This window comes from Pandoraea pneumonica (assembly GCF_902459645.1).
GTDB lineage: Bacteria > Pseudomonadota > Gammaproteobacteria > Burkholderiales > Burkholderiaceae > Pandoraea > Pandoraea pneumonica.
Map to the genome: position 1 here is coordinate 455,444 of NZ_CABPSK010000003.1, position 57,671 is coordinate 513,114.

50 protein-coding genes and 2 tRNA genes are annotated in these 57,671 nt (G+C 63.4%); 23 read left to right on the top strand and 29 right to left on the bottom strand.

Annotation, left to right across the window (positions count from 1 at the left end; all coding sequences use genetic code 11):
- Positions 1-21: 21 nt before the first annotated feature.
- From fabG to PPN31114_RS17655, 6 genes are all read right to left on the bottom strand, one after another.
- Positions 22-771, bottom strand: a complete 750-nt coding sequence (gene fabG / locus PPN31114_RS17630) for a 3-oxoacyl-ACP reductase FabG (protein WP_150680798.1) — start codon at positions 769-771, stop codon at positions 22-24.
- Positions 772-795: 24 nt separating this feature from the next.
- Positions 796-1,725 (bottom strand): ACP S-malonyltransferase, encoded by a 930-nt coding sequence (gene fabD / locus PPN31114_RS17635; protein WP_150680799.1) that lies wholly within the window; start codon positions 1,723-1,725, stop codon positions 796-798.
- Positions 1,726-1,899: 174 nt separating this feature from the next.
- Entirely contained in the window at positions 1,900-2,889 is a 990-nt protein-coding gene (locus tag PPN31114_RS17640; protein ID WP_150680800.1) for a beta-ketoacyl-ACP synthase III, read from the bottom strand.
- 39 nt (positions 2,890-2,928) lie between these two features.
- Positions 2,929-3,981 carry a phosphate acyltransferase PlsX gene (gene plsX, locus PPN31114_RS17645; protein ID WP_150680801.1) on the bottom strand — a complete coding sequence of 351 codons (1,053 nt, stop codon included), beginning with the start codon at positions 3,979-3,981 and terminating at the stop codon, positions 2,929-2,931.
- 118 nt (positions 3,982-4,099) lie between these two features.
- Positions 4,100-4,279: a 50S ribosomal protein L32 gene (gene rpmF, locus PPN31114_RS17650; protein ID WP_023594409.1), complete on the bottom strand. Its 180-nt coding sequence runs from the start codon at positions 4,277-4,279 to the stop codon at positions 4,100-4,102.
- 128 nt (positions 4,280-4,407) lie between these two features.
- A complete protein-coding gene (locus PPN31114_RS17655; protein ID WP_150680802.1) occupies positions 4,408-5,010 on the bottom strand; it encodes a DUF177 domain-containing protein in 603 nt (200 codons plus the stop codon).
- 177 nt (positions 5,011-5,187) lie between these two features.
- Here PPN31114_RS17655 and PPN31114_RS17660 point away from each other — a divergent pair, with 177 nt between their 5' ends.
- Both PPN31114_RS17660 and PPN31114_RS17665 read left to right on the top strand, forming a co-directional pair.
- Positions 5,188-5,823, top strand: coding sequence for a Maf-like protein (locus PPN31114_RS17660; RefSeq protein ID WP_150680803.1), 636 nt, complete (start codon positions 5,188-5,190; stop codon positions 5,821-5,823).
- Positions 5,820-6,536, top strand: a complete 717-nt coding sequence (locus PPN31114_RS17665; protein ID WP_150680804.1) for an SAM-dependent methyltransferase — start codon at positions 5,820-5,822, stop codon at positions 6,534-6,536. The genes PPN31114_RS17660 and PPN31114_RS17665 overlap by 4 nt, the downstream gene beginning before the upstream one ends.
- A gap of 121 nt (positions 6,537-6,657) precedes the next feature.
- On the opposite strand, the gene PPN31114_RS17670 is transcribed toward PPN31114_RS17665, so the two are convergent.
- From PPN31114_RS17670 to PPN31114_RS17685, 4 genes are read right to left on the bottom strand one after another with little or no spacing between them, the layout of a single operon-like run.
- Positions 6,658-7,716, bottom strand: a complete 1,059-nt coding sequence (locus tag PPN31114_RS17670; protein ID WP_150680805.1) for a S49 family peptidase — start codon at positions 7,714-7,716, stop codon at positions 6,658-6,660.
- 3 nt (positions 7,717-7,719) lie between these two features.
- On the bottom strand, positions 7,720-8,130 hold the full coding sequence (locus tag PPN31114_RS17675; RefSeq protein WP_150680806.1) for a Rieske (2Fe-2S) protein: 411 nt from the start codon (positions 8,128-8,130) through the stop codon (positions 7,720-7,722).
- On the bottom strand, positions 8,127-8,789 hold the full coding sequence (locus PPN31114_RS17680; protein ID WP_150680807.1) for an HAD family hydrolase: 663 nt from the start codon (positions 8,787-8,789) through the stop codon (positions 8,127-8,129). The genes PPN31114_RS17675 and PPN31114_RS17680 overlap by 4 nt, the downstream gene beginning before the upstream one ends.
- Positions 8,776-9,780, bottom strand: coding sequence for an RluA family pseudouridine synthase (locus tag PPN31114_RS17685; protein WP_150681130.1), 1,005 nt, complete (start codon positions 9,778-9,780; stop codon positions 8,776-8,778). The genes PPN31114_RS17680 and PPN31114_RS17685 overlap by 14 nt, the downstream gene beginning before the upstream one ends.
- A gap of 611 nt (positions 9,781-10,391) precedes the next feature.
- Between PPN31114_RS17685 and PPN31114_RS17690 the strand changes: the two genes are divergently transcribed.
- The 7 genes from PPN31114_RS17690 (at position 10,392) to PPN31114_RS17720 (ending at position 19,308) form a co-directional block, all read left to right on the top strand.
- Entirely contained in the window at positions 10,392-13,790 is a 3,399-nt protein-coding gene (locus PPN31114_RS17690) for an Rne/Rng family ribonuclease (protein WP_150680808.1), read from the top strand.
- 382 nt (positions 13,791-14,172) lie between these two features.
- Positions 14,173-15,300, top strand: a complete 1,128-nt coding sequence (gene moaA, locus PPN31114_RS17695; RefSeq protein WP_150680809.1) for a GTP 3',8-cyclase MoaA — start codon at positions 14,173-14,175, stop codon at positions 15,298-15,300.
- A 190-nt stretch (positions 15,301-15,490) separates the two neighbouring features.
- Positions 15,491-16,318 carry a hypothetical protein gene (locus PPN31114_RS17700; protein ID WP_150680810.1) on the top strand — a complete coding sequence of 276 codons (828 nt, stop codon included), beginning with the start codon at positions 15,491-15,493 and terminating at the stop codon, positions 16,316-16,318.
- A gap of 10 nt (positions 16,319-16,328) precedes the next feature.
- Positions 16,329-17,015: a molybdenum cofactor guanylyltransferase MobA gene (mobA, locus tag PPN31114_RS17705; protein ID WP_150680811.1), complete on the top strand. Its 687-nt coding sequence runs from the start codon at positions 16,329-16,331 to the stop codon at positions 17,013-17,015.
- A gap of 65 nt (positions 17,016-17,080) precedes the next feature.
- Positions 17,081-18,364, top strand: coding sequence for a molybdopterin molybdotransferase MoeA (moeA, locus tag PPN31114_RS17710; RefSeq protein WP_150680812.1), 1,284 nt, complete (start codon positions 17,081-17,083; stop codon positions 18,362-18,364).
- A 101-nt stretch (positions 18,365-18,465) separates the two neighbouring features.
- Positions 18,466-18,744: a hypothetical protein gene (locus PPN31114_RS17715; protein WP_150681131.1), complete on the top strand. Its 279-nt coding sequence runs from the start codon at positions 18,466-18,468 to the stop codon at positions 18,742-18,744.
- A 78-nt stretch (positions 18,745-18,822) separates the two neighbouring features.
- Positions 18,823-19,308 carry a GNAT family N-acetyltransferase gene (locus PPN31114_RS17720; protein ID WP_150680813.1) on the top strand — a complete coding sequence of 162 codons (486 nt, stop codon included), beginning with the start codon at positions 18,823-18,825 and terminating at the stop codon, positions 19,306-19,308.
- A 111-nt stretch (positions 19,309-19,419) separates the two neighbouring features.
- On the opposite strand, the gene PPN31114_RS17725 is transcribed toward PPN31114_RS17720, so the two are convergent.
- From PPN31114_RS17725 to pncB, 5 genes are all read right to left on the bottom strand, one after another.
- Positions 19,420-20,871 carry a DNA recombination protein RmuC gene (locus PPN31114_RS17725; protein ID WP_174988227.1) on the bottom strand — a complete coding sequence of 484 codons (1,452 nt, stop codon included), beginning with the start codon at positions 20,869-20,871 and terminating at the stop codon, positions 19,420-19,422.
- Between the two features lie 16 nt (positions 20,872-20,887).
- The gene (locus PPN31114_RS17730) at positions 20,888-21,877 is read right to left on the bottom strand and encodes a 2-hydroxyacid dehydrogenase (RefSeq protein WP_150680815.1); all 990 of its coding nucleotides are present in this window, start codon (positions 21,875-21,877) and stop codon (positions 20,888-20,890) included.
- 54 nt (positions 21,878-21,931) lie between these two features.
- Entirely contained in the window at positions 21,932-23,356 is a 1,425-nt protein-coding gene (locus tag PPN31114_RS17735; protein ID WP_150680816.1) for a sodium:proton antiporter, read from the bottom strand.
- A 249-nt stretch (positions 23,357-23,605) separates the two neighbouring features.
- Positions 23,606-24,268, bottom strand: coding sequence for a LutC/YkgG family protein (locus PPN31114_RS17740; RefSeq protein WP_150680817.1), 663 nt, complete (start codon positions 24,266-24,268; stop codon positions 23,606-23,608).
- A gap of 176 nt (positions 24,269-24,444) precedes the next feature.
- Positions 24,445-25,635: a nicotinate phosphoribosyltransferase gene (gene pncB, locus PPN31114_RS17745; RefSeq protein WP_150680818.1), complete on the bottom strand. Its 1,191-nt coding sequence runs from the start codon at positions 25,633-25,635 to the stop codon at positions 24,445-24,447.
- Positions 25,636-25,858: 223 nt separating this feature from the next.
- Between pncB and fdxA the strand changes: the two genes are divergently transcribed.
- The 3 genes from fdxA to PPN31114_RS17760 all read left to right on the top strand — a co-directional run bounded on the left by fdxA (position 25,859) and on the right by PPN31114_RS17760 (position 26,514).
- On the top strand, positions 25,859-26,182 hold the full coding sequence (gene fdxA, locus PPN31114_RS17750) for a ferredoxin FdxA (RefSeq protein WP_150680819.1): 324 nt from the start codon (positions 25,859-25,861) through the stop codon (positions 26,180-26,182).
- A 93-nt stretch (positions 26,183-26,275) separates the two neighbouring features.
- A tRNA-Asn gene (locus PPN31114_RS17755) sits at positions 26,276-26,351 on the top strand.
- An 87-nt stretch (positions 26,352-26,438) separates the two neighbouring features.
- A tRNA-Asn gene (locus PPN31114_RS17760) sits at positions 26,439-26,514 on the top strand.
- A gap of 149 nt (positions 26,515-26,663) precedes the next feature.
- On the opposite strand, the gene oxlT is transcribed toward PPN31114_RS17760, so the two are convergent.
- Positions 26,664-27,980 (bottom strand): oxalate/formate MFS antiporter, encoded by a 1,317-nt coding sequence (oxlT, locus tag PPN31114_RS17765; protein ID WP_150680820.1) that lies wholly within the window; start codon positions 27,978-27,980, stop codon positions 26,664-26,666.
- A gap of 1,032 nt (positions 27,981-29,012) precedes the next feature.
- Positions 29,013-29,837, bottom strand: a complete 825-nt coding sequence (locus tag PPN31114_RS17770) for a FadR/GntR family transcriptional regulator (RefSeq protein ID WP_174988174.1) — start codon at positions 29,835-29,837, stop codon at positions 29,013-29,015.
- Positions 29,838-30,123: 286 nt separating this feature from the next.
- Here PPN31114_RS17770 and PPN31114_RS17775 point away from each other — a divergent pair, with 286 nt between their 5' ends.
- From PPN31114_RS17775 to PPN31114_RS17810, 8 genes are all read left to right on the top strand, one after another.
- A complete protein-coding gene (locus tag PPN31114_RS17775; protein ID WP_246182618.1) occupies positions 30,124-31,740 on the top strand; it encodes an FAD-linked oxidase C-terminal domain-containing protein in 1,617 nt (538 codons plus the stop codon).
- Positions 31,740-32,879 carry a glycolate oxidase subunit GlcE gene (gene glcE / locus PPN31114_RS17780; RefSeq protein WP_150680822.1) on the top strand — a complete coding sequence of 380 codons (1,140 nt, stop codon included), beginning with the start codon at positions 31,740-31,742 and terminating at the stop codon, positions 32,877-32,879. Before PPN31114_RS17775 ends, glcE begins: the two co-directional genes overlap by 1 nt.
- An 8-nt stretch (positions 32,880-32,887) precedes the next feature.
- Entirely contained in the window at positions 32,888-34,141 is a 1,254-nt protein-coding gene (gene glcF / locus PPN31114_RS17785) for a glycolate oxidase subunit GlcF (protein ID WP_150680823.1), read from the top strand.
- 231 nt (positions 34,142-34,372) lie between these two features.
- The gene (locus PPN31114_RS17790; protein ID WP_150680824.1) at positions 34,373-34,786 is read left to right on the top strand and encodes a DoxX family protein; all 414 of its coding nucleotides are present in this window, start codon (positions 34,373-34,375) and stop codon (positions 34,784-34,786) included.
- 47 nt (positions 34,787-34,833) lie between these two features.
- On the top strand, positions 34,834-35,661 hold the full coding sequence (locus tag PPN31114_RS17795) for a dioxygenase family protein (RefSeq protein ID WP_150680825.1): 828 nt from the start codon (positions 34,834-34,836) through the stop codon (positions 35,659-35,661).
- A 35-nt stretch (positions 35,662-35,696) separates the two neighbouring features.
- The gene (locus PPN31114_RS17800) at positions 35,697-36,608 is read left to right on the top strand and encodes a LysR family transcriptional regulator (RefSeq protein WP_150680826.1); all 912 of its coding nucleotides are present in this window, start codon (positions 35,697-35,699) and stop codon (positions 36,606-36,608) included.
- Positions 36,609-36,788: 180 nt separating this feature from the next.
- Entirely contained in the window at positions 36,789-38,120 is a 1,332-nt protein-coding gene (locus tag PPN31114_RS17805) for a hemolysin family protein (protein WP_150680827.1), read from the top strand.
- 185 nt (positions 38,121-38,305) lie between these two features.
- A complete protein-coding gene (locus PPN31114_RS17810) occupies positions 38,306-39,445 on the top strand; it encodes a PAS domain-containing protein (protein ID WP_150680828.1) in 1,140 nt (379 codons plus the stop codon).
- Positions 39,446-39,559: 114 nt separating this feature from the next.
- Here the strand turns inward: PPN31114_RS17810 and PPN31114_RS17815 are convergent, their stop codons facing one another.
- From PPN31114_RS17815 to PPN31114_RS17825, 3 genes are all read right to left on the bottom strand, one after another.
- Positions 39,560-40,327, bottom strand: coding sequence for a flagellar brake protein (locus PPN31114_RS17815; RefSeq protein ID WP_150680829.1), 768 nt, complete (start codon positions 40,325-40,327; stop codon positions 39,560-39,562).
- Between the two features lie 279 nt (positions 40,328-40,606).
- On the bottom strand, positions 40,607-41,242 hold the full coding sequence (locus tag PPN31114_RS17820; protein WP_150680830.1) for a LysE family translocator: 636 nt from the start codon (positions 41,240-41,242) through the stop codon (positions 40,607-40,609).
- Between the two features lie 253 nt (positions 41,243-41,495).
- Positions 41,496-41,699, bottom strand: a complete 204-nt coding sequence (locus PPN31114_RS17825) for a cold-shock protein (RefSeq protein WP_010805153.1) — start codon at positions 41,697-41,699, stop codon at positions 41,496-41,498.
- A 565-nt stretch (positions 41,700-42,264) separates the two neighbouring features.
- On the opposite strand from PPN31114_RS17825, the gene PPN31114_RS17830 reads away from it, so the two are divergent.
- Complete coding sequence (locus tag PPN31114_RS17830; protein ID WP_246182619.1) at positions 42,265-42,969, top strand: peptidoglycan DD-metalloendopeptidase family protein; 705 nt, start codon at positions 42,265-42,267, stop codon at positions 42,967-42,969.
- A gap of 183 nt (positions 42,970-43,152) precedes the next feature.
- Here PPN31114_RS17830 and mdoH read toward each other — a convergent pair whose 3' ends face one another.
- The 3 genes from mdoH to PPN31114_RS17845 all read right to left on the bottom strand — a co-directional run bounded on the left by mdoH (position 43,153) and on the right by PPN31114_RS17845 (position 48,337).
- Entirely contained in the window at positions 43,153-45,705 is a 2,553-nt protein-coding gene (gene mdoH, locus PPN31114_RS17835; RefSeq protein ID WP_425325286.1) for a glucans biosynthesis glucosyltransferase MdoH, read from the bottom strand.
- A gap of 137 nt (positions 45,706-45,842) precedes the next feature.
- Positions 45,843-47,366, bottom strand: coding sequence for a glucan biosynthesis protein G (locus PPN31114_RS17840; protein ID WP_150680832.1), 1,524 nt, complete (start codon positions 47,364-47,366; stop codon positions 45,843-45,845).
- A gap of 272 nt (positions 47,367-47,638) precedes the next feature.
- Positions 47,639-48,337, bottom strand: coding sequence for a LysE family translocator (locus PPN31114_RS17845; protein WP_150680833.1), 699 nt, complete (start codon positions 48,335-48,337; stop codon positions 47,639-47,641).
- 138 nt (positions 48,338-48,475) lie between these two features.
- Between PPN31114_RS17845 and PPN31114_RS17850 the strand changes: the two genes are divergently transcribed.
- Positions 48,476-49,402, top strand: a complete 927-nt coding sequence (locus tag PPN31114_RS17850; RefSeq protein ID WP_150680834.1) for a LysR family transcriptional regulator — start codon at positions 48,476-48,478, stop codon at positions 49,400-49,402.
- 15 nt (positions 49,403-49,417) lie between these two features.
- Here the strand turns inward: PPN31114_RS17850 and PPN31114_RS17855 are convergent, their stop codons facing one another.
- The 6 genes from PPN31114_RS17855 to PPN31114_RS17880 form a co-directional block, all read right to left on the bottom strand.
- On the bottom strand, positions 49,418-50,917 hold the full coding sequence (locus tag PPN31114_RS17855) for an MATE family efflux transporter (protein ID WP_150680835.1): 1,500 nt from the start codon (positions 50,915-50,917) through the stop codon (positions 49,418-49,420).
- Between the two features lie 8 nt (positions 50,918-50,925).
- Positions 50,926-51,915: an alpha/beta hydrolase family protein gene (locus PPN31114_RS17860; RefSeq protein WP_150680836.1), complete on the bottom strand. Its 990-nt coding sequence runs from the start codon at positions 51,913-51,915 to the stop codon at positions 50,926-50,928.
- A 312-nt stretch (positions 51,916-52,227) separates the two neighbouring features.
- A complete protein-coding gene (locus PPN31114_RS17865; protein ID WP_150680837.1) occupies positions 52,228-53,535 on the bottom strand; it encodes an MFS transporter in 1,308 nt (435 codons plus the stop codon).
- Positions 53,532-54,746 carry an amidohydrolase family protein gene (locus tag PPN31114_RS17870; protein ID WP_150680838.1) on the bottom strand — a complete coding sequence of 405 codons (1,215 nt, stop codon included), beginning with the start codon at positions 54,744-54,746 and terminating at the stop codon, positions 53,532-53,534. Before PPN31114_RS17870 ends, PPN31114_RS17865 begins: the two co-directional genes overlap by 4 nt.
- Positions 54,747-54,749: 3 nt before the next feature.
- Complete coding sequence (locus PPN31114_RS17875) at positions 54,750-56,225, bottom strand: sodium:solute symporter family protein (protein WP_150680839.1); 1,476 nt, start codon at positions 56,223-56,225, stop codon at positions 54,750-54,752.
- Positions 56,222-56,470, bottom strand: coding sequence for a DUF3311 domain-containing protein (locus tag PPN31114_RS17880; protein WP_150680840.1), 249 nt, complete (start codon positions 56,468-56,470; stop codon positions 56,222-56,224). Before PPN31114_RS17880 ends, PPN31114_RS17875 begins: the two co-directional genes overlap by 4 nt.
- Before the next feature lie 280 nt (positions 56,471-56,750).
- On the opposite strand from PPN31114_RS17880, the gene PPN31114_RS17885 reads away from it, so the two are divergent.
- Complete coding sequence (locus tag PPN31114_RS17885; RefSeq protein ID WP_150680841.1) at positions 56,751-57,542, top strand: GntR family transcriptional regulator; 792 nt, start codon at positions 56,751-56,753, stop codon at positions 57,540-57,542.
- The last annotated feature ends 129 nt before the right edge of the window (positions 57,543-57,671 follow it).

Here is a 57,671-nt window from a genome sequence, read left to right on the forward strand (position 1 = left end):
GATTACTTACGCGATCCGCTCTTAACTCATAAACATGCCGCCATTCACGTGCAGCGTGGTCCCGGTGATGTAACCGGCCTGCGGCGACGCGAGGAATGCCACAGCATTCGCGATATCTTCCGGCGCACCGAGGCGGCCCAGCGGAATCCGTGCCTTCAGGGCTTCGTGCTGAGCTTCGCCCAGCGCCTTGGTCATATCGGTATCGATGAAACCCGGCGCGACGCAGTTGACCGTGATGTTTCGGCTGCCGATCTCGGCGGCCAGCGAACGCGTCATGCCTGCGACACCCGCCTTAGCGGCTGCGTAGTTGGCCTGCCCCGGGTTACCGGCCGAGCCGACCACCGAGGTCACGTTGATGATGCGGCCGTTACGTGCCTTCATCATCGGCTTGATCACGGCACGCGACAGGCGGAAGATCGCCTTCAGATTCGTGTCGATAACGTCGTCCCACTCGTCGTCCTTCATGCGCATCGCGAGGTTGTCGCGCGTGATGCCAGCATTGTTGACGAGGATGTCGAGCTTTCCGTGTTGCTTGAGGATGTCATCGAGCGCCGCAGCCACGCCTTCGGCGTCGGTCACGTTCAAGACGATGCCTTTTCCCGAAACACCGGCTTCGGCGAAATACGCATCGATTCCCGCCGCGCCCGCTTCGCTCGTGGCGGTACCCACGACGGTCGCGCCCTGACGGGCCAGTTCGAGGGCGATGGCGCGTCCGATGCCGCGCGATGCGCCGGTCACCAGCGCCACGTGATTGTCGAGTTGCTTGCTCATGAGAGAAATACCTTTGCGTGTTGCTTACGAGAGCTGCGCGCGCACGTCGGCGAGCGATGCCGGGTCGTTGATCGAAAGGCCCGTCAGGCTGCCTTCGATACGCTTGGTCAGGCCGGTGAGCACCTTGCCCGGACCGCACTCGACCACTTGCGTGACGCCTTGCGCGGCAAGCCACTGAACCGATTCCACCCAGCGCACCGGCGCTGCCGCCTGACGCACCAACGCATCCTTGATGCGGGCCACGTCGGTCTCGACGGCCACATCGACGTTATTCACGAGCGGAATTTGGGGGGCGTTGAACGTCACACCCGCCAGATATTCGCGCAGACGGTCCGACGCCGGCTTCAGCAGCGACGAGTGGAACGGAGCCGACACCGGCAGCACCAGCGCGCGCTTGGCACCGGCAGCCTTCGCCAGTTCGCATGCCTTTTCGACGCCCGCCTTCGCACCGGCGATCACCACTTGCGCCGGGGCATTGAAGTTCACGGCTTCGACCACGCCAGCCGCCGATGCCTCGGCGCACACGTTACGCACGGTGTCGTCGTCCAAACCGAGAATGGCGGCCATCCCGCCCTGCCCGACCGGCACGGCTTCCTGCATGGCTTGCGCACGGAAACGCACGAGCGGCACGGCGTCCTTGAACGCAATCACGCCAGCGGCCACGAGCGCGGTGTATTCACCCAGGCTGTGACCGGCCACGAAAGCGGGCACGGCGCCGCCGTCCGCCAGCCATGCGCGATACATCGCATAGGCGGCAGTCAACATGACCGGCTGGGTATTGGTGGTGAGGTTGAGATCTTCGGCCGGGCCAGCTGCGATCAGCTTGGCCATATCTTGCCCGAGGGCATCCGAAGCTTCAGCGAGGGTTTCGCGCACAACGGCGTTATCGCCGAAGGCGTCGAGCATGCCCACCGATTGGGATCCTTGTCCCGGGAAAACGAAAGCGAATGTCATGGCGCTTGGGTTTGCAGTCAGATTCAGGAAACATTGCGGCGCTCGCTCGCGCGTCGTCGTGACACGCGATGCAGTGTCGCTGCGCGCGTTGCGTTCCCGCAGGAACACCCAACACGCGCGCGACGCCACGGCGCCGAAGGAGCTTACGCGCTTATTACACGCTAACTTACGCGCTTACATACGGAACAGCACCGCGCCCCAGGTAAAGCCGCCGCCAACGCCTTCGATCATGACGTTTTGGCCCGGCTTGATGCGGCCGTCGCGAACCGCCACGTCGAGCGCGAGCGGAATCGAGGCAGCCGAGGTATTGCCATGCTGGTCGACGGTGACGACCATTTTTTCTTCGGGCAAGCCCAGCTTGCGGGCCGTGCTCGTCATGATGCGCAGGTTGGCCTGATGCGGAATCAGCCAGTCGATCGCCGACTGCTCCAGTCCGGCCTTCTCAAGGGCCTCGTGGGCCACTTTTTCCAGCACCTTCACGGCCAGCTTGAACACCGCCTGGCCATCCATATAGAGGAACGCCTCACCCTGCACCGCGCCGCCGTTCACATTGCCCGGCACGCACAGAATGTTCGAATGGCTGCCGTCGGCGTGCAACGCGCTCGCCAAAATGCCCGGCTCATTCGAGGCTTGCAGCACGACCGCGCCGGCACCGTCGCCGAACAGCACGCAGGTGGTGCGGTCGTTGAAATCGAGAATACGCGAGAACGTTTCGGCGCCAATCACCAGCACGTTGCGGTGGGCACCTGCACGAATGAAGTTGTCTGCCGTGGCCATCGCGTAAGCGAAGCCCGAGCAAACGGCCTGCACGTCGAACGCGGCGCAGCCGTTGGTGATGCCGAGCTTGTTCTGCACGAGGCAGGCCGTACTCGGAAACACGAAGTCAGGCGTGGACGTGGCGACGATGATCAAATCGAGGTCGCTGGCATCGATACCCGCCATCTCGAGGGCACGCTTGGCGGCCTCGGTGGCCATGTCGCTGCTCGACTGATCGGGTGCCGCGAAATGCCGGGCCTTGATACCGGTGCGCGCGACGATCCACTCGTCGCTCGTCTCGATGCCGCGCGTGGCGAGCTCGTCGGCCAGCTGCTGGTTGGTCACGCGTCGCGCCGGCAGGTAACTGCCGGTACCGATGACACGGGAATGAATCGCGGACTGGGTCATCTTATGATCGGTTAGAGCGCCGGGGCGGGGCCGCCGGCATCAAAGCGCCGGAATGGCGCTCACCGGCTTGTTGTCCTGGAGCTGGGTTTGATTCTCTTGCATGGCGCTCGACAAGCGATCGAGCACACCATTGCGAACTGCATCATAGCCGCGTTTGATAGCCCATTCAAACGAGTAGGCGTCGGCCGAGCCGTGGCTCTTGATGACGAGTGCGCGCAACCCGAGCAACGCCGCACCGTTATAACGACGGTGATCGACGCGGTGCTTGAAGCGGGTGAGAATCGGCAGCGCGATGACAGCGATCACTTTGGTCCACCACGTACGGGTGAATTCCTCACGGATCATGTCGCCGAGCATTTGTGCCAGGCCTTCGGAAGTCTTGAGCGCGACGTTACCGACGAAACCGTCGCAGACCACGATGTCGGTGGTGCCGCGATAGATGTCGTTACCTTCCACGTTGCCGTAGAAGTTCAGCGTGGAGGCGCGCAACAGCTCGCCTGCCTGCTTGATGACGTCGTTGCCCTTGATCACTTCTTCGCCGATGTTGAGCAAACCGATCGACGGACGGTCCTTACCGTCGACGGCCGCCACGAGCGCATGGCCCATTTCGGCGAATTGCAGCAAGTGAGTCGGCTCGCAATCCACGTTGGCGCCCAGATCGAGCATGGTGGTGTATCCACCCTTCTCGTTAGGCAACACCGTGGCAATGGCGGGACGCTCGATACCCGGCAGCGTCTTGAGTACGTAGCGCGAAACGGCCATGAGCGCACCGGTATTCCCGGCGGACACGCAAGCCTGCGCGCGCGCTTCCTTGACCAGGTTCAGCGCCACGCGCATCGAGGAGTCTTTCTTCTTGCGCAGGGCGGTCTCGACCGAGTCGTCCATGGCGACGACTTCGGTGGCGTTGACCACGGACAGGCGCGGGTGATCCGTCACACGCAGCTTTGCGAGCTGCGCGTTGATGGCTTCCTGCTGCCCGACCAGCACGAGCTCGACATCGTCGGTGGATTGTACGAAGTGAACCGCGGCCGGCACCGTCACCGATGGGCCGTGGTCACCGCCCATACAATCGATCGTCAGGGTGACTGTCATGTCGACGTGATTGGCTTGCGGTACAAGTAACAAAAAAAGCGGCAGGATGAGTGCCGCTTTTGCCACATCGGACGATCAAACAGCGCCATGATGGGCGCGTGTCGTCGGTGGGGCCGACTTAGTCGTTCTTGGTCTTGATGACCTTACGACCACGGTAGAAACCGTTCGGCGAGATGTGGTGACGCAGGTGCGTCTCACCCGACGTCGGCTCGACGGCGGTCGACGGTGCGGTCAGGAAATCGTGCGAACGGTGCATGCCGCGCTTCGACGGCGACTTCTTGTTCTGTTGAACGGCCATGATAACTCCTCAAAATATCGCGAAATTTTAACACAGTTCGAGCGCCGCCCTACGGTGTCGGCCTGTCGGCCCGACCTGTGCGACTAACGCAAACATGTACTTTGGTGAGCCGGAAACCCGGCCGCACTTTACTTTCCGTCCTTGTCCGGCGAGCGCTTGAGCGCTGCCAGCGCCGCGAACGGAGACGGCTTATCCTCTTCTTCGGGCTCGGGGGCCGGTTCGGCCAACCCGTCGCTGCCCGTGGCCAGGCTGTCGTGCACACTCGGACAAACCTCGTGTTTGGGCACAATCGGCAAGGCCAACAGCAATTCTTCCTCGACCAGCTCGCGCAGATCGAAATGTTTCGAGCCGACCAGCGCCTCGAGTTCGTCCTCGTCGAGCGGACGGGCTTCAGCAGCCGCATCGTCACGCACGATCTCGAACGTCGTTTCCGAGTCCAGCGGCTCCTGATACGGCGTGAGGCAACGCTGGCATTCCAGCCACATCGGCCCTTCGACCGTCAGCGTCAGGAACTGAGCCACGGTGGGGCTGCCATCGGCACGCAACACCTGCTTTTCGCTGCCTTCGGCGCGCCAGTGGAACACGCTTTGTGTACGGCCGGCCTCCGAGACTTCGGCAGGCACTTCGGTTACCATGCGCGGCAATGCCGCAAGTTGCACGTCACCTTCCGCCACACGGCCGGTACGCGCGAATTCGAACAGATCGACGATATATTCGTTCATCACGCTCATCCTTGCCTTGGCGCATCTGGCTGCATATTCAACGTCCCTTGCCCTCGCAGCGCCTTGATCCGACGCCGTTTCCCGGGGTTCGAACCTTGATCGCGCAGACTGGCGGGACCGAGCGCCAGATTGCAAAAGCCGTGAATTCTAAATAGTTTTTCGTTTCTCGTCAAACACTTAAACCCGATGACCGCACAGCCCCTGCCACCGCTGATCCTGGCCTCCGGATCGCGCTATCGCCGTGAACTGCTTGAGCGCTTGCGCCTGCCGTTCACGGTCGTCGTCCCGAACATCGACGAAACCCCGGCACCCGGCGAAACCCCACACGACACCTCGCTGCGCCTGTCGTGCGAAAAAGCCCAGGCCGTCGCCGCAAGCCACCCGGACGCCCTCATCATTGGCTCCGATCAGGTCGCCACGTTCGAAGGCCGCCAAATCGGCAAGCCCGGCAGCTTCGAGAACGCCATGGCGCAGTTGCGCGACATGCGCGGCAAGGTCGTGGAATTTCACTCCGCCCTTTGCCTGTACGACGCCCGCAGCAAGCGTAGCCAGTCCACTGACGTCGTGACGCGGGTGAAGTTCCGCGATTTGCCGGACAACGTCCTCGCCGCGTATCTCCACGCCGAAACGCCTTACGACTGCGCTGGCAGCGCCAAGTCCGAAGGGCTCGGCATCATGTTGCTCGAAACCATCGAAAACGACGATCCGACGGCCCTCATCGGCCTGCCGATGATTGCGCTCACCACCATGCTGATGCAAGCGGGCGTCACTATCGTGCCGGGCGTCGATGCCGCGCAAAGCGCGTCGGGAGCGGCAGCATGAGCGGCACGCTGTATCTGATTCCGAATACCCTCGGCACCGCCACGCGCGGCGGCCTGCCCGCCGTTCTGCCTGAAGACGTTCGCGCGGTCACCGCGGGCCTCACGTACTTTGTCGGCGAGCAGGCGAAGAGCACCCGCGCCTTCCTGAAGCTGGTCGGTGTGAGCACCCCCATTCAGGAAATCGAGATTCGTGAGTTGAACGTCAACACGCCGCCAGCGGCTGTCGATGCCCTGCTCGCCCCGATTCTCGCAGGTGCCGATGGCGGTCTCGTGTCGGAAGCCGGTTGCCCGGCGGTTGCCGATCCGGGCGCGCTGCTCGTGCGACGTGCGCATGAGAAAGGCGTTCGCGTGGTGCCGTTCGTTGGACCGAGCTCGATTCTGCTGGCCTTGATGGCGAGTGGCCTGAACGGCCAAAGCTTCGCGTTTCACGGCTATCTGCCGACCGACGCCGGTGAGCGCAGCAAGCGGCTGCGCGAACTGGAACAACGTTCGCGCAAAGAAAAGCAGACGCAAATCTTCATCGAAACGCCATACCGCAACAAAGCAATGCTCGACGCGCTACTGCAAAGCTGCGACGCCTCGACATTGCTTTGCGTCGCGGTCGACGTCACGCAGGAGGCGGAGCAAATCGTCACTCATCGCGTGAAGGGCTGGCCGCAAAATACGGTGGAATTGCACAAACGCCCGGCAATTTTTCTATTTCTCGCGCAGTAGCCGCCCCTGCCGCGTAAGCAGGTAAAAGAAAACCCCACGAAGCTTTTCACTTTCGTGGGGTTTTTCATTAAACGAGACGCCCGAATCCAACGGTGCTATCGAGGCCCGGGGTAGCGCGCCATTACTTCAACGACAACGAAGACCCCATCATCATCGTCTTCATAGCCGCCGTGCCGACGGCCGCACCGAACCGACGCGCCATGCGCTCGGGCAGGTTTTCCTTGACGGTGTAATCGACCAGATCGGGCGCTTTCAACACATCGCGCGCGACTGAATCGACCGTGCCCGTCCCGTCGGCCAACCCCAGTTCGATGGCGCGCTGGCCCGTCCAGAACAGGCCGCTGAACAAGTCCGGATCATCCTTCAGACGGTCGCCACGGCCTTTTTTGACCGCACCGATGAACTGCTGATGCACCTGTTCGAGCATGTCGAGCGCATAGGTTTTTTGCTGATCCGTCTGCGGCGAGAACGGATCGAGGAAGCCCTTGTTGCGCCCTGCCGTCAGCAGACGGCGCTCGACGCCGAGCTTATCCATGAGCCCCGTGAAACCGAAACCGTCCATCAACACGCCGATGGAACCCACGATGCTCGCCTTATCGACATAGATCTTGTCGGCGGCAGCCGCCACGTAATAGCCGCCCGAGGCACAGATTTCCTCGACTACGACGTAGAGCGGCTTCTTCGGATACTTTGCACGCAAACGGGCGATATCGTCGTAGATCATGCCCGCTTGCACCGGGCTGCCCCCGGGGCTGTTGATCCGCAGAATCACCCCGGCAGCCGACGAGTCCTCAAATGCCGATTCCAGCGCCGAGTTGATTTTTTCAGCACTGGCCTGACCGTCGGGCGCAATTTCGCCACTCAACGTGACCAGCGCCGTGTGCTTGCCAGACCCGCCGACGGACGACGTGCTGCTGCCCCCATCGATGTCGAACACCGACCACACGACCAACGCAACGATCGCCAGCGCAAGCAGACGGAAGAAGATTTTCCAACGCCGCGCAGCACGCTGCTCGCGGATGCCAGCCATCAGCACCTTCTCGAGCATTTCGCGCTCCCACGGCTTCACTTCACGCGGATCGCGAGGGCTTGCGCTGCCGCCACCAGAGGGCGGACGCCCGCCGGGTGGCGGAAAACCGGGTTCGGTGCGGGGCGAATCGGGCGGCAGAGAGTCGGCCATACGTTATCCAGAAAAGCTTTGGGGAGTATCGGGCACTTGTATATAGGTATCCGGCCACCAGACGACGGTCGTCCCGGCGGACGCGTCCGGCTGTTCCTCGACTCGCACCGGCTGCAACGCGCCACCACGGCACGGACCGCCAACGCAATGCCCGGTATCGGGCTCGTACGTCGCGCCATGCGTAGCGCACATCAAGTATAAGCCGGAGGTCTCGAAGAACTGCCCCTCGGCCCAGTCCAGTTCCATGGGCACGTGGGCGCACTGATTGAGGTAGCCGTACACGCGCCCGTCGTACCGGATGACGAAGGCGGGCGTGACTCGCCCGCCGACCAGCACGTCGAAACGCACGCCGCGCCCACCATCTTCCAGCGCGGCGCCAGCGCAGATCGGCTGGGGTGCGACGGCCTCGCTCACACGCGCTCCAGCAACCACTCGCGCAGCTCGGCCACGCTACCCGCGCAAAACGCAGGCGCCAACGCCTCGAGTTGATCGCGCGGATGCGCACCGCCGTAAGCCACGGCGACGCTCGCGGCACCGGCGCTGTGCGCCATCTGCAAATCGTGGGTGGTGTCGCCGATCATGACCGTACGGCGCAAATCCTGACCGAGTTCGCGCGTCAGTTCCTGGAGCATCGCGGGGTGCGGTTTCGAAAATGTCTCATCCGCGCAACGTGTCGCATCGAAAGTGCGCATCAGGCCCGCCGCTTCCAGTGCGCGATTCAGCCCAACGCGCGACTTGCCCGTCGCCACCGCCAAGAATCGGCCGCGCGAACGCAATTCTTCGAGCAGCTCGCGCACCCCGGGGAACAGCACCGTTTCCTTGTCACCTATCAAATAATGAAAGCGATAGCGTTCAGAGAGTCGCGGATAGTGCGCAGGGTCGAGACTCGGGACGGCCATTTGCAGCGCGTCACGAAGCCCCAGACCGATGACATGGCTGGCAAGCTCGTCGGTCGGCACAGGCAACCCAAGGTCGCGGCAGGCCGCCTGAATACAGCGGGTAATGGTGGGCGTCGAATCCATCAACGTCCCGTCCCAGTCGAAAACGACCAGGTCGAACTCAGGGCTTGGCATCGGCGGAAGCGCCTCGAAGTTGATTCAGGAATTGCTCACATTCTGGCGGTAACGCGGCTTCCAGCGCAATTGGCGTATCGAGCACGGGGTGCGTGAACTTCAGTCGCCAGGCATGCAGGAACATGCGCTTGATACCGGGTTTGCTGCCAGGCCGGGCGAGCGTCTTGTTCAGCGTGAAGTCGCCATACTTGTCGTCGCCGACGATCGGGGTGCCGCAGTGTGCCAGATGAACGCGTATCTGATGGGTGCGTCCCGTTTTCAGTTCCGCTTCCAGCAACGTATACGGCGGCAGCGATTCCATCATGCGAAATATCGTATGCGACTGCTGGCCGTCTTCCTGCACGCGCACGCGGCGCTCGCCCTCAGACGTGACGTATTTATATAGCGGTGCCTTGACCGCACGCAGCTTGTCGCGCCATTCGCCCGTCACGCAGGCCAGATAGCGCTTGTCCATCCGGTTGTGGCGAATCTGCTCGTGCATGCCGACCAGCGCGGCGCGCTTCTTGGCCAGCAGCAGGATGCCCGAGGTTTCGCGGTCGAGACGGTGCACGAGCTCGAGAAACTTCAGCTGCGGCATCGCCCGGCGCAATTGCTCGATAACGCCGAACGACACGCCGCTGCCACCGTGCACTGCCACGCCGGCAGGCTTGTTGATGGCCATCAGGTAGTCGTCTTCGAACAGCACGGGGAAGGTGGCGGCGGGCACGTGGGTTTGCGGTTCGTTGGAACCGGCGGCCACGCGGACCGGAGGAATTCGGACGATATCGCCCAGGACAAGTCGATAGGCTGCGTCTACTCGCCCTTTATTTACACGGACTTCGCCGCTGCGAAGAATCCGGTAGACGTGGCTTTTCGGTACCCCTTTGCACTCGCGCAATAGGAAATTGTCGATTCGCTGACCTGCCGAGCCGTCATCGACTTCGACGAGCCGCACCTGTGGTGCGGGTGCCGGCGCAACCATTTTGTGCCGACTTTTGCCTAACTCATTCATTATGAATATAATTTGCCCAACAGAGGTGGCGGTAGCGGGAATCATGCCAAATCCACGCCTTTGCCGGTGCATACCCCAAAACGGTATTTTACTTGCACCCCGGGCAGGCTGCTCGTCCGGTGACCCTGGAGCAGCGAGCGCACGCACGTCACGCAGCGTCGGCAGGAAGTCTGGCCCACAGGCCGCTTCGGTCGCAGCGCGCGTGACGCGGATAGAGTTGGTGGTTATAGAATTTTTTGGCGGTCAGACTGAATTGCATTGTTCGGGCTGATCGCTTTGTGAATATCGTTCGCGCAAAAGTCGAGATTGAGGCGCCGCCACAATAAGAATAAGTGTCGGCAGGCGCCCCGAGAAAAAGCTGATGAAGTTTCTCGTGTTACGGACTGCAAGCCCGAAGTAATCCGCGTTGTGCCGGCGTTTTACGGCACATCGGCGGTTCCGGGCGAGCGCGTTAGCGTATTCGCAGGCGCCTTTGCGTCCGTGGGCCTCGTCGCCCGGACCTCCCCGGCAATTCTTCCACCTCCGGCTCGAACCTCGCGTGTTGGATAACTCGAGTGATACGTGCCCGACGCTCTGCGCATTCGCATCGGCGGCGGGTGGGAGTCGTTTTCATGAAACGCATGTTGTTCAACGCCACGCAGCAGGAAGAACTGCGCGTGGCCATTGTCGATGGGCAAAAACTCATCGATATCGATATCGAGACGGCCGGACGCGAACAGCGTAAAGGCAACATCTACAAGGGTGTCATCACCCGTATCGAACCCTCCCTCGAAGCTTGCTTCGTCAACTACGGCGAAGGCCGTCATGGCTTCCTGCCGTTCAAGGAAGTCGCCCGTGCGTACTTCCGCGATGGCGCCGATGTGCGCAATGCGCGCATTCAAGACGCCCTGTCCGAAGGCCAGGAACTCATCGTTCAGGTAGAAAAAGAAGAGCGCGGTAACAAGGGCGCTGCCCTGACCACGTTCATCTCGCTGGCCGGCCGTTACCTCGTGCTGATGCCGAACAACCCGCGTGGCGGTGGCGTGTCGCGCCGCATCGAGGGTGAAGACCGTCAGGAACTGCGCGAAACCATGGCGCAGCTCGAATTGCCCGACGGCATGAGCATCATCGCCCGCACCGCCGGTATCGGCCGCTCGGCCGAAGAGCTCCAGTGGGACTTGAACTACCTGCTGCAACTCTGGCACGCCGTCGAAGGCGCCGCCAACAACATCGAATTGCCGCGCGACTCGGCCCTGATCTACCTCGAGTCGAGCCTCGTCATTCGCGCCATCCGCGACTATTTCCAACCGGATATCGGTGAAATTCTCATCGATACGGAAGAAATCTCCGAACAGGCACGTAACTTCATGCAGGTGGTCATGCCCGACCATCTCAATCGCGTGAAGCAGTACCGCGACGACGTGCCCCTGTTCTCGCGTTTCCAGATCGAACACCAGATCGAAACGGCTTACTCGCGTCAGGTGCCGCTGCCCTCGGGCGGCGCCATCGTGATCGACCACACCGAAGCTCTGGTGTCGATCGACGTGAACTCGGCGCGCGCCACCAAGGGCGCCGACATCGAAGAAACCGCCCTGCGCACCAATCTGGAAGCTGCCGACGAAGTCGCGCGCCAGTTGCGTCTGCGCGACCTCGGCGGCCTGATCGTGATCGACTTCATCGACATGGAGTCGGCCAAGAGCCAGCGTGAAGTCGAACAACGTGTGAAGGATGCGCTCAAGCACGACCGTGCGCGCGTCCAGATGGGCAAGATTTCGCGCTTCGGCCTGATGGAACTCTCGCGCCAGCGCCTGCGCCCGTCGCTCTCGGAAGGCACGCACGTGACCTGCCCGCGTTGCAACGGCACCGGCCACATCCGCGACGCTGAGTCGTCGGCACTGCAAGTCCTGCGCATCATCCAGGAAGAAGCGATGAAGGAGCACACGGCAGCGATTCACTGCCAGGTGCCGGTCGAAGTCGCCGCCTTCCTGCTCAACGAAAAGCGTCAGGAAATCAACAAGATCGAAGCGCGCTTCAAGGTTGGCGTGCTGCTGATCCCGAACAAGCACCTCGAGACGCCGCATTACAAGCTGGAGCGCCTGCGCTTCGACGACCCGCGCCTCGACGCGCCCAAGGCCAGCTACGCGCTCGCCGAGGAAGCCGCCCGCGCGTCGGAAGACGATCCGGCCGGTTACAGCAAGAAGAAGGAAGATGTGCGTCCGCGCCAGGAAGCCGCCGTCAAGGGCATCACGCCCGAGCAGCCGGCCCCGGCAGCACAGCCGCGCCCGGAACCGGTCGCCGCAACGCCCGCCCCGGCAGCCCCGGTGCGCAGCGGTGGTTTCATCGGTTTCGTGAAGCGTCTGCTGGGTCTGGAGTCTGCCGCCCCGGCACCGGTCAAGGAAGAAGCCCCGGCCAAGCCGACCGCGCGTCCGCCGCGTGAGCGCCATGACCGTCCGCATCAACAAAACCGTAATCGCCGCGGCAACGCCCGTGACGAAAACAAGACGGGCAAGGACAACGCGGGCCAACCGGCACGCGAAGGCCGTGCTGCACGTCCGGAACGTGGCGAACGCGCCGATCGTAACGAGCAACGCGCTGAGCGTGGTGACCGTAACGAACGCAATGAGCGCAACGAACGTACCGACCGCACTGACCGTAACGAGCGCAACGAACGTGGCGATCGTAACGAGCGTCAAGAAGGCCGCGACAAGCGCGAGCGCGATGATGCCCAACGTCAACCGGCACAAGAAGTCGTGCGCACGGAAGACGGTCGCGAGCCGCGTGAAGGCCGCGAGCGTGGCAATCGCCGCGATCGCAACGAGCGTCGCGAACGCCGTCAGACCGAAGGTGCCGATGGCCAACAAGCCGCACCGCAACGTGTTGCCCAAGCCGGTGCCCCGTTGAACGCTGGCGACGAAGCTGAATACGACCAACAAGACCGTTTGGCAGCACAGGCCGCGCAGGCCGAAGGTGCACCGGGCGTGACTGGCGAAGACAACGAGCAGGCGAACGAAGAACGCCGTCGCAGCCGTCGCCGTGGTCGTCGCGGTGGCCGTCGTGAACGCGAAGCCGGCGAGCAGCAAGCGCATGGTGAAGGCGAGCAAGGCGAAGGCGTGGAAAGCGTGGAACACACCACGGCATCGGAAGACGGTGTCGACGGTGTGCGTGCCCCGGCTCTGACGGAAGCACGCGCTGAGAACGTTGCGCCCCAAGCCGCTACCGCAACTGCCGCAGCAGCCGTGACGGCGCAGGTCGCCGCACCGGTTCACGCCGAAGCTGCCCCGGCACCGGTCCAGACGTTCCAACCGGTGTTGCAAGCCGCTCAAGCCATTGAATCGGCACCGGTCGCAGCAGCGCCTGCCCCGGCGCAAGTGCAAACCGCAGCCCCGGCTGCCGCACCTGTCGCCACGGTGCGCGAAGCCGCCCCGGCGGCAACGCCGGAAGTGCCGGTGCAAGTGGTCACGGAACCGGTGGCCCCGGCCGCCCCGATCGCGCCGGTGAACGTTGCACCGCTGCCGACGGCAAATGCAGCAGAAGTTGCTGCGCCGATCGTGCCGCCCGTCAGCGCTCCGCTGCCGGCAGCTACGCCGAGCCCGGCACAACCGACGGTACCGGCCGCGGCCTTGACCGAAATCGCCGCTACGTCGGTCAGCGCCAGCGCACCGGCAACCCCGGCAGCTCCGATCGAAACCGCTAAGCCGGTGGTCGTCGAGACGCAAGCGCCTGCCTACGTGGCACCGGCCGTGACGGCCCAACCGGAAGCCGCGGCTGCGGCCACGGAAATCGTGACGCCGAAGCCCGCAACGGCTAGCGTGACGCCGGTGGTCGAGCAGGGCGCGTTGGAAAGCACGCTCCAGAGCGTTGGTCTGGTCTGGGTGCATACGGATGCCGACAAGCATCGCGCCGCCAAGGAAGCCGCCGCGCAAGTGGCACCGGCACCGCGCGTGCAGCGTCAGCGTCGTCCGGCCGCACCGCTCAACAACGGCCCGATGGAGCAAGTGGAAACGCATGCTTCGCCGGATCACGTTGCCTGAGAGGCCGTAACGTTGTCCGGACAAGGTTGATGCGGCAGCTTTCTGTTTGACGCCGCATCGGCCAACGCCAGGCAACTGCCGTGACGCCAAAAAAAGGGGGCTTCGGCCCCCTTTTTCATTGCAGGAACGCCGTGAAGCGCACCGGCCGCTGCATCGACGCCGTGCCGCGGTGAGGCATGCAAATATCGGGACACCCTCGTGTTGTCCCGACTTGTGCGTGCGCCGCACTGCCCGTATCGTGATGCCTGACACTGGCTTGATGTCCCGCATCGAACTGGTTGCTGTCCGCCATGCCGTTGTGACGGTTATGCCGTCTGAATCTCCGGTATCGGCAGCAAACATGCCAATTCGCTAGAATGGAGACGCAAGCCTAGGCCCCACCATGACTGAAACGATTATCCGACTTACCGATCTGCGCACCGACGCGCGATATGCGACACATACGCCGCAGATCCCCGCACAAGTGCGCGCAGCCACCGGCCATCTCGACGATGCGCTGGCTCGGCCGCTGCACGATCTGCGGATTTCGGTCACGGATCGTTGCAATTTCCGCTGTGTGTATTGCATGCCGAAGGATGTGTTCGACAAGGACTACACCTTCCTGCCGCAATCCTCCCTGCTGTCTTTCGAAGAAATCGAGCGTGCTGCGCGCCTGTTCGTCGAACATGGCGTGGAAAAGCTGCGTCTGACGGGAGGCGAGCCGCTGCTGCGCAAGCATCTGGAACGTCTCATCGAGATGCTCGCGCGCCTGCGCACGCCCTCGGGCAAGCCGCTCGACATCACGCTCACGACCAACGGATCGTTGCTCAAGCGCCGCGCTCAGTCGCTCAAGGACGCCGGTCTCACCCGCGTGACGGTGAGTCTGGATAGCCTGGACGACGCGATCTTCCGCCAGATGAACGACGTCGACTTCCCCGTCGCGAACGTGCTCGAAGGCATTGCCGAAGCACAACACGTCGGGCTGGGGCCGGTGAAGGTCAACATGGTCGTCAAACGCGGCACCAACGATAGCGATATCGTGCCGATGGCGCGTCATTTCCACGGCAGCGGCGTGGTCCTGCGTTTCATCGAATACATGGATGTAGGCACGTCGAACGGCTGGCGCATGGATGAAGTGCTGCCGTCCGCCGAGGTAATTGCCCGCGTGAACGACGCGCTGCCGGTCGAGCCGCTCGACGCCAACTACCCGGGTGAAACGGCCCAGCGTTGGCAATATCGCGACGGCGGCGGCGAAGTGGGCGTCATTTCGTCGGTCACGCGCGCGTTTTGCGGCACTTGTTCGCGGGCGCGACTGTCTACGGAAGGCAAGTTGTACCTGTGCCTGTTCGCCAGTTCGGGTTACGACTTGCGCACGCTGTTGCGCAACGGTGCAAGCGATGCGCAGATTTCGACCGTCATCGGCGATATCTGGCGCGGCCGCACCGACCGCTACTCGGCCCTGCGCACGGCCGCCACGGGCTTGCCCGAAGATGCGCCGCCGAAAGTGGAAATGTCCTATATCGGCGGATGATTACCGGCAGTTGGCGTGCCGCGCATCGGTGAACGAAATGCACCGAATGCGCGAAAGGCGATAAGCGCCACGCCTGACTGCCGACTCCGAATTCCTGATCTCACACCACATGATTGCTGCTGCCCCGGACGCTAGTTGCGCCCGAGACTCCTTCGCTCTGTCTGAACGTACGCGCCCAACGGCACGACACGTGACGGCACGCCCTCGCTCGCAAGCGCTGCGTCTGCGCATGGTCGCCATGGGCTTCGCCACGCTGGCGCTGATTTGCGGCGCGCTGATGCCGTCGCTAGCCCATGCCGATTGCGACCCTTCGGAGCGCGATATTGCGAACCACCTCATCACCTATAGCGGTCAACTCGGCGAACGCAACCCGCTACGGCTGGTGCTGCGGCCGTCGTCGAGCGGCAAGCTCGAAGGCCGCTACGCTAACGCCTCGTCGCAAAGCGACACGCTGCTCACCGGCAAGCTGGAAAACAAATCACGCGTGCATCTGACGGAGTTCGACGCGGGCGGCATGCCGCGCGCCACCTTCGAAGGCGAGTTCTCCGCACGTGACGATATCAACCGCCAGCGCGGAGCGTCGGGAAGTTGTGAAGTCATTTCCGGTCAGTGGAAAGATTTGCGCAACGGCCGCACCGTGCCGTTCGAATTGGCGATGTCGAACATCCAGACCGGCAAGATCGATCACTTGTACGGCGCGGCCGGTGCCAACGACGACGAAACCATCAATCGCGCGGCAGGCATGTTCCGCAAGGGCGTGCTCGACGATCGCCGCGATGTCGTGGCGCAATCGATTCGCTATCCGGTCCACGTGTCGCTGCGCGGCAAAACGCTGATACTGCGCAATCCGAAGTCGCTGCTCGCGCGTTACAACGAGATTTTCACGGACAGTTACGTGCGCACCATCGGCGCTGCCGTGCCGCGCCTGATGTTCGCGCGCGACCAGGGCGTGATGCTCGGTGATGGCGCGGTCTGGTTCGATGCGACCGGGCGCGTCATCGCGCTCAACCGCTCATAACGGAAAGCCCATGCCGAACTTCCCGCCCATTGCCCGCGACGCCATCACCGGCCTGATTCTCGCGGGCGGGCGCGGACAACGCATGGGCGGGCGCGACAAGGGCCTGCAACTGTACGACGGCCGCCCATTGGCGGCGCATGTGCTGGCGCGGCTGGCACCGCAAGTCGGTGCCGTGCTGATCAGCGCCAACCGGAATCACGCCGCTTATTCGGCGCTTGGCGCCGACGTCGTCTCCGACGAGACTCAGGATTTTGCCGGGCCGTTGGCGGGCATGCTCTCGGGGTTGCGTGCCGCAAAAACCGAGTACGTGCTCACCGCGCCGTGCGATTCCCCTCTATTGCCTGACGATCTGGCCTTGCGCCTGACGGCCGCGCTTATCGAATCGGCGCAGTCATCGCCAACGGCCAGCGCAAATCCTTCGCACTCGGCGGGAATGGCTCCGCCCCCACTCACCGTCACCGCCGCGTACGCCGTCACATCGGAGGGCCCACACCCGGTCTTCGCCCTGCTGCATCGATCGCTGGCCGACGACCTCGCGGCGACGTTGGCCGCTGGCGAACACCGTGTCAGAGCGTGGCTGGCGCGCCACAAGGCTGTACAAGTTCACTTCGGTGACGAGCGTCCGTTTTACAATGCCAACACGCTTGACGACCTTCATACCGACACGCCGCGCGCCCCCCGGAATTCTGGGCAATAACATTGGGGCACTGACGCGGCCCGATCCGCCGCCATCGCGCGATGTCCGATGACGACGCCACACCGATGACAACACTAGACGAAGCCCTTGCCGGCTTGCCGGCGTACGACCCTAACGACATGACGGTCGAGATGGCGCGCGCGATTATCGCGCGCACCGCGCAGCCGGTGGCCGCCATCGAGCAAGTTGCCGTTCGCAGCGCGCTGGGCCGCGTGCTGGGGCGCGACGTCATCTCTCCGCTCGACGTTCCCGCTTTCGAAAATGCCGCTATGGACGGCTACGCCTTTGCCGGTGCCGCGTTGGCGGCGGGCGGCCAAGTCCGCTTGCGCGTCGCCGGGCGTTCGTTCGCCGGGCGCCCCTTCGATGGCGTGACCGGCGCGGGCGAATGCATTCGCATCATGACGGGCGCATTGCTGCCCGCCGGTTGCGACACCGTGATTCCGCAAGAACAAGTGCAGCGCGAAGGCGACACGGAGATTGTGACCTTCACCGCCGATGCCGTGACGCCGGGCCGTCATGTCCGCCACATTGGCGAAGACCTCGCGGCGGGCCATCCGGCGCTGCTCGCAGGCAAGCGTCTGCGCCCGGCCGCGCTCGGCCTGCTCGCCTCGCTCGGCATTGCCGAAGTGCCGGTGCGTCGCCGGATTCGCGTGGCTTTCTTTTCGACCGGCGACGAACTGCGCTCGGTCGGCGAACCGCTCGTGCCGGGCAATCTTTACGACAGCAATCGCTACACGCTGTACGGCATGCTCCAGCGACTCGGGGTCGAAGTCCTCGATCTGGGCGTCGTTCGCGATGACCCGCAAGCCATTGAAGACACCCTGCGCACCGCCTGCCGCGAGGCGGATGCGGTGATCACCTCGGGCGGTGTCTCCGTGGGCGAGGCCGATTACACCCGCGAGATGATGACGCGTCTGGGCAACGTCGTTTTTTGGAAGATGGCGATGCGCCCCGGCCGTCCGTTTGCCTTTGGCGAACTGGAAAGCGACGGCCATCGCGCCCTGCTCTTCGGCCTGCCTGGCAACCCGGCCGCCGTGATGGCGTCGTTCTACCATCTGGTGCGCGACGGCTTGTTCGTGCTGATGGGTGCCGAGCCGCAAGCCACGCCGCATCTGCCCGTGCCGACGACCACCGCGCTCGCCAAGCGCCCGGGCCGTACCGAATTTCTGCGCGGCATTCTGGCCGCCGACGCGCAAGGCCGCTGGCAAGTCACGGTCGCCGATGCGCAAAGCGCCGGCATCCTGCGCACGATGAGCGAAGCCAATTGTTTCGTCTCACTAGAAGCGTCGCGCGGCAACGTCGCGGCGGGAGAATTGGTCGACGTCATTGTGTTCGACGGACTGGTCTAGTCCAGCGCGAATTCCACAAGCCAACTTTACGCAATACCCGCAGGCTGAGCGTCGACAGCTTGCCTACACAACAAACCTGCAAACACACACGCGCAATGACAATCCGAAAACAGATCACCTACATCAGTCCCGGCCAGACGGCCAAAGCACTGGTCTTGGTCTACCTCACGTTTAGTATTCCGTTGGTACTGCTCGCCTTCCTGGCGGCGTTCATTCGTTACGGCGAGTTGCCGGGCCTCGCGTTCATTTCCGCGCTGGTGCTCAACGCCATCGTCGGCTTCGTGCTCTTGTGGATTGCCTGCCACGCCTATAACTGGGTGGCTGAGCGCTTCGGCGGCATCGAAGTCGCGCTGAGCGACGTACCCGACGAAGACGAATAACGCCCGATCCTCGCGTGCATTCTCTCGCTCGCTCCCTCGCTCATTCTCTCGATTAATCCGACTTACGAGATGCCCACTATGTCTTTGCACCTGCGCCCTGCGACGCCGAACGATGTCGATGCCATTCACGCTCTGATGCGTGAACTGGCGGTTTTCGAAAAGCTGCTCGATATTTTCGAAGCGACGCCGGCCAGCGTGCACGACGCCCTGTTCGGGGCATCACCTGCGGCCGAGTGCTTGATGGCGGAGTGGGATGGCAAGCCGGTCGGCTATGCCTTGTTCTTCCACAACTTCTCGACGTTTCTCGGACGCCGGGGTCTGTATCTGGAAGATGTCTACGTGCAGCCGACGATGCGAGGCAAGGGCGTGGGGCAAGCGCTCTTGCGACGTCTCGCTCGCATCGCGGTGCAACGCGACTGTGCGCGCTTCGAGTGGACGGTACTCGACTGGAATCAGCCCGCCATCGACTTCTATACCGCACAAGGCGCATCGGTACTGCCCGACTGGCGCGTGGTTCGCATGACCGGCGACTCGCTGACAAAGTTTGCCGAGGGCGACGCCTAAGTCGTCTTTTGGCGCCTAAGTCGTTTTTTTACCGAAAACGGCGCCTAAGTCGGTTCGGGCGCGCAAGGTGATCATGTCACCTTCGACGCGCCCGGCGTGAGCCTCACGCGCTCACTCTTCGTCAGCCCCCAAGTCCACACCCAACAACTGCGTGGCCTGCTCGCCTGGCAACGCTTCAACGGTCTTGAGCTTGCGCGCCATCTGGCGCGTACGCACTTCGGCCTGATCGATCGAGCGCGTCACCGTTTCCAATTGCGACTTGGTCCGTGCGAGCACGTCGCCAAACTTGGTGAACTCGGTCTTCACCGCGCCCAAGACTTGCCAGACTTCGCTGGAGCGCCGCTCGATCGCGAGCGTGCGGAAACCCATCTGCAAGCTGTTGAGCAGCGCCGTGAGCGTGGTCGGCCCGGCGACGGTTACGCGATACTCGCGCTGAAGCAGATCCGATAGCCCCGGGCGGCGCAACACTTCCGCATAGAGCCCCTCGGTCGGCAAGAAAAGCAGGGCAAAGTCGGTGGTGTGCGGCGGTGCCAGATACTTCTCGGCGATGGTTTTGGCTTCCAGGCGAATTCGTGTTTCGAGCGCCTTCGATGCGTCTTCCACGGCGGCGGGGTCGGCACGTTCTTGCGCATCGAGCAGCCGCTCGTAATCCTCGCGCGGAAACTTGGCATCGATCGGCAGCCACACGGGCGTGCTGCTGTCGCCGTTCTGACCCGGCAGGGCAATCGCGAATTCCACACGTTCGCTGCTACCCGGCTTGGTCGCCACGTTCTTCGCAAACTGGTCGGCCGTGAGCAGCTGCTCAAGCAGCGCCTGCAACTGCACTTCACCCCAGATGCCGCGCGTCTTCACGTTGGTCAGCACGCGCTTGAGATCGCCCACACCAGCGGCAAGCGTCTGCATCTCGCCAAGCCCGCGGTGCACCTGCTCCAAACGATCCGATACGAGCTTGAACGACTCGCCAAGGCGTTGTTCGAGCGTGGCGTGCAACTTCTCGTCCACGGTGCGCCGCATCTCTTCGAGCTTTGTCGCGTTATTGACTTCGATGTCCTTGAGCTTTTGCTCGAGCGTCGCCCGTACTTCGGCCAGACGCCGTTCGTTGCCCTCGGCCAATTGCGTCAGTTGCTGATGCTGTGCATCGCCAAAGCGACGCAACGCCGAGGTCTGCTCTTCACGCATCTGCTGACCGTTGAGCACCAGGCTCTGACGCACCGCGTCGAGCTGCGCGGCATTCGACTCGGTCAGCTTTGCCAGTTGTTGCGCAAAGCCATCGATCTGATTGTTCTGTACCGTTGCAACACTCGTCATCTGCGCCGCGAGCGTTTGTTGAAACTGCGCCATCTGCGCGCTTTGCTCGCCGCGCCCGGCACGTGCCGTCTCGGCAAACTCCTGCCGCAGACCGCGCTCACTGCGCTCCGCCGCCCGCAAAATATCGTCACGGACATTCGTGAGCGAATCGACGAGCGTCGCGCGCATACCGGCGTCGCCATTGCGCTGCCACACCTTCAAGGCAATCGCGATCATCACCAGCAAATTGAGCGCCGCCAGCCCGACTAACACCATCTCCACACTTGCCTCCTTAGGCCTTTCGTACAGCGGGGTTGAGCAGGCAAGGCGGCTTGCCCGGCGCCGAACCGAAGCCCAATGCCGCAATTAGGTTATCTGCCGCTAGGCTCGCCATGCCTCGGCGCGTTGCCGCCGATGCGCTCGCGATATGCGGCGTGAGCACAACATTCGGCACCTTCAACAAATCGGGATGCACGCTCGGCTCGCCCTCGAACACATCAAGCCCGGCCGCTGCAATTTGCTTGCTCGCCAACGCTTGCGCGAGCGCCGCGTCGTCGACGATGCCGCCGCGCGCCAGATTCACGAGCGTGGCCGTCGATTTCATGGCCGCGAGTTCTGCCGCGCCGATCGTGTGATGGGTGTCCTTCGAATAGGGCAGCACGAGAATGACGTGATCGGCCGTCTTCAACAGCGTGTCTTTGTCGACGTACGACGCCTTGCACGCGGCTTCGGTCGCGGCATCGAGACGCGAGCGGTTGTGATACACCACGCGCATATTGAAGCCCATGGCACGACGTGCGATCGCTTGGCCGATGCGGCCCATTCCGATGATGCCGAGCGTGCTGCCATGCACGTCGGCACCGAGGAACATGTCGTAGGCCCACTTATTCCAGTGGCCCTCGCGCAACCAGCGCTCCGATTCCGTCACCCGCCGAGCCGTGGCCATCAGCAATGCCCAGCCGAAGTCCGCCGTCGTCTCGTTGAGCACGTCCGGCGTATTCGTCGCCATCACCCCAGCGGCCGTCATCGCGTCGATGTCGAAGTTGTTGTAGCCCACCGCCATATTGGCGACCACACGCAGATGCGGTGCCCCAGCGAGTACCGACGCGTCGATACGCTCACTGGCCGTCGTGATCGCACCGGCCTTATCAGCCAATCGAGCGCGCAATTCGTCGCTCGAGTAGACGGTGTCGGCGTCGTTGCGCTCGACCTCAAAGTACTGCGCCAGCCGTTCGATCACGTCCGGGAAAATGGCACGAGCCACAAGAATCTTCGGTTTCACCTATCGTCTCGCAGGAGTTGGCCGCTTGGCAGATATCGGATATCGGTTTGCGGCTTAGAAGAAAATTAACGTCATCAACACGAACAGCGGCAGCAAGATCGCGCCCGACCACAGCATATAGCCAAAGAAGCTGGGCATGCGAATGCCGCGCTGCTCCGCAATGGCTTTCACCATGAAGTTCGGCGCATTGCCGATGTACGTGTTCGCACCCATGAACACAGCGCCCGCCGAAATAGCCGCCAGCGTCGCAGCACCCGACGTCATGAGCGTTGCCGCATCGCCACCCGCCGTGTTGAAGAACACGAGATACGTCGGCGCATTGTCGAGGAACGACGACAAGATGCCCGTCGCCCAGAAGTACATGACGTTGTCCGGCGCACCGTTCGGGCCGGTCACCAGCCGGATCACCCAGCCCAATGCCCCCGCCTCACCGGCACGCAGAATGGCCACCACCGGAATGATCGTGAGGAAGATGCCTGCAAACAGTTTGCCGACCTCTTTCATCGGCTCCCAATTGAAGTCGTTACCAAGGCGCGCCGTGCGCGGCGTGATCACCAGCGAAATCACCGTCAGCGCAATGAGTCCGACATCGCGTGCAAGATTCTCCAGCGTCACCGGCGTGCCGAACACATCGAACACAACGCCCGGCTTCCAGATGCCGCTCATCAGCACGAGCCCGACGGCGGCCGCAAGCAGTACGAAGTTGCGCTTGCCTTCGAGGCGCAGCGGTGCGACGTGCGGCGTGGGATCGAGCTCGTCGATCTGACGCTCCGACTTCTGACGGAAGTAGTACGAGTCGATCAGGAAGAAAAGCAGCAGCAGAATGACGCAGGCCATCAGGGTTTCAGGCCAGATGTGCTGGGTTGTCCAGAAGAAATCGACGCCTTGCAGGAAGCCGAGGAACAACGGCGGGTCGCCCAGCGGCGTGAGCGAGCCGCCCGCGTTCGCAACCAAGAAGATGAAGAACACGACGACGTGCACGTTGTGCTTACGATTGTCGTTCGCGCGAATCAGCGGGCGAATGAGCAACATGGCGGCGCCCGTCGTGCCCATGATGCTCGCGAGCACCGTGCCCAGCCCCAGCAGCCCGGTGTTGAGCCACGGCCCGCCACGCAGGTTGCCGTGCACACAGATACCGCCAGCCGTGGTGAAGAGCGCCGTCAGCAAGACAACGAAGGGAATATATTCGGCGACCAGCGCGTGAACGGCGCCGTGCCATGCCGCCCCTACCCCGAACATGAGCGCATAGGGCAACAAAAACGCCGCGCCCCAGAACGCGGCGATCTTGCCGAAATGGTGGTGCCAGAACGCCGGTGCGACCAACGGCCCGAGCGCAATCGACAGCAGCATGCCCGCAAACGGCAATCCCCACCACGCGACGAGTTGTGCGCCGTCCGGGCCGCCCCCTGCGGCAAACGCGGCCGGACTGATCAACGTCAGCCCTGCGGCGGCCAATGCTCCCCAAATGCCCTTCTGCATTGTTTCTGGTTCCTGTTGGTTGATGGTCGACCGATTAGGAGTCGCCCGTCTCGACGGAGTGCCCGAAGCGGCAAGAGCTTGGGATATTTCCCATTTGGATTCGATAACCACGCCCGATTGGCGCGATGCGACAGCCTGCCCCGTGACAGCCTGCTTTCCTTCGCCCCTTTATCGTCCTGTTCTGCCCCTCGCTCGCCCCTTGCTTGCCCCCCGTTTTCGCCGTTCGGCCAGAGAGCAATCAGACGCCGGTCAGGCCCCGTCGACGATGATGACGTGAACGCGGTACGGGCCATGCGCGCCCAGCACCAGCGTTTGTTCGATGTCGGCCGTACGCGACGGCCCTGCGATGAAGTTGGTCGCGCGAGACAATTGGCCGCGCTCGGTGCGCATCAGCGCGAAGGCATCTTCATGACCCGAGACGATGCGCGACGCAGGCACGACGGCGATGTGCGTCTCGGGCAGCAACGTCGCCGAAGCAAACGTCTCCGGACCGGACATCATCATCAACGCCCCGGTCTCGGCCACCGCGCAGAAGCAACCCGTGATGCCCACGAGATCTTCGCCCAGCGGTTTGCGATATTCGAGGTGACAACCGGCGCCCGCCCAATCCAACTCACGCAACGTCGGCCACGCCACAGCCTGCGAGACCAGCCCGTTCGCTTGCAGATATTGCGCAGCGGCTGCCGGCACATCGCTCATGGCCGACACGCGTGCGATGGTGGTCGAGAGCGCTTCCGCCTTGGCGATGAACGTGGCGACGAGATCGTCGGGCATCGTCGGGCGCGGTCCTTGCGGATGACGCGCCAGATAATCTTCCGCCGCGGCCTGCTCGTTCTCTCGCGCGACATCCGGGCGATGCTGGGCATTGCGGATGCGGGCGAAGATGCGATTGCGGGCGTCGGTGGTATCCATGGCTGCGTCCTGAGAGGCCGGCACACCGGTACGTGGCCGGTGTCGTCTCGTGCGTGTCGTTCTTGATGTTTGGCCGCCGCAGTCAGCACGGCGGGCGATGCGCAATTATAACGGCACGCCACGCCCGCACGCCCGGCATTCGCGCACTATCGGAATGGTCTGGTGCGGCGCTGGGATTAAGCCGCCGGTACTTCGGGCGCGATCTCGAACACCTGACGCAAATAGGCGAGATAAGCGTCGTCATCGCACATATTCTTGCCCGGCGAATCCGACAACTTGGCGACCGGCTGACCGTTGCACCGCACCATCTTGATCACGATTTGCAAGGGCTGATAGCCAAGATCGTTCGTGAGATTGGTGCCGACCCCAAACGCCAGCTTGCAACGATCGCGAAAGCGCTCGAAGAGTTGCAGCACCTTCGGAATGTCGAGGCCGTCGGAAAAAATCATCGTCTTGGTGTGCGCGTCGACCCGGTTCTCGGCGTAGTGCTGCAAGAGCCGTTCGCCCCACACGAATGGATCGCCCGAGTCGTGACGCGCGCCGTCGAAGAGCTTGCAGAAATACATGTCGAAGTCGCGCAGAAACGCCGACATGCCATACACGTCGGACAGCGCAATGCCGAGATCGCCGCGATATTCCTTAGCCCAAGTCTCAAAGCCGAAGATTTGCGAATCGCGCAGACGCGGCCCCAGCGCCTGACAAGCCTGAAGGTACTCATGCGCCATCGTGCCCAGCGGCGTGAGGCCAAGCTTCGACGCGTAGTACACGTTGCTCGTGCCCGCGAATTGTTCGCCCAGTTCTTCGCTCAGCGTGAGGATCACTTCCTCGTGCCACTCCTTCGAGAAACGGCGCCGCGTGCCGTAATCGGCGATCTTGCAATCGCGATACGCCACCGGCTCGGCGAGCATACGAATCTTGTCGCGCAGCCGATGCCGCCCCTCTTCATAGGCGGGCACACGCTGTGTGTTTCGGAAATACACCTCGTTGACGATGGCGAGCACCGGAATTTCGAACAGGATGGTGTGTAGCCACGGCCCCTGAATGGTGATGTCGATCTCGCCGTTGCCCTTGGCCGAGGGCTGCACGGTGACGTACTTTTCGTTGAGATGAAACAGATCGAGAAAGTCGATGAAGTCGCTTTTGATAAAGCGCATTGCGCCGAGATAGCGCAACTCCGACTCGGTGAAACGCAGACCGCACAGCAACCGGATCTCGTCACGAATCTCGTCGACGTAGGGTGTCAAATCGACGCCTTCCGTGCGGCACTTAAAGCGGTATTCGACTTGCGCCGCAGGAAAGTGATGCAGCACCACCTGCATCATCGTGAATTTGTAGAGATCGGTGTCGAGCAGCGAGGTGATGATCATAGCGACGGGACAAAGGCACACGGGGGCACACAAGGGCACGCACGATGGTACCGCAAAGCGATGGCGTGTATGCGCTCGGGAACAACGCGCCTAGCGGCCCGCGCGCCAGGCCGCGCCACCGCCCACAAGTCTCGGGGCAGGCTCACCCACGGCCTCGGGCTGCGCTACAATACGCGTTTTAACGGCCGATCGAAGCCGTTGCGCCCTACGTTCTGGAGTTGGCATGACCCACGTTGTCACCGAAAACTGCATCAAGTGTCGATACACGGATTGTGTCGACGTTTGCCCCGTCGATTGCTTCCGCGAAGGCCCGAACTTTCTGGCCATCGATCCGGACGAGTGCATCGATTGCGCGGTCTGTGTGGCCGAGTGTCCCGCTAACGCCATTTATGCCGAAGAGGACGTGCCGGGCGATCAACAAGCGTTCATCGCGCTGAACGCCGAACTCTCGCCGCTGTGGCCGAGCATCACCAAGACCAAGGCACCGCTCGCCGACGCCGACCAGTGGAAGGACGTCGCCGACAAGCTCAAGCTGCTCGAGCGCTGATTCAGCGGCCCCCACGCCATTTGGTGCACAAAAAGTGCGTTCCGAGTGTTGACAGTGGGTTTAAGCCGCCACTATAATCGCTTTCTCTTTTGATCCCCGATAGCTCAGTTGGTAGAGCGCCGGACTGTTAATCCGTAGGTCCCTGGTTCGAGCCCAGGTCGGGGAGCCAAGAATTACCGAAGCGATGGCCTCGCGCACGCGAGGCTTTTGTTTTAGTCGATGCGCCGTTACAGCGACGCATGACAACCCAGTTTGATCCTCGATAGCTCAGTTGGTAGAGCGCCGGACTGTTAATCCGTAGGTCCCTGGTTCGAGCCCAGGTCGAGGAGCCAAAACGCAAAAAGCCTTGCCGCTCGGCAAGGCTTTTTTGTTTTCGGCGACGCTATCCGGCCACGGCATTCGATCCGTGCGCCCAAAAGAAAACGGGGCACCGTCTCCGGCGCCCCGCTCACTGCTACACCTCATCCTCACCCGCGCAAACTTACTCGCTGGCAGGCGCCCCGATCGGCACTTGCGGGCTGAGCGTTTCGTTATTGTTCACACTCTCGATCCAGCGACGGCGCATCGGTGCGAGCAGGAACTTCGCCGCCACGGCTGCCGCAATGCTGATAACAGCCGCCGCAATGAACACGCGGTCCCAGTGTCCGCCCACGGCCAGCACCGATGCGAGCGGCACCAGCAGCGCAGCCGTGCCCTTCGCGGTGTACAGCGTGCCTGCGTTCGACGCGGCGTTCTTGCTGCCGAACGTGTCGGCACACAGCGCCGGGAAGATCGAGAAGATCTCGCCCCAGCACAGGAACGTCATCGCGGCGAAGAACACGAACATGTACGGGTTTTGACCGAAGTGCATCAGCCCGAGCATCGCCACGCCTTCGCCGAGGAAGATGATGAACATCGCGTTTTCACGGCCGATCTTGTCAGACACGAAGCCGCACAGCGGACGCGTGAAGCCATTGCACAGATTGTCGATCGACAGCGTCATCGTGAGCAGCGGCAACGTCGCACCGAACAGCGTCATCGGCATCGACGCAATCCCGTAGTCCTTCGCAATCGGACCGATCTGCGCAGTCGCCATCAGGCCACCAGCCGCCACCGCCACGAAGCACACGTAGATCACCCAGAACACCGGCGTGCGAATCATCTGGCCCGAGGTGTAGTCCACCTTCGTCGCCAAATTGCGGCGCGACACCGTGACACCCTTCGGTGCACGCGGCTTGACCAGCAACAGCGCGAGGATGAAGATCGCCACGCCCTGCACGATGCCGAAGTTGAAGAACGCCGCTTCGTAGCCCGACTCGCGAATCATGTTCGCAATCGGAATCACCGTCAGTGCCGCCCCTGCGCCGAAACCGGCAGCCGTCAGGCCAGCGGCCAGACCGCGCTTGTCCGGGAACCACTTCAGCGCGTTACCCACGCAAGTGCCATACACGCAACCGGCACCGATACCCGCGATCACGGCTGCCGTGTACAGCACGGTCAGCGACGTGGCGTACGAGTACATGATCCACGAGAGCGCAACGCAGATTGCGCCGCCAGCGACCACCGGACGCGGCCCAAAGCGATCGACGAGCCAGCCTTCGATCGGCACGAGCCAGGTTTCCACGACGATGAAGATCGAGAACGCCACTTGAATTGCCGCGATGCCCCAATGGTTCTTGGCCTCCATCGGCTCGACGAACAGCGTCCACGAATATTGCAGATTGGCCACCAGGCCCATACAGATAATGCCGATCACCAGTTGTGACCAGCGCCCTCCCAGAAAAGAGGTTTTCTCCTCCGGTTGCGCAGCTGCTTGCATGACTTGCCTCCTGTTCCTGTCAGACGATTGCCGGTGGTCAGCCCGATCGCACGCACCCGCGCGCAGTGAAGGGAACACCACCGTCATCGCGTGCCGTCGTGCGTCACTACTTCGGTGACAGCGCATACGACACGCCTCCTGGCATTGCTTGCGGCTCATGCTCGGCCGCTTGATCCTGGAGCGTCGCCTGGCGGCGCGCTCGCGGGGCTCGGGCCCCGGCTGACTGACTTGCGGAAGCGCCAAAGGACACTTCCGGCCCCCGCTTCGGCGCGGCGACACAGGCGTTGAGCCCGTGCCGGCAAGTTGCCGGCTGCCGAAGGGTGACTAGGGTGACAAATTCGAGTGCGGGTCACGGGTCTGCGGTGCTGTCGGGTTGCCGACATCACGTCACAGGCCGCGCCCCATCACTCAGGCGGGCGCGCCTCGCGGACGCGTGATCGCCGAATCGCCTGCCCACGACGGGCGGCAGGGAGATGAGGACCGCCGGGTGTCACGCAGCAGATGTGCGGACGTTGGCGACGGATACGACCGGACAGCCAGCGCGATGCCAACATCGCACTCAGGCTGCCCAAAAGGAAAGGTGTGCTTGCCCAACTTGAGTCTCCGACTTGTGCCACGGCCCGACCCGGGGTATCCCAGTGAATTCCGCGTTGCCCGGACGCGCCGAATCGCTCCAGATTCGCCCGACATTTCGCGGAATTTTTGTGGCCGCTCCGACAAATCGCATCTGATATACAAGATGCAATATATCGAATTAAGTATTTTTATGGTTCCAAAAGTAGACGATGCCCGAACCACTGTCAACCCGGGAACGGCGGCAACGGAGTGTCAGTCGGGGGTGCGGCGAAGGCTTGCGAGACGGTGCGACGTGAGTGCTCGGTAACCCGGGAATGAGCAGCAGCCTTGCTGGCGGGGGATGGCGGGAGGAAGTGGGCATCTGACCCCGCCCTGCCACGGCGTAACGCCAGGTAGGGCAAGGTCAGGGAAAACGATGACGTTTTGGAGGGTGCCGGATGCGCGATCGCGCGTGCATCAAACGGCGCTGGTGTCGCCCGAGCTATCGCCCGAGTTGTCGCGGATGAAGGTGAGGTGTTCGCGCAACGCGCGTTGTGCGCTAGCGGCGTCGTGCGAGGCCACAGCGTCGAAGATGCGGCGATGTTGACCGATCAGTTCCGCAAGATCCGCACCGTGTCCGACGATCGCGCGGTAGTTGTCCACGACGGAGCCGCGCAGCAGCTCGAAGATCGCATGCATCAGATGCACCAGCACGAGGTTGTGCGTGGCTTCGGCCAAGGCCAGATGGAAATGCGCGTCGAGTTCGGGCACACGGGTGAGCAACGACGCACCGCGGGCACCGCCATCGCGGTCGTCGTCCAGACCGTCGCGTCCGGCGGCGTAAGCCGCCTCCAGCGCTTCAAGGGCCTGCCCAAGACGGGCGATGTCCTCGGGCGTGGCACGTTCGGCAGCCAGCTCGACGGCTTTGGCTTCGAGCACTTCGCGCATCTCGAGCACGTCGTCGACGGTCTTGCTATGCCGCGACATCAGTTGCGAGAGCGGTTCAGCGAGCAACGGCTGGCTGGCGTTGGCCACCAAATACCCGCCGCCGGCGCGTCCCACGATCAGACCGCGCGACTCCAGCCGCAGCAGGGCTTCGCGTAGCGACGGCCGCGACACTCCCATTTGCTGCGCAAGATCGCGCTCCGACGGCAAGGCTGAACCGGGGGCGAGACGCCCCTCTACCACCATCGTCTCCAGTTGCTCGTAGACCATGTCGGACAGCCGCAAACGCGGCGGAGGCGTGACCGGCGCAAAGCTCGCGACGGCACCCGAAATCTCGCTGGTGGGTACGGAGGACATAGGCAAGGACGGCTCGGTAGACGACATGTCGGCTGGGTTTCTCGACGAAAAAGGCTCAGAGACGCAACGATACAGGATGGCGTTCGTGCCGGGGCACACCCACGCCGCTACCGTCTGCCGCCCTTCGGAATCGGTTAGGAATTACGTTCAAACCAAGGGTTAACCCTGTGGTCGAAATGAGAGCATTCCCTTTAGGATGACGTCATCCGACAACTGGTCGACCAGTCTACCAGTAGACCAGATCACTCATAATATACGTCAACGACCCTTCGAGCGCGAGACGCCCATGGCATCGAATCCGCACCCCACGCGCAGCCCGACGCCGGGCGACGCCTCCAGCAGCATGACGCTCAGCCCGCCACTGACCGGCGCTGGCCTGTCGACGGCGGCCAACAGCGCCGCCCAACGCGCGCCTGAGACCGAGCCGGTTTTTCCGCAAGTCGACGAACAAGAGCGGGCCGCCCGGCTCGCTGCCCTGCAAGCCGCCGTCCCGGAAGCGTTGTGGCTGACCGAGCGCGAACAGATCACGCCTTATGAGTGCGACGGGCTCGCGGCCTACCGCCGTCTGCCGCTCGCCGTGGTCCTGCCCTCTGACGAAGATCAGGTCTGCCGCATCTTGCGGGCGTGCCGTGAACATCGCGTCCCGGTCGTGCCACGTGGCGCGGGCACGGGCTTGTCGGGCGGTGCCATGCCGATTACCGACGGCATCGTGCTGTCGCTGGCGAAATTCAAACGCATTCTCGAAGTCGACGCGTACGCGCGCACAGCCACCGTGCAGCCCGGCGTGCGCAACTTGGCCGTGTCGGAAGCGGCGGCCCCTTACGGTCTGTACTACGCCCCCGACCCGTCGTCGCAAATCGCGTGCACGATCGGCGGCAATGTGTCCGAAAACTCAGGCGGCGTGCATTGCCTGAAATACGGCCTGACTGTGCACAACGTGTTGCGCGTACGCGCCGTGACGATGGATGGCGATGTCGTCGAATTCGGCTCGCACGCGCTCGATTCGCCGGGCCTCGACTTGCTCTCCGTGTTCATCGGCAGCGAGGGGATGTTCTGCGTCGTGACCGAGATCACCGTCAAGCTCGTGCCCAAGCCGCAAGTGGCACAGGTCATCATGGCGAGCTTCGACGACGTGGAGAGCGGCGGCAACGCGGTGGCCGCCATCATCGCGGCAGGCATCATTCCAGCGGGCCTCGAAATGATGGACAAGCCCGCGACGCAGGCCGTCGAAGAGTTCGTGCATGCGGGTTACGACCTGAACGCCGCGGCCATTCTGCTGAGCGAATCCGACGGCACCGCCGAAGAAGTGGCCGAAGAAATCGCACGTGTGTCGGCCGTGCTGCGGGCCTCGGGCGCGACGCGCATTCAGGTGTCGACCTCCGAAGCGGAGCGCCTGCGTTTCTGGTCGGGACGCAAAAATGCTTTCCCGGCCGCCGGGCGCATTTCTCCCGACTACTACTGCATGGACGGCACGATTCCACGCCGCACGATCGGCACGCTGCTCAAGCGTATCGAAGCGATGGAAGCGCAATACGGCCTGCGCTGCATCAACGTCTTTCATGCGGGCGACGGCAATATGCACCCGCTGATTCTCTTCAACGGCAACGACCTCGACGAGTGGCACCGCGCTGAAGCGTTCGGCAGCGACATTCTCGAAGCGTGCGTCGAGCTGGGCGGCACCGTCACCGGCGAGCATGGCGTGGGCATCGAGAAAATCAACTCCATGTGCGTGCAGTTCTCGCCCGAGGAGCGCGACGCGTTCTTCGCGATCAAGCGCGCCTTCGATCCCGCCGGACTGCTCAACGCCGACAAGGCCATTCCCACCCGCGCGCGTTGCGCCGAGTACGGCAAGATGCACGTGCGTAACGGCCTGTTGCCGCACCCCGATTTGCCGAGGTTCTGATGTCGCAGGCCCCTACCCTTTCCCTCGCACCGCATACGCAAGACGCGGCCTGCGCAGCGCACGCCGCGCAAGTGCTCGACAGCATCCGATCGCGCGTCGTCGCGGCCACCGCCGCAGGCACGCCGCTCGATATCCACGGTGGCAACACCAAGCGCTGGTACGGCGAAACGCCCTCGGGCGAGCCGCTCGACATGCGCGCCTACGCGGGCATTGTGTCGTACGACCCGGCAGAACTCGTCATCACCGCGCGCGCCGGTACACCGCTTGCCGAGATCGAAGCGGTGCTCGCCGAAAAGGGACAAATTCTGCCGTTCGAGCCGCCGCATTTCGGCCCGGGCGCGACGCTCGGCGGCTGCATTGCGGCGGGGCTCGCTGGCCCGCGCCGCCCGCACGTCGGTGCCCCGCGCGACTTTGTGCTCGGCGCGGTTGTCATGAACGGCCAAGGTCAGGTCTTGCACTTCGGCGGACAGGTCATGAAGAATGTCGCCGGTTACGACGTTTCGCGCGTGCTTGCCGGCGCGCTCGGCACGCTTGGCGTGCTGCTCGAACTCTCGATCAAGGTGCTGCCGCAACCGGTCGCCGAAGCCACGCTGCGCTACGAGATGCCGCAGGCGCAGGCCATCGAACAGTTGAACCAGTGGGGCGGCCAGCCGCTGCCGCTGATGGGCTCGGCATGGCTCGACGGCCTCTTGACGGTGCGTCTCGGGGGTGCCGCCGCCGCGATCGACGCCGCACGGCACACGATGGGCGGCGAGCATATCGACGCGATCGAAGCGCAACACTTTTGGCAAGCCTTGCGCGAGCAAACGCACCCGTTCTTCGCGCGCTCGCCGGTGCATGGCGAGGGGCAAGCGTTGTGGCGTTTGTCGGTGCCTTCGACGACACCGCCGCTCACGCATGGCGATGAGCAATTGATCGAATGGGGCGGTGCCCAACGGTGGTGGATTACGCCGCGCAGCGCCTCGGAAGTGCGCGCCATTGCCGCAGCGACAGGCGGGCATGCTACGCTGTTCCGCCACGGCGACAAGTCGGCCGGTGTGTTCACCGCACAGCCGGCCCCATTACAAGCCATCGGCGAGCGCTTGCAGCAAGCTTTCGATCCGAGCCGAATCTTCAACCGCCACCGGCTGTACCGCTAAAGAAGACGATGCAAACGAACCTCGCAGAATTCCTCCGCCACACGCCGGACGGCGACGAAGCCGAAGCCATTCTTCGCAAATGCGTCCATTGCGGCTTTTGCACCGCCACGTGTCCGACGTATCAGTTGCTCGGCGACGAACTCGACGGCCCGCGTGGGCGCATCTATCTGATCAAGCAGATGGTCGAAGGCCAGCCCGTCACGCGTGAAACGCAGCGCCATCTGGACCGTTGCCTCACGTGCCGCAGTTGCGAATCGACCTGCCCGTCGGGCGTGCAATACGGACGTCTGGCCGAGATCGGCCGCCGCCACGTCGATGCCAAAGTTGGACGCCCCGCCGGTGAGCGCGCCCTGCGCTGGACCCTCGCCCACGTGCTGCCCAATCGTGCGCTGTTCTCCCCGGCCCTGCGCTTGGGCCAGCAATTCCGTACGCTCTTGCCTAGAACGTTGCGCGAAAAAGTACCGCATCGCCAGCGCTCGGGCAGTTGGCCGCAAGGCAAGCACGCGCGCCGCATGCTCATGCTCGAAGGGTGCGTGCAACCGGCCATGCTGCCGAACGTCAACAAAGCCACCGCACGGGTGCTCGATGCGCTCGGTATCGAGATGGTGCGTCCGTCGTCGGCGGGCTGTTGTGGCGCGATTCGACTGCACCTGAACTATCACGACGACGGACTCGACGACGCACGCCGCAACATCGACGCCTGGTGGCCCGAGATCGAAGCCGGTGCCGAAGCCATCGTGATCAACGCGTCGGGCTGCGGCGCGACCATCAAGGAATACGGCCACCTGCTGCGCCACGACGCGCAATACGCGGGCAAGGCCCAGCGCGTCTCGGAGATGGCGCGCGATTTGTCGGAAGTGCTGCTCGACAACGTGGAGGCATTGCAGCGTCGCATGCCGAACCGCAAGACGGGCAAGATCGCCTATCACCCGCCTTGTACGCTGCAACATGGCCAGCAACTCAAGGGCGTGGTGGAGAAGCTGCTCGCGCAGGTGGGCGTGAACGTGATGCTGCCGCAGGACAGCCACATTTGCTGCGGCTCGGCGGGCACCTATTCGGTCACGCAACCGACGCTCTCGCACCAGTTGCGCGACGCCAAGTGGAAGTCGCTCGATGCCCTCGACCCGGAACTGGTGGTGTCGAGCAACGTGGGCTGCATCTGCCATTTGCAGGCCACCGCCAAGGGCGAACACTCGCGCGACCACGCGCCGGTACAGCACTGGATCGAGTTGATCGACCGGCTGATGCGCCCGGCCGCCTGATCCCCCGCCTGATCCGCCACCCGATCCGCCGCCCCGGCCTTCGCCTTACCCGCTAGCCGACATCACCCACGCGCCCGGCGATTGTCCCGATGAAGGGGATAATCAATCCCGGGCGCGCTCGTTTATCTGGACGATCACGCTCCCTAGAATCGGGGTTAGGTCAGCACACTGTTGTGCTGGCAAGCCAAACGTTGCATTCGACAACCCCCGATTCCTTTGCTGGAGCCCGTCATGATCGATACCAAAACCGCCCCGTACGCCGCCCTATTGCTGCGTGTCTCGCTGGGCATCCTGTTCCTCGCCCACTTGTCGCTGAAGGTTTTCGTCTTCACGATCCCCGGCTTCGTCGGGTTTTTCGGCTCGCTTGGTCTGCCGCCATTCCTGGCCTATGTCACGATGGCAGTCGAACTCGTCGGCGGCCTGATGCTGATTACCGGCTTCTATGCGCGCTGGGCCGCGCTGCCGCTGGCCGTGCTGATGCTCGGCACCATCGTGAGCGTGCACGGTCACAACGGCTGGATGTTCGCCAACAAGGGCGGTGGCTGGGAATTCCCGGCGTTCTGGCTGGTGGCGCTGCTCGTCGTAGCGTTGTTGGGTGATGGCGCTTGGTCGGTCCGCTCGGCTGGCCGTGCCCCTAAAGCCTGATCGGCCTGATCTGCCTGATCTGCAATACGCTCACTGGAGAAATCGTCATGTCTGCCCTGCCCTCGCTGTTCGTCTCCCACGGTTCGCCACTGCTCGCGCTCGAACCGGGCCGCACCGGCCCGTTGTTGACGGCGCTGGGGCGGGCGGTACCGCGTCCGCGTGAAATTCTCGTGATTTCCCCGCATTGGTCCACCCCGACCCCGCGCGTGGGCAATCTTGCGCAGCAGCGCACGATTCACGATTTCGGCGGTTTTCCACGCGAACTCTACGGCCTGCAATATCCCGCGCCCGGCGCGCCCGCGCTCGCCGAGCGCACGGTGCAAATCCTGCGCGACGCCGGGCTGCCCGCCGCGACCGACGACCAATGGGGTCTCGATCACGGCGCGTGGGTGCCGCTGCGCTATCTCTTTCCCGATGCCGACGTGCCGGTGACGCAACTGTCGCTGCAACGTCAGATGCGTCCCGAGTATCACTATCGCGTCGGTCAATTACTCGCCCCGCTCGCGCGCGAGGGTGTGCTTGTCGTGGCGTCCGGCAGCTTCACGCACAACTTGCATGAAGTCTTTCGTGCGCCCTCCGAAGACCGGGCAGAAGCGCCGTATCTGGCGGAATTCGTCGCGTGGTTCACCGAACATCTGGCCACCATGGATCTGGACGCACTGTTCGACTATCGCGCCCGCGCGCCGCACGCCGAACGCGCCCATCCGACCGACGAACACCTGCTGCCGCTCTACGTGGCGCTGGGTGCGGCTGACGACGCCGCCAAGCAAACGCACTTCGATACTGGAGCTACCTACGGCGCGCTGCGCATGGATGCGTTCGCCTTCGGCAATGCCGCACCGTCACTCGCAGAGGTCGCGGCACTGGCACAATAGTGCGCAAAATCGACATTTAGGAGCCACACCGCGGCATGAATAAACTGCGCGAGATCGAGTGTTTCATCGCCGTCGTCGAATCGGGCAGCTTCGTGAAGGCCGCGGCTGCCCTCGGCATCTCGAAGACCGCCATTTCGCGGTATGTGGCCGATCTCGAAGCCCGGCTGGGCACGCGACTGCTGCAACGTACGACGCGCCGCCTCTCGCTCACCGAGCCCGGCCAGCGCTATGTCGAGCGCTGCCGCCAGATCCTCTCCGAACTCGACGAAGCCGACGCCATGGCGGGCGAGCAAGATGGGCAACCCGCTGGGCCGCTGCGCATCAACGCACCGCACACCTTCGGCGTTCTGCATCTCGCGCCGCTGTGGCCGACGTTTCTCGCGCGTCATCCCCAGGTCTCGCTCGATATCACGCTAAGCGACCGGCTGATCGACATCGTCGAAGAAGGCTACGACCTCGCCATCCGCATTACGCGTTTGCCCGACTCGTCGCTCGTGCATCGGCGGCTGGCCGGTACGCGCATGGTGCTCTGTGCGTCGCCCGGGTACCTCGCGCAGCACGGCACGCCGCAGCATCCGAGCGAATTGGCGCATCACGAGACGGTCGGCTATAGCTACTTCTCGCATCGCCGGGAGTGGCGCTTCGACGGCCCAGACGGCCCGGTGTCCGTTCGCACGCATGCCCGGCTCATTGCCGACAACGGCGATACCTGTCTGGCCGCCGCCGAGGCCGATGCCGGGGTCATTCTGCAACCGTCGTTCCTTGTGCAAGATGCGTTACGCGACGGGCGCCTCGTCGAATTTCTGCCCGAGTACACGCAGGGAGAGACCGGCATCTACGCGGTCTATCCCACGCGCAAGTATCTGAGCGCCAAAGTGCGCGCGCTGATCGACTTCCTCGTCGACGCGTTTGCCATGCCGGGCTGGCGAGCCATCGACCGGCGCTGAGCCCGCGCCATCGACGTCACAACGGCCCGCTCGCACCGCGTAGCCACTTGCTCGCATCCGCCGTGAAAGCCCCTTGAATCGCGCAGAATTCCCCGGCAAAACACAGGAACTTCGCGCAGATTTATTGTCCATGACAAATGTCACTTATACTGTCGGGCCTGTCGTCCCATCTCAGATATTTTGGAAAACTTCTTACTGATCGTCGCTGCGATCCTGCTGGTGTTTCTTAACGGCTTCTTCGTGGCGGCGGAATTCGGCCTCGTCAAACTGCGCCAGACGCGCGTTCACATCATTGCCCGCCAACGCGGTTGGCGCGGTCGTATCCTGGCCAAGGTTCACGGCCAACTCGATACTTACCTCTCGGCCTGTCAGCTCGGCATCACCCTCGCCTCGCTCGGCTTGGGCTGGATCGGCGAGCCAGCGTTTGCGCGCGTGCTCACGCCGCTGTTCGCCGCAGTGGGCGTCTCGTCCCCCGAACTGATTCACGCGTTGGCGTTCTTCATCGCGTTCTTCACGATCTCGTATCTGCACATCGTCGTGGGCGAACTCGCGCCGAAGTCGATGGCACTGCGCATGCCCGAAGCCGTCTCGGTGTGGACAGCCGCACCGCTCTACGGCTTTTACTGGCTGATGTACCCGGCCATCTGGGTGCTCAACCACAGCGCCAACCGCTTGCTGCGCTGGACGGGCCTCGACCCGTCGCACGGCGCCGAAGCGCATTACTCGGCCGATGAAATCAAGTTGATCGTGCGCGGCGGCGCGGCCAGCGAGAAGCTCTCGCGCGACGACTGGAACGTGGTGGCCTATGCCATCGATTTCAGCGACCTGACCGTGTCCGACCTGATGCGCCCGATGAGCGAAGTGGCGGCGTTTCGCCGCAGCGCCACGTTCACCGAGAACATGGACACCGCGTATCGCCATCGTTACAGCCGTTATCCGTTCTTCGATAAAGACGGCGAGACCGTGCTGGGCGTGATTCACCTGAAAGATCTGTTCCTGGCCGAACACCACGGCCAGTCGATCGAAGACCTAGGCAGCATGACGCGCCCGGTCGAGCGTGTGAAACCGGACATGCCCGCGCGTGAACTGTTCCAACGTTTTCGCCGCGGGGCCCCGCACTTTGCCATCGTGGGCTGGCCTGACCAGAAGCCGATCGGCTTCCTCACGCTCGACAACCTGCTCTCTGCGCTGGTCGGCAAGATTCGCGACGAATTCCGTCAGACCGAAGACGACTGGACACGCATGGAAGACGGCACGCTCATCGGGCGCGGCAGCTTGCCGATCCTGACGCTCGAGCGCGCGCTTGGCCTGAACATTCCGAGCGAACATGCCGAGTCGGTGGGTGGCCTGATCATGGACACCCTCGCGTACCTGCCCCGCGAAGGCCAGAAGATCGACTTCGACGGGTTCTCTGTCGTGGTCAAGAAGATGCAGGGCCCGCGTATCGTGCTCGTGCGCGTGTACCCAGACGGCGTGCGCGAAGCCCGGGGCGAGGCGCCCGACGCGGCCTGACCCCCGTACCCAGTAGATTCCCGAATATGTGGCGGTGCAACAACGGGCAGGGGATGCCCGATTGATGCCCGCCATGTCCCCCGCCAAACTACGCTTCATAAGTGCCAAATCCCGTTCGAGGCAGGCACAGGTTGCGGGGGCAACATGCGTGATGGATGCCGCCAGGCGTCCAGGGGAGTCCCAAAGTGGACAATACGGGGAAGTTCGCGCTCGATGCGCTGATCGGCACCTGCTATGACGGGGTGCTCGACGAAGCTCGCTGGGACGAGGCGTTGCGCGGTTTCAACCAGTGGGCTGGCGGCATGGGATTCCACTCGGTCACGTGGGACCGCGCCCGCCACTGCGCCACACGCGACTCCAACTCGCTAGAAGCGTCACCGGCGGTCATCCGCGAATTTCTGGAGAAGCTTGCGCCGTCCGACCCGCGCGTGAGCCTGATGCTGCGCCAGCCGGTCGGGCACGCGATGCGTTGCCATCACCACCTGAGCGACCGCTACGTCGCGCGCAGCGAACTGTTCAACGAATTCCTGATTCCCAATGGCGTGCGCTATACGTACGGCCTGCATCTCGAAGGTGCCGACGGTACCAGCGAGTTGCTGGCCATTCTCCGCTCGCCCGATCACGTGCCCTTCGAAGAAGCGGACGCCGACCCCGAACTCGAAATCCTGACGCGCCATCTGGCTCGCGCGGCACACCTGCGCGCGGGGACACGGCATTTGCAGGCGCAGGCGTCGATGGGGATGGCGGTGCTCGATCAGTTGGAGCTGGCCGTCATCATCACCGACGACACGGCGCACACCCACTACCTGAACGCAGCGGCCCATCAGTTGCTGGGCTCGACGCGCAACGTCGCCATTCGCAGCGGAAAGTTCGGAGCGTTACTGCCGAGCGATGAACGTGCGCTGCGGCGGCTGATCGAGCAGGCCACCGCGCGCATGCCGGTGGCGGGCAGTCATCGGCTGCATGGCGAGAATCAACGGCATTGGGTGGTGACGGCGTTACCGCTGCGCGAGTCGCACGCGTGTGCGGCGCCTTGGCAACGCCCGATGGCGATGCTCACCATCGGGGAGTTGGACCGGCGGGTCACGCTGAGCCCTTACACGCTCAAGGTGCTTTTCGGGCTATCGCCAGCCGAGGCCCGTCTGGCGCTGGCGTTGGCCGAAGGCACCGAATTGACGCAATACGCACAAGAGGCCAACGTGGCCATCAACACCGCACGCACGCAGTTGCGGCACGTCTTCGACAAGACCGGATGCCGACGGCAAGGCGATTTGCTGCGGTTGTTGCATGCGATTCCGGCGCTACGTATTCACGCACCGACGTAGCAGGCACCGACAAAGTACGCACCGAAGCAGCCGTTCAGCGGCAAGCGCGACGGACACCGATCAAAACGGGGAATGATACTGGCGAGGCCGCAGACCGGGCCTCGCCTTGACGACTCAGCCGCGTGCAAACGCCTTGCGGTTGAGTTCGAGCTGGGTGATCAGCTTTTGCAGACGCGACTCGGCAGTGCGCGAGAGCGCGATGTAACGGCATCCGATGTGGTACTCCACATCCTTGGGCAACGGCACCGTGCGCAGATTGCACACTTCGAGATCGACTTGCACCGTACCGTAGTCGCGTAGCTCGACCTCGGCATGCATGAGCATCGAGCCCTTCGGAATGTCAGCGGCCACTTCAGCGCGCGTGCGCAAGCCCAGGCCACCGAGCGACAGGTCGAACACGTTCAGGCGCAGCGGCGCATCTTCCGGGAATTTGACCGTGCATTGGTACGGATCGAGGATCGGCGTCTTCACACGGAAATAATCGCGGCGCTGCAAGCGCACAAGCGATTCCGGATACGACGCATAGAACGCGGGATAGCCTTCGAACTCGCGCTCTTCGATGTCACCGATCGGGAAGTGCACCTGAATGCCCTCGGGCACACCGACGAAGAGCGCACGCTTGTTGGCGAGCAACGCGCGGTTTTCCGTCTCGACGCCACCCCAGTCGAAGTAGAAGCCGCGCGCTTGCGGCTCGACCTTGAGCAGCCGCGTGACAAGCTGACGCTGCCCGTTGGCGAAGTACACCGTCATGAAGTCGCCACGCGTGGCCAGATGGCGCAGCACCCCTCCAATTTCCAGCGGATTGCTGATGCGATACGAGTCGTGCAGTTGGGACTCGTCGTCCGTGGGCGCCGGCGTCACCTGCGGTTCTGTCGTTTCCATACCTGATCTTCTATTTGTCCCCGATACGACCGCGCAAGCCGTACGAATTAAGCCTCTGGCGACTGGCCGGGCGTCTCGGCCCGAAGGCCGTCAGACGCACTCCACGGCATATCACGTGGCATCACGTGACATCCCGTGATAACGGCCGTCACCCGGAAATATTGAGTGCATTCGCCTGCGGGCATACTTCTCCCCGTACCCGCACACCGCACTTTGGCACCCGGAAGCGCCCCTACTTGCTCAATCGCGTTGTTGCCGAAGCATGCCAGCCGAATCGGCTTAGCGATGCACGGCGGCCATCAACGCGCCAAAGCCCATGAACACGCCGCCGCTAATCCGGTTGAATGCCTTGAGTACGCGGGCTTCACGCAGATACGGCGCGATGCGCAAGCCGCCCGTGGCGTACACCAAATACCAGCTCATCTCGATAACGGCGAACGTGCCGAGCAAAATCGAGAATTGCGGCAGTTTCGCGGCAGCCGGATCGATGAACTGCGGCAAAAACGCTGCGGCGAACAGAATGGCTTTCGGGTTACTCGCGGCCACCAAGAAGCCGGACTTGAACAGCTTCCCGAAGCTGGAATCTTCCACCGACGCCGGGCCGCCGAAGCTGGCCGCGCTGGTGGTATCGACCGGCGAGCGCCAGCTCTTGTATCCCAGGTAAATCAGGTAGGCGGCGCCGACGTAGCGCAGGGTGTCGAACACCATCGGCCATGCCTTGAGCACCGCCCCCAGACCCGCCGCCGAGACCGACATCATGGCGATCAGCGCAGTCATGCAACCGGCCATCGTACCGGCGGCCGGACGCAGTCCGTGACGCGCGCCGTGCGTCATGACGAGCAGCATGTTCGGACCTGGCGTAGCCGAGACGAAGAATACGGTGACCACGTACAGCCACCAGGTTTGCAGGCTCATGATTGCCTCGGAAAAATGCTTCACATATGACGACCAGGCATTGTAGCGTCGAACCGCTGCGGTGGCATCGTTCGCGTGCACGTCCTGCACGTTTCGCCGGCTATCCTCGCGCGGCGTACGGCGGCGAGGCGGATGGTGCGATTGAAAAATCGGTTCGGAAAAATAAACAGGCCCGATGACTTTCGTCATCGGGCCTGTCATTTCGCTGCACACCCCGTTACCGGGGGCGCTCACGAAGGCGAATTAAGCGCGATTAGATCGGCTTGATGTTCGCGGCTTGCTTGCCCTTCGGGCCAGTCTTGACCTCGAACGACACGCGTTGGTTCTCTTGCAGCGACTTGAAGCCGTCAACCTTCACTTCCGAGAAGTGAGCGAACAGGTCTTCACCGCCGGCGTCCGGGGTGATGAAGCCGAAGCCCTTAGCGTCGTTGAACCACTTAACAATACCGGTTTCCATGTTTTTTCCTAATAAAACAATAGCCTGGGGTCGAAATGACCCCTCCAGCGCTGACAATCAAGGGAAAATGAAGGACTAGAAACCAGCGAGAAGCAGGAAAACTACGTCGGACAACAACTTCGCGGCTTGACAATCTGCAATTGGTTTTATACGTGGCAACTGCATGCTTGTCAACTAGGAAAATGCCGCAAATTAAGTAACAGTTTCCCGCAAATAGCGGGGAATTTGCGCACTGTTCAGGTATCTGACAGGGTCTCGCTGCCCGTACAATGGGCGTTTTGCACCGTGCTCATGCCGTCGCTGCGCACTCGGACCCGTATTTCGTGCTGCCAGAAATGATCTTCAGGCAACATTCGGCCACCCCGCTCAGCCTTTGCTGCTGTGCCTCGCGACCGCCTCTGGGCCCATAACCTGCCAACGGATGGAGCCTAAACATCTCGTGCGATCGATCCGATCGCAATCTGAAGTGCCGACGCGACCGCTTGCGTCGTCCCGCACTTCCCGCACACCCCGCCTTTTTTCGAATTGGCTCACGCGCTGGCGCGCTCACGCCGTCAGTCTTGCCGTGTGCGCCACATTAGCCGCCTGTGCAGGCTCGCCCACCTATGGGCCGGTGCCCGCCGGCAGTTACCGTGTGGCGTCCGGCGACACCCTCTATGGCATTGCCCGAGCCAACAACGCCAGTACGGCCGATTTGGTGCGCTGGAACGGCCTGACCGATCCCGACAAGATCGAGGTCGGCCAAGTGCTGCGTGTGGTGCCGCCAGCCGGATCGGCAAGCGCACCGCCCCCTACGGCGTCGAGCGGCGCGTCGTCAGGCAGTGCCGCAAAACCGCGCCCGAAGGCACAGACGGCGCCTAAGGCCGCCCCGGCACCGGCTGCACCGCGCACGGCGACCAACAAAATTCCGATGGTCTGGCCCGCCGACGGCCCGGTGCTTTCGAACTACAACGGCAGCAGCAACAAGGGGGTCGACATCGGTGGCAAGTCGGGCGATCCGGTCTACGCAGCCGCCGCTGGCAAGGTCGTGTACGCGGGCAGCGGCTTGCGCGGCTATGGAAATCTGGTGATGGTGCAGCACGATAACGGCTATCTGACCGCGTACGCTCACAATCGCGCCATTCTGGTCAAGGAAGGGGCAGCGGTTACCAAGGGGCAGAAGATTGCCGAGATGGGCGACACCGACTCGCACGGCACCGTCAAGCTGCACTTCGAAGTCCGCCAGAAGGGCACGCCGTTCAATCCGCGCGATTTCCTGCCGTCACGCTGAGCCAACACGGGCTTAGTTAGCCGCGCGTGAGCCTTGTCGAAACGACACGGCTGGCCGCCATCACTCAGGGCGCACTGCAAAAACAAAAAGGCCGAGTCCTCTACCAACAGGACTCGGCCTTTCGTCATCAGCCATCGACTCAGACGGCAGACGCGAATGTCTGCGCCCGCCGCCACTCATCCATCAAGCCGACGCCAAAAACCCCTGCGACAGCCCATTAGCCCGCGCGTCGCGCCAGTCGCGATGCGCGCGCGGGTCGGTCCACACCAGCAGGTGCAACGCCGCCAGCCCGCGCGGATCGTTGAGCAACTCCCACTTTTGCGTGTTCGTCAGCTTGGCCGGGCCCTTGAGCAACGCCGCCTCGACGCGCCCCGCACGAATCGTGTCGTGCTTCGGATCGTCGTGCGTCGGCGTCACACTCGCGGCCACCAGCGCGTTCGCCATCGGATCGACCACCGCATCCACGAAGTTCACATGCGAGCGCGCTTCGTCGGTGTACTTCTCCGTCATGCGCAGCTCTTTCGGCGGCCACGATTCTTCGGGAATCAAGAACAAGCGCGCCTTCTTCAACCCGCGCCCCAGCGACACCCGACTGGAGAACACCGACACCGGAATCGAGATCATCATCGAGCCGACGATCGGCATGAGCCACCAAATGAAGTCCGGGTTGAGCCAGTAGACCAATGCGCCCCAACCCACGCCGATGATCGTCTGCAAACCATGGCGGCGAATCGCCTCGCCCCAATGCGTCTCCGCATCTTCACGCGGCGGCGACTTCCACTGAATCGCGATACCGGTCAGCGCCGCCAACACGAACTGCGTGTGGAACAACATACGCACCGGCGCGAGCACCGCCGAGAACACCAGTTCGATCAGCATGCTCACCGTGACGGCAAACCAGCCTCCGAAACGCTTCGCGCCCTTTACCCAGATCAGCAGCACCGCCAAAATCTTCGGCAAGAAGAGCAACGTCGCCGTCGCGGAGAACAACGCGACCGCGCGCTCCGGATGCCACTCCGGCCAAACCGGGAACAACTGACGCGGCGCCGTGAAGTATTCGGGCACCACCAGCGTGTGCTTGGCGAGCAAACACGTCGAGAGAATCAGGAACGCAAACCACAGCGGCGCCGACACATACGCCATCGCCCCCGTCACGAACACCGCGCGGTGCACCGGATGCATCCCTTCGGCCAAAAACAGGCGGAAGTTCATCAGGTTGCCCTGACACCAACGACGATCGCGCTTGAGCTCATCGAGCAGGTTAGGCGGCATTTCTTCGTAGCTGCCCGGCAGGTCGTAAGCAATCCACACGCCCCAGCCCGCCCGGCGCATGAGCGCCGCTTCGACGAAGTCGTGCGAGAGAATCGCACCCGACAACGCGCCGTTTCCTGGCAATGGCGCCAGCGCGCAATGCTCCATGAAAGGCTTGAGACGAATAATCGCGTTGTGGCCCCAATAGTGCGATTCACCCAGTTGCCAGTAATGCAGCCCTGCGGTGAACAACGGCCCGTACACGCGCCCGGCAAACTGCTGCAACCGCGCGTAGAACGTCTCGCGACCGGCAGCCAACGGCGCGGTCTGAATCAGCCCGGCGCTCGGGTGCGCTTCCATCATGCGCACCAGCTTGGTCAGACATTCGCCGCTCATCACACTATCGGCGTCGAGCACGATCATGTAGCGGTAATCGCTGCCCCAGCGGCGGCAGAAATCGTCGAGGTTGCCGCTCTTGCGCTTCACGCGGCGCTGACGCCGGCGATAAAAGATTCGCCCGAAGCCACCGACCTCGCGGCACAGCGCCTGCCACGCGTCGACTTCGGCCGTGCAGTTATCCGCTTCGTTCGAGTCCGACAGGATGAAGAAGTCGAAGCGCTCGAGCGAATCGGTCTTCGCCAGCGACTCATACGTGGCGCGCAGGCCCGCAAACACGCGCCCCACGTCCTCGTTACAGATCGGCATCACGATCGCGGTGCGCGCATCGGCTTCGATCGGCGCGTCGCCTGCGGCCATCTTCGAGATCATGTGGCGCTCGCCACCGACCAGCAAGACGAAGAAACCGAAGATGGCGGTCCAGAAGCCCGCCGACACCCAGCCGAACAGCAGCACGAAGAGCGCGAGCACGGAAAATTCCAGCGGATCGGCACCGTGATACGGCAACACCGACGCCATGAAATGCGTGGCGAGTGCCGTCTGCGCAATCATCAGCGCAAGCAGCGTCCAGCGACGGCGGCGCCCTGCCTGCGACCATCGGCCTTTGGGATCGGGAGCGTCGCGCACCAGCGGATCGGGATCTTTGCGGCCAGTGATGGCCCGCCACAACCGCTTGAGCGGATTGAGCGACCACGGACGCGGTACGAGCGACGTGCGGCGTACCGGCGGCGCAATGCGCAACGTCTCGACACCTCGCACTTCGTTCAAACCAGCCGCCGCCGCCAACGACCCGCCTTCGGTCAAGGCAAGGCGTGCGGGTTGCGACGCCAGCACAGCGTCGCTGTCGGATTCGATTTCGGCGATATCGGGGGCATGCCATGCCGCCGTGGCGACAGGCGAACGCACACCTGCTGGCGTGGCCGCAGCCTCGCCGCCGGTCACGTCCTGGACGGGTGCATTGGGTGAATTGGCGGCTTCGCTTTGCTCAACAGCACGCTCGAGACCCGGCTCGCCCTCGTTCGACGACAGCGCATCGTCAGCGGGCAGGCGATCGGCGCCCTCACCGTTCGCGATGCGGGCGGTGAGCAGACGTTGGATACGGGTGAGCACGTCGAGCGAATCGCCGCCGTCACGCTGGGCTTGAGCCAGCAGTGCGCGGCGCTTCTCGGCGGGCAAAGGCAGCCGGTCGACGTACAACTCGTCGACCGGAATATCGGAGCGGTCGCTCACTCGGGGGGTAACAGGTAGCTCCACGTTTCGGATAGGGTATTGCTGCCGTTGCGCAGATAAGCGCGCATTTCGACGGGTTTCTCGGAATCGAGGCGGCGCATGCGAAGCATGACGCGGTAGCCTCCCGTGACGTCATTGCGCTGCGTCTGCACTTCAAGGATCTTACCGTTGCCGTCGGTCGTCACATTGCCTTCGACCTTAGCGTCGTCCGGCAGTTTCTTGAACGCCGGCCCCTCGAAATCGAGCGCGAACAACAGACTGTCGTCTGGTTTTCCCCGGTAGCCATGCCCCCGCCGGCTTTGCGTTACCCACGCCATCGGCGGGCGCTTGTCATTATCCTTTTGCCAAGACAGCTTGTATTCGAACGAATAAGGCTGCTTGGGCTTGGGCGGCGCATCCGGCACCCAATACGCGACGACATTATCGTTCGTTTCATCGGGCGTTGGAATCTGCACCAGTTCCACGCGACCCTGCCCCCACTTGCCCTTGGGCTCGACCCAGGCGCTCGGGCGCAGCTCATAGTGATCTTCGAGATCCTGATAGCTGCTGAAATCGCGATCGCGCTGCAAAAGGCCGAAACCGGCCGGATTCGAGAGCGAGAACGACGACACCAGCAAACGCTTCGGATTGACCAGCGGACGCCAGATCCATTCCCCCGTGCCCGACTGAATCGACAGGCCATCGGAGTCGTGCACTTCCGGGCGATAGTCGGGCGCCGGCGGCTGTTGGTTCTCGCCGAAGAAATACATGCTCGTGAGCGGTGCGAGGCCCAGCTTGGTCACGTTCTCACGCAGGAATAGTTCGGCCTTCACGTCCACCGTGGTGTCGACACCGGGGCGCAGCGTGAAGCGATACGCGCCCGTCGCACGGGGCGAGTCGAGCAGCGCGAAGATCGTCAGGTCCTTGGCGCCTGCGGCCGGGCGCTGAATCCAGAACTCGGTGAAGCGCGGGAATTCCTCGCCGGAATTGAGCGCCGTATCGAGCGCCAGCCCGCGTGCCGACAGGCCATAGGTCTGATTCTTACCCAGCGCGCGGAAATAGCTCGCGCCGAGGAAGACCATCACCTCATCTTTGTACTTGGGCGTGTTGACCGCGTAGTGAATGCGAAAACCGGCATAACCGAGCCCGCGCAATTGCTTCGGATCGACCTTCACCGCGCCGAAATCGAACTGATCGGGGGTGTAGCGCACTTCGCGCACGCTGTTACCGATCAACTCGTTGATCTTCACCGGACGGTCGTAATACGAACCTTCGTGGAAAAACATCAGCTCGAACGGCAGCTTCTGCGCGCGCCACAGCGCCTTCTCGGGCTTGAAGCGGATGCTGCGATAGCGGTCGTACGTCAGATTCTGAAGGTCTTTCGGCAGATTCTGATCCGTCGGCTTGTAGCGGCTATTCGCGAGCGTGCGGGCCTGTTTGGCCACGTCGTCGAACGAGAAAGCATGCGCTGCGCCCGACACCAACGCGCAGACACTGAGCATTCCGGCAAGCGCCAGACGCAGGGCACGGTGGGAAATCATGCGGGAAACCGTATTTGGCAGGAATTCCATCGGCAGTGGGGTAGCGTGTAACGCGCGTGCCGGCCGCAGCCAGCGTGCGCTGAACGCGCAATTTTACCCGTTCATTTGCCGATTGACCAAAGGCGCATCGGCAAAACCTTCGAAGCAGGCGCTCACATCACGTCAATCGTCCGCACCGCAGTCGCTCCAGCCGGGTCACAAAATTGTGACGATTTGTGACTGATAAGAGAAACGAGGGAATTTGAGAGGCAATTTTTCGATTTCCGCCCCTTTCAGCGATTGGCAAACGCCAGCAATCCGCCCAATGCCATCAACGTGCCGCCGATGGTCCGGCGCACGGCGTGCTGTCGACGAACCATGGCCGCGCGCATCCAGCCCGCCGAAAAGCCCAGCGCGACCAGACTGAACCAGCCCCAGTGCGCCAGCGACATAAACGCGCCGTAGGCCACCCCGACCTTCCAGCTCGTGCCTGCGTGCACCACCTGCGTGAACGTGCTCACGACGAACAGCGTTGTCTTGGGATTCAACGTATTGGTGAAAAAACCGGTGCGAAACGCCTGCCATTGCGAACGCTGCGAACGTTGTGACCGTTGGGAGCGTTGCGAACGCTGTACGTGCGAGCCCGCATCCGAAGCCGGGCCGCCCGGCGTTGCCTCGACGCCCTCGCCTTCCTGCGTGGCGTCGGCAACGGGCGATCGGTCTCGCAGCGTGCGCCAGCCGACGTAGATGAGATACAGCGCCCCGCCCCATTTCACGACAGAAAACAGCCACGGTAAGCGCGTCATCAGGAGCCCAACGCCCACGAGCGTGTAGAAGACGTGCACCTGTACCCCGGCGGCAATGCCCAGCGCAGCCCATAGCCCGGCACGGCGGCCATGCTGCCAACTCGCGCGCGTGACCATGGCGAAGTCCGCCCCCGGGCTGATGACCGCCAGCACGGTGATGGTCATGACGGCAATCAACTCTTGCATGATGAGAACTCACGGATTCGACTCGGACGCAGCCCCCGTGGCTGCGTCATCGAGATTCATTCCGGCGTCATTCTGCCGATCATCGGGTCGCGTGAAAAACGATCCTTTCGCACATCGATACGTGATAATTTCTCACCCATGAACCGCTCTCTGCCCTTGAACGCGCTGCAAGTGTTCGACGTTGCCGCCACCGAGTTGAGCTTCGCCCGCGCGGCGGAACGGCTATTCGTGACGCATGGCGCAATCAGCCGTCAGATCCGCACTCTCGAAGACGCGCTCGGCCTGCCGCTTTTCGAGCGTCGCAACCGAGCGGTATTTCTAACCCCGGCGGGCGAGCGCCTTCATGCCACGACACGGCAGATGTTCGAACAATTGACGCAGACGGTGGCGAGCCTGCGCCCGGTCGCCGCCTCGCGCACGCTGGTGGTCTCGTGCGAGCCGACGCTGGCAATGCGTTGGCTAATTCCACGCCTTGGCGCGTTTGCGCAAGCGCATCCCGACATCGCGTTGCACCTGCACTCGGCGGGCGGCCCGATCGATCTGGCGAGTGCGGGTGTGGATGTGGCCATCCGCCGCAACGATTTCTTCTGGGGACATACGCTGGTGGCCGAGCCGCTCGCCGACGAGTGGATCGGCCCGGTGGGGTTACCGACGGCGTTCGATGCGCCGCACCCGACGCTGCTGCACACCCGTACCCGCCCACAGGCTTGGCACGACTGGCAACGGGCGATGAAAGCCGACGGGCAGGCGTTGCCCCACGGAAGGTACGCCGCACGGGCCGGTACGCCACCGCCCTTCGAGCATTTTTACTTGAGCTTGCAGGCCGCTAGCGCAGGCTTGGGTGCCGCCATCGGATCGGTGTACATGGTCGGTGACGAACTGCGCGACGCGCGTCTCATCGCGCCCCACGGCTTTGTTCGCGACGGCTCGGCGTATGTCGCGCTCGCGCGGGACGCGTTCTCGGCGAATCCCGCCACGCAGGCATTGTTGGCATGGCTGCGAACTGCGATGGTCGAAGCGGCGTTGCCATGGATCGGCTCAAGCGCTACCGATGTCACGGGATAAACACCGCCCGAAACATCAATCGCGGGCATCGCCCCCGTCAGCGTCACGTTCAGGCAATTTAGGCAAGCCACTGACCGGCGGCAATGGCGTCGCGGGCGGTCCCGCCGCCGCACCGGCCGCATCTTCCAGCGGTGCAACCGCTGGCGGCGTAGCGCGCGGCAGCATACGAACGCCGCGCCAATTCCCCCACTTGTAGTAAGCGAGGGCCATCACGAGCGAGACGGCAAACCCCAGCGGGAAACTCCACCAAATCGCCTCTGCGCCCCACGTCTTTTGCATCTGCCACGCAAATGGCAGCCGAATCACCCATTGCGAGACGAACAGAATCACCAGCGGTGCCGTCACCGCCCCAGTCGCCCGCACCACACCGAATAACACGATCGTCACGCCGAACAGCACGAACGACCACGCCACGATCGCGTTGATATGTTGTGCCACGGAAATGGCATAACCGTCGCCCGGCAGAAACGCGTTCATGAACTGACGGTTGAAGAGCAAGATGGCCACCACCAGCGTGCCGGTCATTACGAAATTCAGCCCCACGCCCACGCGCCCGATGCGCGAAACGCGATCCCACAGCCCTGCGCCGACGTTCTGCGCGGTCATCGACGACACCCCCGCACCGATCGCGAGCGCAGGCATCTGCACGTAGGTCCAAAGCTGCGACGCCACCCCATAGGCCGCTGTCGTCTGCGATCCATAGCCGTTGACGAAGCCCATCATCACCATGGCCGACGACGAGATCACCACCATCTGGAGTCCCATCGGGAGCCCTTTGACCACAATCAACCGCAGCAGCCCCAGGTCGATGCGCAAGTATCCCCAGTTCTCGCGGGTGAGCCACAGCGGATCGCGGCGGCGATAGAGCGTGTAGAGCAGCGCCGCGAGGCTCACCGTCTGAGCGATGAGCGTGGCACCGGCAGACCCTGCGATGCCAAACGGCGGGATCGGCCCCCAGCCGAAGATCAGCAACGGGTTGAGAACGACGTCGAGCCCGACCGAGAGCAGCATGAAACGGAACGGCGTGCGCGCATCGCCTGCGCCGCGCAGCGCCATCATCACGAAGTTGTAGAAGTACATCACCGGCAGCGCCACGAAGATGATGCGCAGATAGGCAATGGCAAATGCGCGGGCGTCGGACGGCGTGCCGAGCGCGTTCAATAGCTCCGGCGTGAAGATGTAGCCGAACACGGCCACCGCCATGGACATCAGCACGAAGAACGTGGCGCTCGTGCCGACGATGCGCTGCGTGAGCACATGGTTCTTCGCGCCGATCGACTGGCCGATGAGAATGGTGTTGGCCATGCTGATGCCGAACACGACGCCCAACAAGAAGAACAGCAGGATGTTGGCGTTCGACGCCGCCGTGAGGGCCGACTCGCCGAGATAGTGGCCGATCCACATCGCGTTGATCGACGCGTTGAGCGACTGAAGCACGTTGCTGCCGAGCACCGGCAGCGAGAACCAGAAGAGCGTCTTGCCGATGGGCCCGAGGGTGAGGTCTTTTTCGGCCATGGAGGGGGCTATTTGGTGTCGAGCTTCACACCCGGCGCGGGCATGGGCACCGCGCATCGGTGTGCGCGAAGGTTGTCGAGAAATCGCTCGATGAGCGGCAGCACCTTCGCTTCGATGTCGGGATGCCCGTAGCCGAAGCCCGCGAAGTTGTAATGCGTAGCGCCGTCGACCACCGCAAGCCAATGGCAACCGGGCGGCAGATCGGCATACGGCGTAGTGCGCTCCTGCCACTTGCCGTCGAGCGGCGCGTCGCGGGTGCCGGTGACCAGCAGCATAGGTTTGCGGATATCGTGCCACGCCCCCGCCGGGAAGATCGGCCCCGGCCCTTGTGGCGAGAGCACCACGTAGCCGTCGAAGCGGTCATCGCTGTCGAGGCCGAGTTTGTTCTTTGCGCCCGCCTCGAACATCACGGTGGCCGCCCCGGCCGCATGCCCCATGAATACGGCTGGGCCGGTGCGGCATTGTGTACGGCCCCAGTGCAGCGCGGCGCCCGTGTCTTCGAGACGGTCGTCATACACTTCGGGCTCCGTAGGAAGGGCCAGCGAACCGTCGCGCATGCCGCCGCTTCGTACGCGATCGCGCAATGAGTCGCGGCTGTTGTCTTCCTTATGCGCCATCGTGATGGTGAGCCAGCCGTATTGCGAGAGTGCGCGGCCAAGCCAGGCGAGTGCGTCGCGATCGTCACCCGCGCCGGGGCTCAACACGGCCAACCCGTTGCATGCAGTCGTGGGACGAAACACATGAAGCAACACGTTCGCCCCGTCGCTGCGCAACACGCGCTGATCGACGCCGGTGGGTGCTGAGGTAGTCGAGGGAGATGTGGGACCAGAAGCCGACGAGGCAGGCGATGGCGTTGCAGCAGCCGATACAGAGGCCGGTTTCGGGACCGGTTTGCCCATGATGGGCGTATCCGCAGCGGTGGCGATGGCAGGCGATAGGGACGTGACCAGAGCACAGGCGGCGAACGTCACGAACATCGTCCCGAGGGAGCGTCCCACCGTCCACCGCGCCATTCCGAGCATCCGTTCTCCCCTGAAAACTGGAAGTGCAAAGTCAGGACGCCCGGTCTCGCGCCGAAGTCCCGCTGCGACATCACACGATGGGCCATCTTAGCGCGGATTGCGTAGGGGCTCGCATGATTTTTGCGTGTCGAATGCGTGTCTCGCGTGCGCAACGCGCGCGAGGCGGGGCGCTTGCGGGCAGTGTGACTTCGTGCCCTGCCCCGTGCGGTAACGGGGCGGGCAGAATTACCGGGATTGCTATGGGGAGATTCGGGAGAATCGGGAGAAGCAGGAGATTTGCCGCCCGGGTCAGGCCCGCTGTCCTGCCGCCTTCGTTTGGCCGCGCATCTCTCGCGCGATACCAAGCGCCGATGCATACCCCGCAGGATCGAAGCGCCAGGTCAGCGCCACGAGGGCAACGTTCACACCGACGAGCGCAATCCACGCGGGCGTGAAACCGCCGGTCAAGGCGCGCACGGCACCCGCAGCAAACGGCGCGAGTGCGGCGATGCAAAAACCCACCCCCTGCATAAACGCAGCAAGCGCTGCCGCATGACGCGGGTGGGCGTGATGATCCAGCGCGAGCACCAGGCCCAGCGAGAACGTGCCGCCCAGTCCAAAACCGATCGCCCCGATCCACACCCAAGGTGCCGCTTCGGGGGCCACGACAAGACCAGCCAGCCCGGCAAGCGTTGCCACCAGCGCCAACGTCAGCCAACGGCGACGGTCGACATTGCGCCGCGCCAGCCACGGCAGCGCCAGCGCCGCCACCACCTGACACGCCGTCAGTGCGGCGAGCAACGCCCCGCTTTGTGTCGCGCTCATGCCCGTCTGTTGATAGAACGGCGGCAGCCACGCGACCATCGTCGTATAGGTGCAGTTGATCAATCCGAAGTAGATGGCGAGCGTCCACGCCCGCGGCTTGCGCAACAGATCGAACATCGACGGTTCGCGCAGCGCATCGTGAACGGCGGCTTTGCGTTGCGCGGCGCGCGTCGAAGCGTCCGCCTTCGACAACACGGCGGCATGACGCGCGACGAGCGCTTGCGTCACCTCGGGGCTGACCGCCGCCTGCGTGCCCAGCGGCGCACGCCACCAAGCCATTGCGGCCGCCGCGACCACTGCAAGCCACATCCCAAGCCCAACGCGCCAGTCGTCGGCCAGCGACGACACCCACGGGCTCGCCGCCGCGCCAAGTCCGCCGCCGCCCATGAGCGCCGCCGAATAGAGCCCCATCATTGCCGTCATGCGCGCGGCGCTGTAGTTCGCCTTCACGACACCGGGCAGCAATGCCTGAATGATGGCGATGCCAATGCCCGAGGCTAGCGCCGTCGCGAGCATCAGCACCGTATCGTCGGCGATGAAACGTACTCCGCAGGCCAGTGCGAGCGCCGCCAAGCCGAGCAGCACGCCGCGCCGCTCACCGAGTCGCCGGGTCAGCCCGCTCGCCGCGAACGCGCCTGCGCCCATGGCGAGCACAGGCAGCGACGTGAGCAACGCCGCGACCGGAAAACTCATCCCCGTCGCCTCGCGAATCTGCGGCAACAACGGACTGATCGAAGTGAGCGTCGGGCGCAGCGTGAGACCGACCGCGACAATCGCAAGCCAAAGCGTCATACCGCGACACCCTCGCGCACGACGACGTGGCCGTTGGCCACCACCCAGCGGCGCGGCGCGCGCGTGACGACGGCTTGCGCAGCGTTCAGTGCATCCACGAGCACCAGATCGGCCCGTGCGCCCACCGTCAGACCGTAATCCGCAAAGCCGCACACTTGCGCGCCCTGATGCGTCACGCAGTCGAGCGCGATATCGAGCTCGTCGTCGCGGCGCAGGTTGTAGCGCAGGCCGATCATCATGGCGCGCTCGAGCATGTCGGGCGAACCGTAGGGCGTCCAGGTGTCGCGAATGCCGTCGTTGCCGCCCGCGAGCGGCACACCGGCTTGACGGCACGCCATAAGCGGCGGCACGACGCGCGACGGCGGTGCGGTGGTGATGAGCGACACACCGGCATCGGCCAAGCGCGCGAGCAACGCCGCTGCGCGCGCGGCATCGAGTTCGCCCAGACAAAACGCATGCGAGACGACGACCTTGCCTTGCATGCCGAGGGCGGCGATACGCTCGAGCATCAGCTCGAACGAGAACACCCCCATCTCGCCCGGTTCGTGCAAATGAATGTCGACGGGACAGCCATGCTTGTCGGCCAGCGCAAACATCGCGTCGAGCGACTTCGCCGGGTCGCGGTCGATGGCGCAAGGATCGAGCCAGCCCAGCACATCGGCCCCACGTGCCAGCGCGTCGTCGAGCAGGGCGACAGTGCCATCACGATCGAGCACGCCCGACTGCGGAAACGCCACGATTTGCATATCGAGCGTATCGGCCAACGTTTCGCGCGTGGCGAGTACGCCGTCGAGATGGCACAAGCCAGCATCGGTATCGATATCGACGTGTGTGCGCAGACGCGTCGTCCCCGCCGCCAGAAACGCGCGGCCCAGCGCGAGCGAAGCCGCACCGGCGTCATGCCCGCTGGTCGCACGCCACGTCCGCTCGTTATCGATACGGTCGATCAAGCGTGTGCCGCATTCGTTGACGTACCACGGCATGCCCCACACGGTTTTATCCAGATGCGTGTGTGCTTCCACAAGCCCCGGCATCAGCAAAGCGCCGCGTGCATCGATCGACTCGGCGGCGTCCGACTTTGCAGCGTTCAACGCAGGCAACGACGCGCCGATGGCGGCAATCGTCGCCCGCCCGGTGCCGTCGCGCTCGATGCGCACCTCGACGGGGGAGCCGTCGAGCGCGCGGGCATTGCGAATTTCCAACGTTGTCATGAATCAAGTTCCTTGCGCCAGTCCCGGCGCGACATTGCGGGCGCGTGTCAGCACGCTGACGACCACGAACGTGACCGCGTTCACAGCGAGTGCCACGAGCCCCATGTTGATCGACGCCACCGAGTCCGGTGCCGCGGGCAACAGCGTATGCAGGTTCACGTCGAGCGTGACGGCGAACGCCAACACGACTGCACCAGCACCAATGCCCGCAAACGCGCCGTACTTGTTACCGAACGGACGCGGCAGCAAGCTCGCCACGAACGACGGGAACAACTGCGTGAGCAGGCTCGATGCGAACAGCGCCAGCGCGACGAACGTCGCCCCACCGCGCAACACGAAGAACACGGCCACCAGCCCGAACACCGGCAGTACGCGCTTGGCAAGCTTGGCCACGAAGGCGTCGCTCGCGTGCGGCGCGAAGCCGTCGCGGTACACATTCTTGGCGAGCAGCGTCGACGCATTGAGCAGAATCATCGAACCCGGCACCAGCGCGGTCAACACCCCCACGCCACCGATCACGCCGACGAACCACGGCGAGAACGTCTGCTTGACGATGCGCAGCAGCGCGAGATCCGAATCGGCGCCCGTGAGGCCCGGCACTTGCAGGATGGCGGCAAAGCCCACGAAGAACATGAACGCGATGACCATCTGATAGAGCGGCATCAGAATCGTGTTCTTACGCACGGCCGTCTCGCTCTTGGCCGCATACACCGACGTGAACACGTACGGGTACAGGTAGTAGCCGAGCGAGGTCAGCAGAATGGTCGAGTTATACCAAGACAGCGTGAGGCCGCTCGTCGGCATTTGCAGAAAGCCCGGACGCGCTGCCTCGATACGATCGAACATCTCGCCGAAGCCGCCGAAGTAATGCAGCGGCAAATAGATGCCGAGGAAGATGGCGATCACCAGAATCAGGATGTCCTTGTAAATCGCGATGCTCGCCGAGCCGTGAATGCCGGACACCGTGATGTAGAGCACCATCGAGATGGCACCGCACCAGATGGCGACCGTCGGCGTAATCGTGCCGTACGACGCCTCGGACACGATGATGCCCAACCCGCGCAACTGAATGATGAGGAGTGCGCTCATGCCCAGCACGGCGACGAGCGACACCACCACACCCAGCGCGCGCGAGCGATAGGCACTCGCGAAGAAATCCGAAAACGACACGCAACCGTGGCGCGTCGCATGACGCCACGCGGCGGGCAGCATCCAATAGCCGAGCAGATACGCGAGTGCACCGTAAGCCAGGATGTAGAACGCGGGCGGTCCCTTGCTGTAAGCCCAACCGCTCGCGCCCAGAAACGTGAACGTCGAGAACGCCTCGCCAGCCATGAGCAGGAAGACGAGTAGCGTGCCGAAGCCACGCCCGCCCACGGCCCATTGCTCCAGACTCATCTTTCGGCCGCCGCGTGCGCGCAGACCGACAAACAGCGCAAAGACGAGAAACGCCGCAATTACGGTGAGTGCGGCGTTCATGATGCGGCTCCCGAGCGCTTGTGCGCCTCGTTGGCGGCGGCAGCGCGATCGGCCGCAGCGGCTTCGCGCGATCCGTCGAAGCGGAACATCACCACCATGACGACCGACGTGAGCAGCAGCCAGACAATGTTCCATGTCATCAGGAACGGCAGACCGGCGAGCCGGGTGCCCACGTGTTCGGCGAGCCAGCCGCCGCTGTAAAAGGCCGCGATAGGCAGCGCGGCCAGACAATGTACGAGTTTCATGACGTCTCCAGACCCAATGCAAAACGAGGGGGATGACCGCTGTCGTGCGGCCGGATGGTTTTAACCGTAGAATGAACCACGAAATGGTTAACCATTTTTGTTGACCATTATCGGCAGTGCGGTGCCAAAATGCAAGATCGCGCCGCCGGTAGCGGTCGAACCGAGGGTTTTCCACGGCAACGCAAAGGGCTGGGGCCGCCGGGTACAATGCGCCCCACAGACACGTCTGCCGGTCGATTGCCGGTAGTGCGCCATCGAATGATTGATACGGAGGGAAGGTTTGAGCCGCACTGCACCGGCGCCGCAACACGCGGCGTCAGACCCCGACACCGCGCCAGCCCTGCCGACGACGGACGACGCCCAAGGCGCGGGCAGCGCCGGGCAGCAAATCGAAGCCCGGGTCTACGCCGCCATTTCGCAAGCCTTGCTCTCGGGCAAGTTGCGCCCGGGGATGCCGTTGCGCGAGCGCAATCTTGCACAGGCGTTCGACTGCACGCGCGGTGCCGTGCGCAAGGTGCTCGCGCGGCTCGGTTTCGAGGGCAAACTGGTGCTCGAACCCAACCGAGGCGCGTTTGTGCCGCAACCCTCGCTCGACGACATCCGTCAGACCTATCGGGCGCGGCGCGTTCTGGAAACCGGCGTGATCGCCAGCGTTTGCGGCCAGTTGAGCGAGACGCAACTCGCGCATCTCGATGCGCACGTGGCCGACGAAGCCGAGTCGCATGCCCAGGGCACGCATGAGCGCTCGATCCGGCTCGCAGGCGAATTCCATCTGAAGTTGATCGACACGGCGAATAGCGTCGAGTTGGAGACGTTCGCGCGTCAACTCGTGGCGAAAACCGAGCTCTACAAGGCGCTGTTCGATCCGGCGGAGTTCATGCACTGCGCGCCGACGGAGCACGCCCAACTGGTGGCCCGCTTGCGCGCCGGGCAAACGCAGGCGGCCATCGCACTCGCCACGGCACATCTGGACGAACTGGAGGCACGCGTGCTCACGCGGGCAGCGGCTGCCGAGACACCCGATTTCCACGCGATCTTCGCCGAGGCGTTCGCGAACGCTGGCACGCGCTGATCTTCCGGTCCTGGGCTATCGCGCCTGCCCGCTCCGGCTCACGCCCGTCAAGCCGGGCGCAACATTCCCACCACGGCGGTTGGGTCGCGTCGCGCTGGCGGCGCAATCGGGGTATATTTCGCCTCAACC

Bases quoted from the DNA above. Each gene is read 5' to 3' on its own strand.
- fabG (WP_150680798.1), bottom strand. From the start codon at position 771: ATGAGCAAGCAACTCGACAATCACGTGGCGCTGGTGACCGGCGCATCG.
- fabD (WP_150680799.1), bottom strand. From the start codon at position 1,725: ATGACATTCGCTTTCGTTTTCCCGGGACAAGGATCCCAATCGGTGGGC.
- PPN31114_RS17640 (WP_150680800.1), bottom strand. From the start codon at position 2,889: ATGACCCAGTCCGCGATTCATTCCCGTGTCATCGGTACCGGCAGTTAC.
- plsX (WP_150680801.1), bottom strand. From the start codon at position 3,981: ATGACAGTCACCCTGACGATCGATTGTATGGGCGGTGACCACGGCCCA.
- rpmF (WP_023594409.1), bottom strand. From the start codon at position 4,279: ATGGCCGTTCAACAGAACAAGAAGTCGCCGTCGAAGCGCGGCATGCAC.
- PPN31114_RS17655 (WP_150680802.1), bottom strand. From the start codon at position 5,010: ATGAGCGTGATGAACGAATATATCGTCGATCTGTTCGAATTCGCGCGT.
- PPN31114_RS17660 (WP_150680803.1), top strand. From the start codon at position 5,188: ATGACCGCACAGCCCCTGCCACCGCTGATCCTGGCCTCCGGATCGCGC.
- PPN31114_RS17665 (WP_150680804.1), top strand. From the start codon at position 5,820: ATGAGCGGCACGCTGTATCTGATTCCGAATACCCTCGGCACCGCCACG.
- PPN31114_RS17670 (WP_150680805.1), bottom strand. From the start codon at position 7,716: ATGGCCGACTCTCTGCCGCCCGATTCGCCCCGCACCGAACCCGGTTTT.
- PPN31114_RS17680 (WP_150680807.1), bottom strand. From the start codon at position 8,789: ATGCCAAGCCCTGAGTTCGACCTGGTCGTTTTCGACTGGGACGGGACG.
- PPN31114_RS17685 (WP_150681130.1), bottom strand. From the start codon at position 9,780: ATGAATGAGTTAGGCAAAAGTCGGCACAAAATGGTTGCGCCGGCACCC.
- PPN31114_RS17690 (WP_150680808.1), top strand. From the start codon at position 10,392: ATGAAACGCATGTTGTTCAACGCCACGCAGCAGGAAGAACTGCGCGTG.
- moaA (WP_150680809.1), top strand. From the start codon at position 14,173: ATGACTGAAACGATTATCCGACTTACCGATCTGCGCACCGACGCGCGA.
- mobA (WP_150680811.1), top strand. From the start codon at position 16,329: ATGCCGAACTTCCCGCCCATTGCCCGCGACGCCATCACCGGCCTGATT.
- moeA (WP_150680812.1), top strand. From the start codon at position 17,081: ATGACAACACTAGACGAAGCCCTTGCCGGCTTGCCGGCGTACGACCCT.
- PPN31114_RS17720 (WP_150680813.1), top strand. From the start codon at position 18,823: ATGTCTTTGCACCTGCGCCCTGCGACGCCGAACGATGTCGATGCCATT.
- PPN31114_RS17725 (WP_174988227.1), bottom strand. From the start codon at position 20,871: ATGGTGTTAGTCGGGCTGGCGGCGCTCAATTTGCTGGTGATGATCGCG.
- PPN31114_RS17735 (WP_150680816.1), bottom strand. From the start codon at position 23,356: ATGCAGAAGGGCATTTGGGGAGCATTGGCCGCCGCAGGGCTGACGTTG.
- PPN31114_RS17740 (WP_150680817.1), bottom strand. From the start codon at position 24,268: ATGGATACCACCGACGCCCGCAATCGCATCTTCGCCCGCATCCGCAAT.
- pncB (WP_150680818.1), bottom strand. From the start codon at position 25,635: ATGATCATCACCTCGCTGCTCGACACCGATCTCTACAAATTCACGATG.
- fdxA (WP_150680819.1), top strand. From the start codon at position 25,859: ATGACCCACGTTGTCACCGAAAACTGCATCAAGTGTCGATACACGGAT.
- oxlT (WP_150680820.1), bottom strand. From the start codon at position 27,980: ATGCAAGCAGCTGCGCAACCGGAGGAGAAAACCTCTTTTCTGGGAGGG.
- PPN31114_RS17770 (WP_174988174.1), bottom strand. From the start codon at position 29,837: ATGTCCTCCGTACCCACCAGCGAGATTTCGGGTGCCGTCGCGAGCTTT.
- PPN31114_RS17775 (WP_246182618.1), top strand. From the start codon at position 30,124: ATGGCATCGAATCCGCACCCCACGCGCAGCCCGACGCCGGGCGACGCC.
- glcE (WP_150680822.1), top strand. From the start codon at position 31,740: ATGTCGCAGGCCCCTACCCTTTCCCTCGCACCGCATACGCAAGACGCG.
- glcF (WP_150680823.1), top strand. From the start codon at position 32,888: ATGCAAACGAACCTCGCAGAATTCCTCCGCCACACGCCGGACGGCGAC.
- PPN31114_RS17790 (WP_150680824.1), top strand. From the start codon at position 34,373: ATGATCGATACCAAAACCGCCCCGTACGCCGCCCTATTGCTGCGTGTC.
- PPN31114_RS17795 (WP_150680825.1), top strand. From the start codon at position 34,834: ATGTCTGCCCTGCCCTCGCTGTTCGTCTCCCACGGTTCGCCACTGCTC.
- PPN31114_RS17800 (WP_150680826.1), top strand. From the start codon at position 35,697: ATGAATAAACTGCGCGAGATCGAGTGTTTCATCGCCGTCGTCGAATCG.
- PPN31114_RS17815 (WP_150680829.1), bottom strand. From the start codon at position 40,327: ATGGAAACGACAGAACCGCAGGTGACGCCGGCGCCCACGGACGACGAG.
- PPN31114_RS17820 (WP_150680830.1), bottom strand. From the start codon at position 41,242: ATGAGCCTGCAAACCTGGTGGCTGTACGTGGTCACCGTATTCTTCGTC.
- PPN31114_RS17825 (WP_010805153.1), bottom strand. From the start codon at position 41,699: ATGGAAACCGGTATTGTTAAGTGGTTCAACGACGCTAAGGGCTTCGGC.
- PPN31114_RS17840 (WP_150680832.1), bottom strand. From the start codon at position 47,366: ATGATTTCCCACCGTGCCCTGCGTCTGGCGCTTGCCGGAATGCTCAGT.
- PPN31114_RS17845 (WP_150680833.1), bottom strand. From the start codon at position 48,337: ATGCAAGAGTTGATTGCCGTCATGACCATCACCGTGCTGGCGGTCATC.
- PPN31114_RS17850 (WP_150680834.1), top strand. From the start codon at position 48,476: ATGAACCGCTCTCTGCCCTTGAACGCGCTGCAAGTGTTCGACGTTGCC.
- PPN31114_RS17855 (WP_150680835.1), bottom strand. From the start codon at position 50,917: ATGGCCGAAAAAGACCTCACCCTCGGGCCCATCGGCAAGACGCTCTTC.
- PPN31114_RS17865 (WP_150680837.1), bottom strand. From the start codon at position 53,535: ATGACGCTTTGGCTTGCGATTGTCGCGGTCGGTCTCACGCTGCGCCCG.
- PPN31114_RS17870 (WP_150680838.1), bottom strand. From the start codon at position 54,746: ATGACAACGTTGGAAATTCGCAATGCCCGCGCGCTCGACGGCTCCCCC.
- PPN31114_RS17875 (WP_150680839.1), bottom strand. From the start codon at position 56,225: ATGAACGCCGCACTCACCGTAATTGCGGCGTTTCTCGTCTTTGCGCTG.
- PPN31114_RS17880 (WP_150680840.1), bottom strand. From the start codon at position 56,470: ATGAAACTCGTACATTGTCTGGCCGCGCTGCCTATCGCGGCCTTTTAC.